Raw genomic sequence first — 55,998 nt, 5'->3', positions numbered from 1 at the left:
CCCGTACGCGCTCCAGGAAATGAGTGATCGCCGGGTCTCCCGCGGCCGCCGCCTGGGCGTCGGACGGGTTCAGGATCAGCGCGAGCAGGGTGATGAAGGCCAGCGTCGGCAGGGCGAGCGCCCACCAGGGCAGCCGGATGTCGGCACGCCCGGTCGTCGCCGGGTGGGTCCGGGTGTGCATGGGGGCCGACATGGATGCCTCCGCTGGTCTCCGCGTGGTCCGTGGCCCGCCGGTCGCGGCCACATCTCGAAGTTACGGAGTCCAGGGCCCCCAACCCATCCGGTGGCCCACCCACTTGACCCTGACCCTTACCCCCTAGGGGACAGGGGGGCTGGCACCACCACGGACGCCGTGACCAGCCGCTCGGCGCGGGAGCCGGTGGGCGGCCGCGGAGCCGGGCCGCGGTGGATCGCACCAGGTCAGACGGGCCGCGAGGGGCCCGGAAGGGGCGTCGAGGGCGTCAGGGCGAGGCGATCGTCGCGATGACGGCGATGACCACGAAGATGGCGAGGAACGAGCCGAAGACCATGAGCATCTTCTTCTGGCCGTTCGGCGGATTCGGTTCGAGCACGGGCATGGGGCAAGTCTCGCACCCTCCGCCGGCCGGGTGCCGCCGGGGTGCGGTCAGCGTGCCGCCTCGTCCTCCACCGTACGGTCGCGCCCGGCCAGCACGCCCACGGCCATCTGCGGGACCATCAGTGCCGCCATGAGCGCGATCGGCAGCCCCCAGCCGCCACTGTGCTGGTAGAGCACGCCCACCAGCAGCGGGCCGGGGATCGAGATCAGATAGCCGGTGCTCTGCGCGAAGGCCGACAGCTGGGCCACGCCCACGCCGGTCCTGGCCCGCATCCCGACCATCGTCAGGGCCAGCGGGAAGGCACAGTTGGACACGCCGAGCAGCACGGCCCAGGCCCAGGCACCGCCGGCCGGCGCGAAGTACAGGCCGGCGTATCCGGCCAGGCCGCAGGCGCCGAGCGCGAGCACGATGGGGCCCTGGTGGGGCAGCCGGGTGGCCAGGCGCGGGATGACGAAGGCGAGCGGGACGCCCATCACCATCGTGACGGCCAGCAGCAGTCCGGCCGTGCTCGCGGGCACTCCGGAGTCCCGGAAGATCTGCGCCATCCAGCCCATGGTGATGTAGGCGGCCGTGGCCTGGAGGCCGAAGAAGACGGCGAGCGCCCAGGCGGTACGGCTGCGGGTGATCCGCAACGCGGTCCGGTCCGGCTCCCCGGGCGCGGACGCGCGCTCGGCCAGGGGCACGCTCGGGGCCGTGGCGCCCCGGTCCCGCACCAGCGGCAGCCACGGCAGCACGGCCGTCGCGGCCAGGCCCGCCCAGACGGCGAGCCCGGTCTGCCAACTGCCGCCGAGCGTCCTGGTCATGGGCACGGTCACGGCGGCGGCCGTGGAGGTGCCGAGGGCCAGCGCCATGGAGTACAGACCGGTCATGGAGCCGACCCGGTCCGGGAACCAGCGCTTGACGATGACCGGCATCAGGACGTTGCTGACCGCGATGCCCATGAGGGCGAGCGCGCTGGCCGCGACGAACCCGGCCGTGCTTCCCGTGTACGGCCGTACGAGCAGACCGGCGGTGATCGCCACCATGCCCGCGCAGACCACCGCGGCCGGCCCGAAGCGGCGGGCGAGCCGGGGCGCCATGACGCCGAAGACGGCGAAGCAGAGCGGCGGCACCGAGGTGAGCACTCCGGCGAGGCTGCCGCTCATCCCGAGCCCGTCCCGGACCTCCTCCAGGAGGGCACCGAGGCTGGTGATGGCGGGGCGGAGGTTGAGCGCGGACAGCACGATGCCGACGGCGACCAGACGTGGCGCCCACGCGCGTACGGCCGTGCCGCCACCCGTACCGGTACCCGGGCTCGCGCCCCTGTCCGCGCTCGTGTCCGTGCGCGCGTCGGCGTCCTTGCCCTCGATCGGGCTCTCGATCGGGCTCGCGTTCCTGCTCTCGATCGTGCCCGCGTTCGTGGACGCCACCGTCCCGGTTCCCTCGTTCACCATGAGGACCATCATAGAATCATGGGATGATTGGTTGTCCATCCCCGGGTGGCCCGCTCCCGCCCGCTGCGTGCGAAGGTGTGCCATGCCCCTGAGCCATCCCCGTCGCTCGGCCCTGTCCGAGCAGGTCATCGCCGAGCTGCGCAACCAGATCACCTCGGGCGAGTGGCCGGTCGGCTCCCGGATCCCGACCGAGCCCGAGCTGGTCGAGCAGCTCGGGGTCGCGCGCAACACGGTCCGCGAGGCGGTCCGGGCGCTCGCGCACAACGGTCTGCTGGACATCCGCCAGGGTTCCGGCACCTACGTCGTGGCGACCAGCGAGCTGGCGGGCGTGATGCACCGCCGCTTCTCCGGCGCCGATCCGCGGCACATCGCCGAGCTGCGCTCCGCCCTGGAGTCCGCGGCGGCCCGGCTGGCGGCCGAACGGCGCACCGAGAAGGACCTCAAGCAGCTCGACGCGCTGCTGGTGCGCCGCGAGGAGGCCTGGGCGTCGGGGGACGCGGAGGCGTTCGTGGTGGCCGACGCGACCTTCCATCTGGCGGTGGTGTCCGCGTCGCACAACGACGTCATGACCGCGATGCACGCGGACCTGGGCGAGGTGCTGCGCGACTGGCTGCGCGACGACGTCGGCGAGGAGCTGACGCCGGAGGGGTACATGCAGCACACCCGGCTGGTCGACGCGATCCGCTCGGGCGACGCGGACACGGCCGCCGCGGAGGCGGCCGGCTATCCGCGGCTGTGCCGGCCGGGGCGCTTCAGCGCTTCTGGTGACTGATCCACACCGACCGCACCTCCATCCAGCACCGGCCGGCCAGCCGTACGGTCATCGCGGGCCCGGTGTCGATGGCGGGACCGTCGACGTCGAGGTCCCACCAACGGTCGCACTCGACGTGCAGAGCGACGCGATCGATGTCGGCATAGGGGTTGTGGCAGTAGGCGACGACATGGGAGCCGTCGACGGTGATCCGGCACTCGGCCCCGAACGGCTGCCGCGGGGCCGGAGGATCCCCTGCCTTCACGCGCGGGTGCGGCATCGCCTCGTACGGCAGGGACAGCACAAGAGCGACGGCTGCGGTCACTGAGGCCATGCTGTGGGACAGGCGCACAAGGGGGACCTCCTCGGCCGAGCTGGGGAGGATCTCGCGTGGGGTACGCGTTACTCCATTGTGCGCAACCGTCACCCGCTCAGGCCTGGCCGAAGGGGCCGAACGGGTGACGCCCCGCCCCCCGCGCGCTGCGGGGAACGGGGCGTCGACGTCGTACGGGACGACGCAGGAGAGATCAGGCGCCGATGGCGTGCAGGCCGCCGTCCACGTGGACGATCTCGCCGGTGGTCTTCGGGAACCAGTCGCTCAGCAGTGCGACGACACCCTTGCCGGCCGGCTCCGGGTCCTTGAGGTCCCACTCCAGCGGGGAGCGGCTGTCCCACACGGCGGCCAGATCGCTGAAGCCCGGGATGGACTTGGCGGCCATCGAGCCGAGCGGGCCCGCCGAGATGAGGTTGCAGCGGATGTTCTGCTTGCCCAGGTCACGCGCGATGTAGCGGCTGGTGGCCTCCAGGGCGGCCTTGGCCGGACCCATCCAGTCGTACTGCGGCCACGCGAACGAGGCGTCGAAGGTGAGGCCGACGACCGAGCCGCCGTTCTGCATCAGCGGCAGGCAGGCCATGGTCAGCGACTTCAGGGAGAACGCCGAGACGTGCATGGCGGTCGACACCGACTCGAACGGGGTGTTGAGGAAGTTGCCGCCGAGCGCGTCCTGCGGCGCGAAGCCGATGGAGTGCACGACGCCGTCCAGGCCGCCGAGCTCCTCGCCGACGACGTCGGCCAGCCGGGCGAGGTGCTCCTCGTTCGTGACGTCCAGCTCGATGACCTTGGCAGGCTTCGGCAGCTTCTTGGCGATGCGCTCGGTCAGGGTGGGGCGCGGGAACGCGGTCAGGATGACCTCGGCGCCCTGCTCCTGGGCCAGCCGGGCCGTGTGGAAGGCGATCGAGGCCTCCGTCAGCACACCGGTGATCAGGACACGCTTGCCCTCGAGAATTCCGCTCATGGTGATCAGTGACCCATTCCCAGTCCGCCGTCAACGGGGATGACGGCTCCAGTGATGTACGAGGCGTCGTCCGAGGCGAGGAACCGCACCGTCGCGGCGATCTCCTCCGGCTGCGCGTACCGGCCGAGCGGGACCTGCGAGACGATGCCCGCGCGCTGCTCGTCGGTGAGCACCTTGGTCATGTCGGTGTCGACGAAACCGGGCGCGACGACGTTGAAGGTGATGTTGCGCGAGCCCAGCTCACGGGCGAGCGAGCGCGAGAAGCCGACCAGCGCGGCCTTGGAGGCGGCGTAGTTCGCCTGTCCGGCGGAGCCGAGCAGTCCTACCACCGACGAGATGAGGACGACCCGGCCCTTCTTGGCCCGCAGCATGCCGCGGTTGGCGCGCTTGACCACGCGGAAGGTGCCGGTGAGGTTGGTGTCGACGACCGAGGTGAAGTCCTCCTCGGACATGCGCATCAGAAGCTGGTCCTTGGTGACACCGGCGTTGGCGATCAGAACCTCCACCGGGCCGTGCGCGGCCTCGATCTCCTTGTAGGCCTGCTCCACCTGCTCGGTGTCGGTGATGTCGCACTTCACGGCCAGGCAGCCGAGCTCGGTCAGCGCGGCCGGCGGCTCGCCCGACCGGTACGTGATGGCGACCTTGTCGCCGGCATCGGCGAACGCGCGGGCGATGGCGAGGCCGATGCCCCGGTTTCCTCCGGTGACGAGAACCGAGCGGCTCAACGGATCACCCTTTCCGTAGGGGTTTGACACACCCGCCCGAAAACTGGACCACAGGCGGCTTCCCCGAAAACCTATCGGTAGGGGCCTGCCTGCAAGGAAGCGGGCACCGACAGTGGCACACCCTGAGTCATGTCGGGTTCCTACAGTGGATCGATCAAGCAGTCGGGCCTTCGGACCTGGCGCGCAGGCGAGACTCGGCCACCCCGGCCGCCACCGGCATCCACCGGCCCACGGCACTCGCGGCGCGCTCCTCGCGGACGGCTGAGTCGGCGTCAGACGTGATGTTCGTGGGAAGGTACGGGAGTTGGTCCCGTACCCTCCCCTCTGTTCTGCGAGAAGCCCGAAGGGATCCCCGTCCGTGCCCCATGAAATCGATCAGTCATTTCTGGCACTGCCCCTCAGGGCTCTCGCCGACGCCGCGCTCGCACGCGCGCGTGCGCTCGGCGCGCAGCACGCGGACTTCCGGTTCGAGCGGGTGCGCAGCGCGTCGTGGCGGCTGCGGGACGCGAAGCCCTCGGGGTCGTCCGACACCACGGACCTCGGATACGCGGTGCGGGTCGTGCACGGCGGCACGTGGGGGTTCGCGTCGGGCGTGGATCTGACGATGGACGCGGCGGCCAAGGTCGCCTCCCAGGCGGTGGCGATGGCCAAGCTGTCCGCCCAGGTGATCAGGGCGGCCGGGTCCGACGTGGGGGTACCTCCCACGCCTTTCGGGCAGTGGGGGATGGTCGAGCTCGCCGACGAGCCCGTGCACGCGGAGAAGACCTGGGTCTCGTCGTACGAGATCGATCCGTTCGGCGTGCCCGACGAGGAGAAGGCGGGGCTGCTGGCGCAGTGGAGCGGGCAGCTGCTGGCGGCGCCCGGCATCAACCATGTCGACGCCTCGCTGCTCACCGTGCACGAGAACAAGTTCTACGCGGACACCGCCGGGACCGTCACCACGCAGCAGCGGGTGCGGCTGCATCCGCAGCTGACCGCGGTGTCGGTGGACGAGTCGAGCGGCGAGTTCGACTCGATGCGGACCCTGGCGCCGCCCGTGGGCCGGGGCTGGGAGTATCTGACCGGCACGGGCTGGGACTGGGAGTCGGAGCTGGCGCAGCTGCCGGAGCTGCTGGCGGAGAAGATGCGGGCGCCGAGTGTCGAGCCGGGTCTGTACGACCTGGTCGTCGACCCGTCCAACCTGTGGCTGACGATCCACGAGTCCATCGGGCACGCGACCGAGCTGGACCGCGCGCTCGGCTACGAGGCCGCGTACGCCGGTACCTCCTTCGCCACCTTCGACCAGCTCGGCACGTTGCGGTACGGCTCGCCGCAGATGAACGTCACCGGTGACCGGACCGCCGAGCACGGTCTGGCGACCGTCGGGTACGACGACGAGGGCGTCGAGGCGCAGTCCTGGGACCTGGTGAAGGACGGCACCCTGGTCGGCTACCAGCTGGACCGGCGGACCGCCCGGCTGACCGGGTTCGAGCGGTCCAACGGGTGCGCGTTCGCCGACTCGCCGGGCCATGTGCCCGTGCAGCGCATGGCCAACGTGTCGCTGCGGCCCGATCCCGCGGGGATGTCCACGGAGGACCTCATCGGCGGTGTCGACCGGGGTGTCTACGTCGTCGGGGACCGGTCCTGGTCCATCGACATGCAGCGGTACAACTTCCAGTTCACCGGGCAGCGCTTCTTCCGGATCGAGAACGGGCGGATCACGGGCCAGCTGCGGGAGGTCGCCTACCAGGCCACGACCACCGACTTCTGGGGGTCCATGGAGGCGGTCGGCGGCCCGCAGACGTACGTCCTCGGCGGCGCGTTCAACTGCGGGAAGGCCCAGCCGGGCCAGGTCGCGGCCGTCTCCCACGGCTGCCCGTCCGCCCTGTTCAGGGGTGTCAACATCCTCAATACGACGCAGGAGGCCGGCCGATGAGCGCCCGTTCGAGCAAGCCGCACGAGGTCGTCGAGCGGGCCCTGGCGCTGTCGCGGGCGGACGGGTGCGTCGTCATCGCCGACGAGCACTCCACCGCCAACCTGCGCTGGGCGGGCAACGCGCTCACCACGAACGGGGTCACGCGCGGGCGTACGCTCACGGTGATCGCGACGGTCGACGGCAAGGAGGGCACCGCCTCGGGGGTGGTGTCACGGTCCGCGGTGACGGCCCAGGAGCTGGAGCCGCTGGTGCGGGCCGCCGAGGCCGCCGCGCACGCCGCGGGACCGGCCGAGGACGCGCAGCCGCTGGTCACGGGCGTGTCGCAGTCCCCCGGCTTCACCGAGGCGCCGGTGGAGACCTCCTCCGCGGTGTTCGCCGACTTCGCCCCGGCGCTCGGGGAGTCGTTCGCCCGCGCGCGTGCGGGCGGACGTGAGCTGTACGGCTTCGCCAACCACGAACTGGTGTCGACCTATCTCGGTACGTCGACGGGGCTGCGACTGCGGCACGACCAGCCCAACGGGACGCTGGAGGTCAACGCCAAGTCGCCGGACCGTACCCGTTCGGCCTGGGCCGGACGGTCGACCCGGGACTTCAAGGACGTGGACCCCGCCGCGCTGGACGCGGAGCTGGCCGTACGGCTGGGCTGGGCGGAGCGCCGGGTGGGGCTGCCCGCGGGCCGCTACGAGACGCTGCTGCCGCCGACCGCGGTCGCCGACCTGCTGATCTACCAGATGTGGTCGGCGTCGGGGCGGGACGCGACCGAGGGGCGCACGGTGTTCTCCAAGCCGGGCGGCGGCACCCGCCTGGGCGATCGGCTGTCGGAACTGCCGCTGACCCTGCGCAGCGACCCGAACGAGCCCGGTCTGGAGACCGCGCCCTTCGTGATCGCGCACTCCTCGCACGGCGATCAGTCGGTGTTCGACAACGGCCTGCCGGTCCGGGCGACCGAATGGGTCGGGGCGGGTGAGCTGAAGAACCTCACGACCACCCGTCACAGTGCCGGTCTGACCGGGCTGCCGGTGGCACCGGCGATCGACAACCTGATCCTGGACGGGGGCACGGACCGCTCGCTGGAGGAGATGGTCGCGGACACCCGGCGGGGGCTGCTGCTGACCTGTCTCTGGTACATCCGCGAGGTGGACCCGGCGACCCTGCTGCTCACGGGGCTGACCCGGGACGGCGTCTACCTGGTGGAGAACGGCGAGGTGACCGGCGAGGTCAACAACTTCCGGTTCAACGAGTCGCCGGTCGACCTGCTGGGGCGCGCGACGGAGGCGGGGCGCACCGAAAAGACGCTGCCGCGCGAGTGGAGCGACTGGTTCACTAGGGCGGCGATGCCCGCGCTGCGCGTGCCGGACTTCAATATGAGCTCTGTCAGCCAGGGCGTATAACCTCGTAGCCACGGTCGTCGCCCGACGCCCGGAGAACGTCAGAACGTCCAAGGAGATACGAGAACCGTGACGGACATCGTCGACGAGCTGAAGTGGCGGGGCCTGTTCGCCCTGTCCACCGACGAAGAGGCTTTGCGCAAGGCGCTCGCGGACGGTCCCGTCACGTTCTATTGCGGTTTCGACCCGACCGCGGCGAGCCTGCACGTCGGCCACCTGGTGCAGGTCCTCACCATGCGCCGGCTCCAGCAGGCGGGTCTGCGCCCGCTGGCCCTGGTCGGCGGCGCGACGGGCCAGATCGGCGACCCCCGTCCGACGGCCGAGCGCACGCTGAACGACCCGGAGACGGTCGCGAACTGGGTGACCCGGCTGCGCTCGCAGATCGAGCCGTTCCTGTCCTTCGACGGCGAGAACGCCGCGGTCATGGTGAACAACCTCGACTGGACGGCGGGGCTGTCGGCCATCGAGTTCCTGCGGGACATCGGCAAGCACTTCCGCGTCAACAAGATGCTGACCAAGGACTCGGTGGCCCGGCGCCTGGAGTCCGAGGAGGGCATCAGCTACACGGAGTTCAGCTACCAGCTGCTCCAGGGCATGGACTTCCTGGAGCTGTACCGGCGCTACGGCTGCACCTTGCAGCAGGGCGGCAGCGACCAGTGGGGCAACCTCACCGCCGGTCTCGATCTGATCCACCGCCTGGAGCCGCACGCCCAGGTGCACGCGCTGGCGACGCCGCTGATGGTCAAGGCGGACGGCACCAAGTTCGGCAAGACCGAGGGCGGCGCCATCTGGCTCGACCCCGAGATGACGACGCCGTACGCGTTCTACCAGTTCTGGCTGAACGTGGACGACCGGGACATCTCGACGTACATGCGGATCCTGTCCTTCCGCTCTCGTGCGGAGCTGGAGGAGCTGGAGCAGCAGACCGCGGAGCGTCCGCAGGCGCGCGCCGCCCAGCGTGCGCTGGCCGAGGAGCTGACGACCCTGGTGCACGGCGCCGACCAGACGGCCGCCGTGATCGCCGCGTCCGGGGCCCTGTTCGGACAGGGCGAGCTGACGGACCTGGACGCCCGGACGCTGGCCGCGGCCCTGTCCGAGGTGCCGCACATCAAGGTCGGCGCGCTCGGGCCGGTCGTGGACCTGTTCGCCGAGGTCGGGCTGGTGGCCAGCAAGTCGGCCGCCCGTCGCACGGTCAAGGAGGGCGGTGCCTACGTGAACAACGTCAAGGTCGCCGCCGAGGACGCGGTGCCCGCCCCCGAGGACCTGCTGCACGGGCGCTGGCTGGTGCTGCGCCGCGGCAAGAAGAACCTGGCGGCCGTCGAGGTCGAGGCCGGCTGAGCCGGAGCGAGAGGGGTGGCTTCCCGTACGGGAGGCCACCCCTTCGCCGTGCGCGCCCGGCGCTCCGCCCCGCCGTGGCCGCCTCTCAGACTTGTTGCTTCTTGCTGCCCCGCAGGGACATGTACGCCATGTCGCCGAGGGCGACGATGATGATCGCGGCCACCAGCTGGAACAGATGCCGGGTCCAGTCGATGCCGGAGGTCTGGGCGACCCCGAGTCCGCGGGCGATCGCGTTGCCCGCGACGGCCCCGAGGATGCCGAAGATGGTGGTCAGCCACAGGGGGCTGTGCTGCTTGCCCGGGATGACCGCCTTGGCGATCAGGCCCAGCACGAACCCCACGATGATGGCCCACAGCCAGCCCATGAGTGCCTCCTCCTGCAACTTGACGTGAGCAGTACGGTCAGTGTCCGCCCGCCCTTCGTACGGCGCATGTCGGGTCGGGTCGTACAGGTGTCGGCGCAGGTGGTTCGCCCGGACGGGATGCGCCCCGGTCTCGAAGGCGGCGCAGCCGCGGCGTAACGTGGAAGCTGTTCGGACGCGGTTTCCCGGCCGGGCGGCGGCCTGGGAGAGTCCGACGCGGGCGGATGGTGGAATGTGATGCGGAAGCTGCGCGGTGGGGGCGACGTCGGGGTCTTCCGGATCACCGGAGCGCGCCAGAGCCTCCAGGAGGACGTGCGCGGCCGGCAGCGCCGGTACGTCATCTCGATGACCATCCGCACCCTGTCGGTGATCCTCGCGGCGACCCTGTGGGGCGTGGAACGGCACGTCGCGATCGTGGCGCTGGTCCTGGGCGCCGTTCTGCCCTATATCGCGGTGGTCGTCGCCAACGCCGGGCGCGAGAACGCGCCGTCGCTGCCGACGACGTTCGTGACCTTGCCGACGCCGCCGATGATCGAGCCGCCGTCGGCGCCGGAGGAGTCCGCGGAATCCGTCCCGGAGGACGCGGCGGGCGATCGTACTGAGCGTCAGACGTGAGCACGCCGTGCGCCAAGCTCAAGAAAAGCTCAGATCTATCCTGCTGTTCCGGCTCCCGACGGCCGGTTACCCGTGACATACTTCGTACGCGCTCCGCATCCCCCGTCGGAGCGACAGACCGACGCCGGGCAGCTCCCCCCGTGGCTGCTCGGCGTCGCCTTGTGTGCGGACCTGTGAGATGAAATCCGTGAGTGACGAGACCCCTGTCTGTTCCGCGAAGGGCTGCCGCGCCGACGCCGTGTGGGTCCTCGCGTGGAACAACCCGAAGATCCACACCCCGGAGCGGCGCAAGACCTGGCTCGCGTGCGACGAACACCGTGAGCATCTGTCCCAGTTCCTGGGGGTACGGGGTCTGCTCAAGGACGTGGTGAAGTTCGCGGAGTGGACCGCGCCCGAGGGCGCCTGACCTTCCGCCCAGCCCTGCCGCCCAGCCCTTCCGGCGCACCGGGATGCCGTGGTCCCGGGTCTTCCGGTCCCGGATGTTCCGGTCAGCCGCCGATCGCGGACATCGGGCGCTCGGGCTGGAGGAACGAGGGGTCGTCCAGACCGGATCCGGCCTTCTTTCCCCACATCGCCAGCCGCCAGATCCGGGCGATCTCCTCGTCGGGTGCGCCGCCGCGCAGCGCGGCGCGCAGATCCGTCTCCTCGGTGGCGAACAGACAGGTGCGGATCTGGCCGTCGGCGGTGAGCCGGGTGCGGTCGCAGGCCGCGCAGAACGGCCGGGTGACGGAGGCGATGACGCCGACGCGGTGCGGTCCGCCGTCGACGATCCAGCGCTCGGCCGGGGCCGAGCCGCGCTCCTGGGAACCTTCGGCGGTCAGCTCGAAGCGGGTGCGCAGCGAGGCGAGGATGTCGCTCGCGGTCACCATGCCCTCGCGCTTCCAGCCGTGCTGGGCGTCCAGGGGCATCTGCTCGATGAAGCGCAGTTCGTAGGCGTGTTCCATCGCCCAGGCGAGCAGGTCCGGGGCCTCGTCGTCGTTCAGGCCCGGTATCAGTACGGCGTTGATCTTGACGGGGAGCAGGCCGGCCTCGGCGGCGGCGACCAGGCCCGCGACGACGTCGTGGTGGCGGTCCCGGCGGGTCAGGGTCTTGAAGACGTCGGGGCGCAGGGTGTCCAGCGAGACGTTCACCCGGTCCAGGCCCGCGGTCTTCAGGGCCTCGGCGGTGCGGCGCAGGCCGATGCCGTTGGTGGTGAGGGACATCCGGGGGCGGGGGGCGAGGGCCGCGACCCGCTCGACGATGCCGACCAGTCCGGGGCGCAGCAGGGGCTCGCCGCCGGTGAAACGGACCTCCTCGATGCCGAGCGAGGTGACCGCGACGTCGATCAGGCGGACGATCTCGTCGTCGGTGAGCAGGTCGGGCTTGGACAGCCACTGCAGGCCCTCCTCGGGCATGCAGTAGGCGCAGCGCAGATTGCACCGGTCGGTGAGCGAGACTCTCAGGTCGGTGGCCACTCGGCCGTAGGTGTCGATGAGCACGTGGGCCCCCTCCCTCGTCGCGGATCGAACGAATTCCGTCACCTTGAGCCTACGTGACGTCGCCGACAACAACCGTTGCCCCGGTCCGACGGAGCCCGAAGCGGCCGCGCCGAGGACCCGTGGGACCGCATGGCGCGGCCGCGTCGCAGGACCCTGTGGTCGCTGCGACGCGGCCGCGGACTCGTGCCGGTCAGTGGGCTCCGGTGCCGGTCAGTGACCTGACCTCCAGTTCGGCGTACTTGCCGGAGTCGGGGGTCTCCTTGGACAGCAGGGTGCCGACGACACCGAGCAGGAAACCGACCGGGATCGAGATGATGCCCGGGTTCTCCAGCGGGAACCAGTGGAAGTCGACGTCCGGGAACATCGACGTGGGCTTGCCCGAGACGACCGGCGAGAACAGCACCAGTCCGACCGCCGTGACCAGACCGCCGTAGATCGACCACAGCGCTCCGGAGGTGGTGAACCGCTTCCAGAAGAGGCTGTAGAGGATGGTCGGCAGGTTGGCGGAGGCGGCGACCGCGAAGGCGAGGGCGACCAGGCCGGCCACGTTCAGGTCGCGGGCGAGGGCGCCGAGCACGATGGAGACGGCGCCGATCCCGACGGTCGCCCAGCGGGCCGCGCCGAGTTCCTGCTTCTCGGTGGCGGTGCCCTTCTTGATGACGTTGGCGTAGATGTCGTGGGCGAAGGACGAGGAGGAGGCCAGCGTCAGGCCCGCGACGACCGCGAGGATCGTGGCGAAGGCGACCGCCGAGATGGTCGCCAGCAGGATCGCGCCCCAGTTGGAGTCGACGCCGCCGAGATGGAGCGCCAGCAGCGGGGCGGCGGTGTTGCCCGCCTTGTTGGAGGCGATGATCTCGTCGGGCTTGATGAGCGCGGCGGCGCCGAAGCCGAGGGCGAGGGTCATCAGATAGAAGGCGCCGATCAGGCCGATCGCCCAGATCACGGACTTGCGGGCGGCCTTGGCGGTGGGGACCGTGTAGAAGCGGATCAGGATGTGCGGCAGGCCGGCGGTGCCGAGGACCAGGGCGATGCCGAGCGAGATGAAGTCGAGCTTGGTGGTACCCGTGGCGCCGTACTTCAGGCCGGGCTCCAGGAACGCGGAGCCCTTGCCGCTGTTGTCGGCGGCCGAGCCGAGCAGGTCCGAGACGTTGAAGTCGAACTTGAGCAGGACCAGGAAGGTCAGCAGCAGGGCGCCCGCGATGAGCAGGACCGCCTTGACCATCTGGACCCAGGTGGTGCCCTTCATGCCTCCGATGGTGACGTACACGATCATCAGGAGGCCGACCAGGGCGACGATGCCGATCTTGCCGCCGTCGCTTGTGATGCCGAGCAGCAGCGAGACCAGGACGCCGGCGCCGGCCATCTGCGCCAGCAGGTAGAAGATCGACACGACGATGGTAGAGGTGCCGGCCGCGGTGCGGACCGGGCGCTGGCGCATGCGGTACGCCAGGACGTCGCCCATCGTGTAGCGGCCGGAGTTGCGCAGCGGTTCGGCCACCAGGAGCAGGGCGACCAGCCAGGCGACCAGGAAGCCGATGGAGTACAGGAAGCCGTCGTAGCCGAAGAGGGCGATCGCGCCGGCGATGCCGAGGAAGGACGCGGCGGACATGTAGTCGCCGGAGACCGCGAGTCCGTTCTGGAAGGCGGTGAACTGGCGTCCGCCGGCGTAGAAGTCGGCGGCGTCCTTGGTCTGGCGGCCCGCCCAGACGGTGATGACGAGGGTCGCGGCGACGAAGACCGCGAACAGGGTGATGATCAGCGGCCGGTGCTCGCTCGCCTCGCCCGCGGCGAGGTGTACGTGGGTGATCGCGGGGCTCATGCGCCGCCCTCCATCCGGGACTTGATGGCGTCGGCCTTGGGGTCGAGCCGGTCGGCGGCGTGCCGCGCGGTCCACCAGGCGATGAGGAAGGTGGTGAGGAACTGGGCGAGACCCAGCACCAGGGCCACGTTGACGTTGCCGAACAGCTTGGTGCCCATGAAGTCGCCCGCGTAGCTCGACAGCAGGACGAACAGCAGGTACCAGGCGATGAAGGCGACGGTCAGCGGGAAGGCGAACGAGCGGTAGGAGCGACGCAGCTCACCGAACTCTGCGCTCTCCTGCACCGCGACGAACTCCTCTGTGGAGGGCAGCCGGTGTTCGGTTTTCGAAGGGGGCGGTGCGTCCGTGGCCACGGAGTCTCCTCGCGTTGCTGGTGCGTTGACGTCGGTGAACGACGGGCACGGGCGGGCGGTCACCCTCCTGTGTCCTGTTCGAGGTCACGGCGCCCGGCCGGACGCGGTTCAACCCGGTGGGCTTATTTCCCAAGTCGTCCACGAAAGTCATTGCTGGCCACGGAGTCCGGAAGATAGCTTCACCCTGCACCACCCGTCATGTACCTGCCCGAGCACGACCTGTGTCTCGGGCCGGTTTTGTTTCCGGATGATGTGGAGATCCCATGGCTCATCTGCGCTCAAGTCGTCGGCTCGCCCTTGCCGTGCCGGTCGTGCTCTCCCTGACCGCTTCGCTCGGCTTCCTGCCCGCGGCGGCCTCGGCGGCGCCGCGCACCCAGTCCGCGGCCCAGGCGGCCGACGCGGGGACCTTCGCGTACGTCGTCAACACCAAGGTGGACCACCGTACGGTCGCGTCGGTCGAGAAGGCGGTCGTCGCGGCCGGCGGCACCGTCGTCGTGACGTACGACAAGATCGGCGTGATCGTCGCCCACTCCTCGAACCCGGGCTTCGCCGCGCAGATCCGCAAGGCGCACGGGGTGCAGTCGGCGGGCGCGACGCGTACCTCGCCGGTCACCGCGGAGGGCACGACGGACGAGGGGGCGGTCCAGTACCTGTCCAGGGCGGAGGCCGCGAAGGTGGCCGCGAGCAGCACGGCCGCGGGCCAGGAACCCCTTGAGGCCGACCAGTGGGACCTGCGCGCGATAGGCGCCGACAAGGCCGCCACGATCAACCCGGGCAGCCGGAAGGTGACCGTCGCGGTCATCGACACCGGTGTGGACGACACCCACCCCGACATCGCCCCGAACTTCTCCGCCTCGCAGTCCGCGAACTGTGTGAGCGGCAAGCCGGACACGACGTACGGCGCATGGCGGCCGGTCGACGCCGACCACTACCACGGCACCCATGTGGCGGGCGAGATAGCCGCGGCGCGCAACGGCATCGGGGTCGCGGGCGTCGCCCCCGGGGTGAAGGTCGCGAGCATCACGGTGGCCCAGCCGGACGCGAACAGCCTGTTCTTCCCGGAGAGCGTGGTGTGCGCGTTCGTCTTCGCCGCCGACCACGGCGTGGAGATCACCAACAACAGTTATTACATTGACCCTTGGCTGTACAACTGCATGGACGACCCGGACCAGAAGGCCATCGTCGACGCGGTCAACAGGGCCCAGCTCTACGCCCGTTCGAAGGGCACGCTGAGTGTGGCCTCGGCGGGCAACTCCAATGACGACCTCGACTCGAACGCCCTGGTCGACGACTCCAGCCCGGACGACTCGACCGCCGTGACCCGGACGGTCGACCCGCACAAGTGCTTCGACATCCCGACCCAGTTGCCGGGTGTCGTCACCGTGAGCGCGACGGGCGTCAAGGGCGCGAAGTCGTACTACTCCAGCTACGGCGACGGTGTCGTCGACGTGGCCGGTCCGGGCGGCGACAAGTTCCAGATCCCGGACACGCCGTCGGCGAACGGCCGCATCCTGTCGACGCTGCCCAACAACCAGTACGGGTTCCTCCAGGGCACCTCGATGGCCTCCCCGCACGTGGCCGCGGTGGCCGCGCTGCTGAAGTCGGCCCACCCGAACGCGACGCCGTCGATGCTCCAGGCGCTGCTCAAGGCGCAGGCGGACAACCCAGGTTGCCCGACCGCGCCGTACGACGGTGACGGCGACGGGGTCGTGGACGCGACCTGCGTGGGCGGCAAGCGCGTCAACGGCTTCTACGGCTTCGGCATCGTCAACGCGCTGCGCGCGGTGAAGTAGGCCGCAGCGCCGGACGGACGGCGGAGGGGCCGGGCGGACGCATCCGCCCGGCCCGTCCGTCGTCCTGGCGTCGTATCCCGATCCATATATTGATCCAATCCATACTGCATAGTGCAGTCATGACTGGAATCAAGTACGCATGGACCGCGCTGGGCGGTGATCCCGCCCTCCTCGTGCACGGCTCGACCGTCGTACGGCACGGAGCCCTCGCGGCCCGGCTTCCGGTACGGGAGCTGGCGCGGCTGTGCGTGGGCACCTGCGCGCTGGCCGCCGCCGAACTCGGGGCGCGGCGGGCCGGGCTGCCGGAGGTGCCCGGGGTCCACGTGGACGACGGGGCCGTGGCGACCGCGTTCGTCAGCGAGCGGCACCTGCTGGTCGACGGGCGGGCTCCGGTCGCCTTCGCACCGCTGTCGCGGCTGTGGCGCACCGCCGACGGCTGGGTGCGCACCCACGCCAACTACCCGCACCACCGGGCGCGGTTGCTGGATGCGCTGGGACTCGGGGACGACGCGACCGCGGACGACGTGGCCGGCCGGCTGGCCGGGCGGTCGGCCCTGGCCGTGGAGGAGACGGTGTACGAGGCGGGCGGCCTCGCCGTCGCCCTGCGCACCGCGCGGGAGTGGGCCGGACATCCGCAGGCGGCCGCGCTCGCCGGACGGCCGCTGGTGGAGCGGGCACGGCTGGACTCCGCACCCGTGCGCGCGCTCGCCCCGGTCGACGGCGGTCCGCTGCGGCCCGCCGCCGGGCTGCGCGTCCTGGACCTCACCCGGGTGATCGCCGGTCCGGTCGCCACCCGCACACTGGCCCTGCTGGGCGCCGACGTGCTGCGCGTCGACTCCCCGCGGCTGCCCGAGCTCCCCGACGCGCACGCCGACACGGGCTTCGGGAAGCGGTCGGCGGTCCTGGACCTGGCGACCGACCGGCGCGCCTTCGAGGAGTTGCTCGCGGCGGCCGACGTGGTGGTCACCGGGTACCGGCCGGGCGCCCTGGACCGGTTCGGGCTCTCCCCCGAGGCGCTGGCCGAGCGCAGGCCCGGGGTGGTCGTGGCGCAGCTGTCGGCATGGGGCGCGTACGGGCCGTGGGGCCACCGGCGCGGCTTCGACAGCCTGGTGCAGGTGGCCACCGGAATCGCGGCCTGCGAGGGGTCGCCGGAGCGGCCCGGCGCGCTGCCGGCCCAGGCCCTGGACCACGGCACGGGCTATCTGCTCGCCGCGGGGGTGCTGCGGGCGCTGACCGAGCAGTCGTACGAGGGCGGCAGCCGGTTCGTCGGGCTGGCGCTGGCGCGGACGGCGGCCTGGCTCACGGAGATCACGCCGGGAGTGCCCGGCGCCGTACCGTACGAGGGGCCGGAGCCTTGGCTGGCCGAAACCGGCAGCGGGATCGGGCGGCTGCGGTACGCGCTGCCGCCGGTGTCCTTCCGGGGCGGGCCGGCCGACTGGGCGCGGCCGCCGGGTCCGTGGGGCGCGGACGAGGCACGCTGGGAGTGAGCGGGGCCGGCCGCCGTCGCGCTGGCGCTGCCGGTCCGCCGGAGCCGGCCGTCAGGGCCGGGATCCGTCGAAGGCGGCGAGGAGCCGGTCCGTGGTGACGATGGCCTGGGCGAACGTGGGGCCGTTGAGTTCGTGGGCGGCGTGCATCATCTCGGGGCCGAGGGCCGCGGTCGCGTCGCGGACCAGCGTCACGTGGTAGCCGAGCTCCATGGCGAAACGAGCGGTGGCCTCGACGCAGGTGTTGGCCAGCACGCCGACCAGCACCACATGGGTGATCCCGTGCTGCTTGAGCTGCATGTCCAGGTCCGTGTTGGCGAACCCGCTCGACCCCCAGTGCTCCTGGACGACGACCTCGTCCGCCCGCGGCCGCAGGTCGGGGTGGAACTCCCCGCCCCAGGAGCCCCTGGCGAAGTGGTGGAGCCGCTGGATCTTCCGCTGCGAGGGGGTCGGATGGTCCCACGACTCGTAGTCGCCCGGCTCCCAGCGGCGATGCGGCACGAACACCACGCGCACCCCGGTGGCACGGGCCGAGGCGATCACCACGCGCAGATGGTCCAGCAGACCGACCTCGTCGGCCACGGGCTCCAGCCGCGGCCAGACCTTGCCGCCCTCCGAGAGGAAGTCGTTGTAGGGGTCGATCAGCAGCACCGCCGTGCGGCGCGGATCGTAGGTCTCGGTCATGGCCCCAGTGTGGCCGCGCGCCGCCCGGCCCGCGCGGACACCGGCCGGGCCGGCGGGCGCGCAGGACGGACGGCGCGACGGCCGTCCCGTCCTCGCTCGCACCCGCCGGCCGCGGCGGGGGCGGGCTCAGCCGTTGGTGACGAGGACCTTGAGGGCGGTGCGCTCGTCCATCGCCCGGTAGCCGTCGGGGACGCCCTCGATGCCGACGGTCATGTCGAAGACGGGCGACGGGTCGATCGTGCCGTCGAGGACGTCGGGCAGCAGGTCGGGGATGTAGGTGCGGACCGGTGCGACGCCGCCGCGCAGGGCGATGTTCCGGTCGAACATGACACCGAGGTCGAGTCCGGTGCCGCTGCCGTGGGGCACGCCCACGAAGCCGATGGCACCGCCGTCCCGGGTGACCTCCACGGCCGTCCGCATCGACTGCTCGGTGCCGACCGCCTCGACCACGCAGTGCGCGCCCTGGCCGCGGGTGAGCTCGCGGACCGCCGCGACGGCCGCCTCCCCACGCTCGGCGACGACGTCGGTGGCGCCGAAGCGGCGCGCGATGTCGGTACGGACCTCGTGCCGGCCGAGGGCGATGATCCGCTCCGCGCCGAGCCGCTTGGCGGCCAGCACCGCGCACAGACCGACGGCCCCGTCGCCGACGACGGCGACCGTGGCGCCCGGGCGGGCTCCCGCGCCGAGGGCGGCGTGGTGGCCGGTGCCGAGCACGTCGGAGAGGGTGAGCAGGGCGGTCAGCAGCCGGTCGTCGGAGGCCGCCTCCTTGGGCAGCTGGACGAGCGTGCCGTCGGCGAAGGGGACGCGCACGGCCTCGCCCTGGCCGCCGTCGTGCCCGACGGCGCCCCAGAACCCGCCGTGCTCGCAGGACGTCGTCAGGCCCTCCCGGCAGTAGTCGCAGACGCCGTCGGACCACATGAAGGGGGCGACGACGAGGTCGCCGCGCCGGAAGCCGGTCACCTCGCCGCCGGTCTCCTCGACCACGCCGAGGAACTCGTGCCCGATCCGCTGCCCGGGCTGCCGGGCCGCGGTGCCGCGGTAGGCCCACAGGTCGCTGCCGCAGATGCAGGCGCGCAGCACCCGGACCACGGCGTCGGTGGGCAGCTGCACCACCGGCTCGGGCACGTCCTCCACCCGCATGTCGTAGGGGGCGTGGATGGTGGTGGCGCGCATGTCGAGGATCCTTCTCGTGCGGGTTCGTGCGGTGCGGCGCGCTCAGGGGGTGGTCGAGCGCACTTCACCGTACGTCGCCGCGGGCACCTGGCGCTCACCGAGGGTGCCCTGGACCAGCAGGAACTGCGCGGCGGCATAGGTCAGCATCACCCAGAAGCCGGGATTCGGCAGCTGCGGCCAGTCGGCGAGAGAGGTCGCGATGAGGGTGTCGGAGACCATGAACAGCGCGCCGCCGATCCCCGCGACCAGCCCGAACCGGCCGGCCGCGGCACAGGCCATGGCGGTGAGCAGGGCGCTGTAGGCGGCGACCGGGACGCGCAGGCCCGCGGGCAGGTCCGGCCACAGCAGCGCCACGAGGACGAGCAGGACCACGGCGTAGCCGGGCACGAGCAGACCGGCACGCACGCGTGCGGAGCCCGCCGTACGGAACAGGGCGAGGTAGCAGACGTGCCCGGCGGCGAAGGCGGCCATCCCGGCGAGGAAGGCGGGGTCGGCGTCGGACAGCAGCAGGACGTCCCCGGCCCAGCCGCACAGGAGGGCGGCGACCAGCAGACGGGGCGCGCCGCGCAGCACCGCGCAGGCGGCGAGGAGCGGCATCAGCAGCGCCTTGGCGACCGTGTGCCCGGCGTCCGCGCCGGTCAGTACGCAGACCAGATCGGCCGCGACGGCCAGACCGAAGGCGGCGAGCAGGAAGCGGGCGGCTCTCATGCGGCACCGGCCTCCTCGACGGGGGCGCCGACGGCCGGCGCCGGCTGCCAGCCCGGTCCCCGGAACACCCGTCCGGCGCGCTCGCGCCAACTGCGCGCCACCCTCAGGTCCCTGGCGATGGCGACGTACTCGTGGGTGGCGACCCTGAGCGGGTTGTAGGTGGCGATGTTCTTCGTCAGCCCGTACACCGGCCGCTCGGTCTCCGGCGCGAACGATCCGAACAGCCGGTCCCAGACGATCAGGATCCCGCCGAAGTTGCGGTCGAGGTAGCCGCCCTGGGAGGCGTGGTGCACCCGGTGGTGGGACGGCGTGTTGAACACGAACTCGTAGGGCCGGGGCATCCGGTCGATCCGCTCGGTGTGGATCCAGAACTGGTAGACGAGGTTGACGGAGGAGCAGAACGCGAGCGCGGCCGGGTGCACACCGGCGGCCACCAGGGGGAGGTAGAACGGCCAGGAGGTCAGCGAGGTCCACGGCTGGCGCAGGGCGGTGGTGAGGTTGAACTTCCTGCTGGAGTGGTGGACGACATGACAGGCCCACAGGAGGCGGATGACGTGGTGGCCGCGGTGGGACCAGTAGTAGAAGAAGTCCTGGGCGAGCAGCATCAGCGGGATCGTCCACCACAGGACGGGCACCCGCAGCGGGGTCACCGCGTAGACCGCCGCGTAGAGGCCGACGATCGGGATCTTCCAGAAGAAGTCGAAGACGAGGCTTCCGAGTCCCATGCCGACGCTCGTCGCGGCGTCCTTGGCCGCGTATCCGGCCGCGTCCTCGTCGGGATGGAGGCGGACGCTGATCATCTCGATCACGGCGAGCAACACGAAGGCGGGTATCGACCACATCACGACGTCGGGCAGGTTCGGCATGGACGCACCGTAGAACCGCTGGTCGCCGGGAACTAGATGTTGTTAACCACAAGTATTACCGGAGGTACGCGCTTGCTTCTTGGTGATCTCCGCCAACAGGCTGCCCACCGTCACACCCCCGCCACCCCCAACAGCGTCCCGACCGCGTAGGTGACCGCCATGGCCACCGCCCCGCCCACCACGTTGCGCAGCACCGCCCGCCCCGGAGCCGCCGCCCCGAGCCGGGCACTCGCCCAGCCGGTCAGGACGAGGGCGGCCAGCACGGACACCACGGTGACGGGCACCCGCCAGTGCGCCGGGGGCAGGACGATGGCCACCAGCGGCAGCAGCGCGCCCACCGTGAACGCCGCGAAGCTCGCCCAGGCCGCGTGCCAGGGATCGGCGAGGGCGTCGGGGTCGATGCCGAGCTCCACGCGCGCGTGGGCCTTCAACGCGTCGCGCTCCGTGAGCTGCTGGGCCGCTTCCCGCGCCACCTCCCGGGACAGCCCGCGCTCCTGGAGCAGCCCGGTGAGCTCGTCCAGTTCGGCCTCGGGCGCCTCCTTCAGCTCCCGTTTCTCCGTGGCCAGCGCCGCCTTCTCGGAGTCCCGCTGGGTCGACACCGACACGTACTCCCCCGCCGCCATCGACAGCGACCCCGCGAGCAGTCCGGCCAGACCCGCCGTCAGCAGCGCCGGGCGCGCCTGGGTGGCGCCGGCCACGCCGACGACGAGCCCTGCCGTGGAGACGATGCCGTCGTTGGCGCCGAGGACCGCGGCGCGCAGCCAGTTGAGCCGGGAGCCCAGCGCGCCGCCGTGGGCCTCGTCGTGCGTCGGTTGCGTCACACCGCGAGGATCCCATCTGCGGTCCCGGCGGGCCGTACCGACGCTCGGCCGGACCGGCGCGGCCGGGGGTGCGCCGCGCCCGGGGCGCAACCGGTCGCCCCCGGGCGGTGCGCCGCGCTGTCGGCGGGGGCCCGTATCCTCATGGACCATGCTCGAAGACCGCACGACCGCAGCGTCGTTCCCCCCGTCGTGGCCGGCCGCGTATCCGCAGGGATACGCGGTCGTCGACGTGGAGACCACGGGCCTGGCCCGGGACGACCGGATAATCTCCGCGGCCGTGTACCGGCTGGACGCGCGCGGCGAGGTCGAGGACCACTGGTACACGCTGGTCAATCCGGAGCGCGACCCGGGCCCGGTCTGGATCCACGGCCTGACGAGCGACGTGCTCGAAGGGGCGCCGCTCTTCCCGGAGATCGCCGAGGAGTTCGCCGCGCGGCTGGCGGGTCGGGTGCTGGTCGCGCACAACGCCGTCTTCGACTGGCAGATGATCGCCCGCGAGTACGCGCGCGCCGAGCGCGAGGCGCCGGTGCGGCAGCGGCTGTGCACCATCGCGCTCTCCAAGGAGCTGGGCCTGCCGCTGCCCAACCACAAGCTGGCGACGCTGGCGGCCCACTTCGGCGTCGTGCAGCAGCGGGCGCACCACGCGCTGGACGACGCGCGCGTGCTGGCGGAGGCGTTCCGGCCCAGCCTGCGGGCCGCGGCGGCGGGCGGTGTGCGGCTGCCGCTGCACGAGTGCCTGCCGCTGACCGAGTGGCAGGACCGGCCCGCGCCCCGGATCGGCCGGCAGGCGGGCAGCGGGAGCGGTGGCTACGGCGGCTACGGGCAGAGCAGTTGGCGTCCGTCCCGGAAACGGCCCGCATGCCCCTATCCCAACCCGGGACGTTACGAGGACGGCAAACCGCTCAAGCAGGGCATGCGGGTCGCCTTCTCGGGCGACACCTCGACCGACCGCGAGCTGCTGGAGGACCGCGCGACCGACGCCGGGCTGCACGTGGCCACGAGCCTGTCCCGGCTGACCAGCCTGCTGGTGACGAACGACCCCGACTCGGGCACGTCGAAGGTGCTCAAGGCGCGCCAGTTCGGCACCCCGGTCGTCGACGAGGCGGCCTTCGGACAGTTGCTGCGCGATGTGGAGCCCGCCGGGGAGTGACCCGTACGGACGGGTGATTGCCGCACGACTCGCCCGCCGTCCGCTCGCCCGCCGGGCGGTGACGGCCCACCCTGTGGCGCATGGCGAGATGCGAAGTTTGCGGCAACGACTACGGCATGAGTTTTGAAGTGCACGCGCAGGGCGCGGTCCACGTCTTCGACTGTTTCTCCTGTGCGATCCATCGCATGGCCCCCATCTGCGAGCACTGCCGGGTGCAGATCATCGGCCAGGGCGTCGAGGTCGAGGGCCACTGGTACTGCGGCGGTCACTGCGCCCGCGCGGAGGGGAGGGTGGGGATCGTCGACAAGGTGTGAGCGCACGGCACGTGACCGCAAGGCGTGAGCGCACGGCACGTGAGCGCAATCGCGTGAGCGCACGGCACGTGGTTTCCGGCCCGCTACGGGACCCTCCCGTAGCGGGCCGAAACGTACGGGGTACGGTCAATGGGTGTACCGCTTCCTGTTGTCCCGGCAGTGGGTGCTCGTCACCCTCGTCGCCATCGCGCTCATCCCGACGATGATCGAGCTGGGCATCTGGCAGATGCACCGGTACGAGATGCGCAGCGCCCGCAACCAGCTGGTCTCCGACGCGCTGACCGCCGAGCCGGTGCCGGTCGAGCGGCTGACCTCTCCCGGGCACACCGTGACCAGTGCCGAGCGGTACCGCACCGTCACCGCGACGGGCACCTTCGACACCTCCCGCGAGGTCGTCGTCAGGCGCCGCGTCAACTCCGACGACGAGGTCGGCTTCCATGTCCTCACCCCGTTCGTCCTCGCGGACGGCCGGGTGCTGCTGGTCAACCGGGGCTGGATCCCCGCGAACGGGGCGCAGACCGCCTTCCCGAAGATCCCCGCACCGCCCGCGGGCCGGACCACGGTCACCGGGCGGCTGATGCCGGACGAGACGACCGCGGCCAGCGGCATCAAGGACATCAAGGGCCTGCCGGACCGCCAGATCATGCTGATCAACAGCGCGGAGCAGGCCCGGCGGCTCGGTGCCGGGGTGCTGGGCGGCTACGTCCAGCAGACGGCGCCCGAGGCGAAGGACGGCACTCCGCAGCAGATCTCCGACCCGGGCAAGGAGGACGCGCCGCTGAACTACGCCTACATGATCCAGTGGTGGCTGTTCGCGGCGGGCGTCCCGGTCGGCTGGTGGGTCCTGGTCCGGCGCGAGCGCCGTGATCGGGCGGAGGCCGCGGCGGCCGAGACGGCGGCCGAGACCGAACCGGCGACGGTGTAGGGCCGCCCTCACTCGCCCGGCCCGACGGTGTACGGCCCACCCTCACCCGCCCGGCCCGAGACGGCGTACGGCCGCCCTCACCCACCCGGCCCGACGGCGTACGGCCGCCCTCACCCATCCGGCCGTATCCGCTGATTGCCCGGTCGGCCCACCGGGAATCCGGAAACCCGTGCACCCCCCTATCGAGGACTACGCCCTCATCGGCGACGAACAGACCGCGGCCCTGGTCGGCAGGGACGGCTCCGTCGACTGGCTGTGCGTCCCCCGCTTCGACTCGGCGGCCTGTTTCGCCAGACTGCTCGGCGACGAGGACAACGGTCACTGGCGGATCGCTCCCAAGGACGTCCAGGGCCCCTGCGCACGGCGTGCCTACCGGCCCGACACCCTCGTCCTCGACACCGAGTGGGACACCGCCGAGGGCACGGTCCGGGTCACCGACCTGATGCCCCAGCGCGAGCACGCCCCCGACGTCGTACGCATCGTGGAAGGGGTCAGCGGGCGGGTCACCATGCGCAGCACGCTGCGGCTGCGCTTCGACTACGGCTCGATCGTCCCGTGGATGCGCCGCTCCGACGGCCACCGGATCGCCGTGGCCGGCCCGGACTCGGTCTGGCTGCGCAGCGAGCCCGCGGTGCGCACCTGGGGCGAGGACTTCGGCACGCACTCGGAGTTCACCGTCCGCGCGGGCGAGCGGGTCGCGTTCGTCCTCACCTGGCACCCCTCGCACGAGGCGCGACCGCCGCTGGTCGACCCCTACGAGGCGCTGAGCAGCAGTGTCGCCGACTGGCGCAGCTGGGCGGCCCACTGCACCTACGACGGCCCCTACCGGGACGCCGTCGTACGCTCCCTGATCACCCTCAAGGCCCTCAGCTACGCGCCCACCGGCGGCATCGTCGCCGCGGCCACCACCTCGCTGCCGGAGGAGATGGGCGGGGTACGCAACTGGGACTACCGCTTCTGCTGGCTGCGCGACTCCACCCTCACCCTGGGCGCCCTGCTGTCGGCGGGCTACCACAAGGAGGCCGCCGCCTGGAGGGACTGGCTGCTGCGCGCGGTCGCCGGCAGCCCGGCGGACCTCCAGATCATGTACGGCCTGGCCGGCGAGCGCCGGCTGCCGGAGACGGAACTTCCCTGGCTCGCCGGGTACAACGGCTCGGCGCCGGTGCGGGCCGGCAACGACGCCGTGACCCAGCTTCAGCTGGACGTCTACGGCGAGGTCATGGACTCGCTGTACCTGGCCCGGTCCTCGGGGCTGTCGGCCAAGCCGCACATGTGGGCCATGCAGGGCGCCCTGCTGAACTTCCTGAAGTCGGCGTGGCGGCAGCCGGACGAGGGGCTGTGGGAGGTGCGCGGCGGCCGCCGCCAGTTCGTGCACTCGAAGGTGATGGTGTGGGTGGCCGCCGACCGGGCGGTGCGCACGCTGGAGGAGCACCCGGAGCTGCCCGGCGACGCGGACGCCTGGCGCGAGCTGCGCGACGAGGTGCACCGGGAGGTGTGCGAGAAGGGCTACGACCCCGAGCGCAACACCTTCACGCAGTACTACGGCTCACGCGAACTCGACGCCGCGCTGCTGCTCATCCCGCGCGTCGGTTTCCTGCCCCCGGACGACCCACGGGTGATCGGCACGGTGGACGCGGTCCGCGCGGAGCTGGGCCACGGCGGCTTCGTCCGCCGCTACGACACCGGGGACGCCCCGGTCGACGGACTGCCCGGCGACGAGGGCGCCTTCCTGGCCTGCTCGTTCTGGCTCGCGGACGCGCTGCACATGACGGGCCGCACCGAGGAGGCCCGCGCGCTGTTCGAACGGCTGCTGGGTCTCACCAACGACGTGGGGCTGCTGGCCGAGGAGTACGACCCGGTGGCCGGCCGTCAACTCGGCAACTTCCCGCAGGCGTTCAGCCACATCGGCCTGGTGAACACCGCCCTCGCCCTGTCCGGGCACGGCGGGGCAGGATAGGGGCCATGGATCTTGGACTGAAGGACCGGGTGTACGTCGTCACCGGCGCCACCCGCGGACTGGGCAACGCCGCCGCGCGCGAACTGGTGGCCGACGGCGCGAAGGTGGTCGTCTCGGGGCGGGACGAGAAGCGGGTCGCGGACGCGGCGGCCGAGCTGGGCCCGAACGCCGTCGGGGTGGCCGTCGACAACGCCGAGACGGACGCCCCCGCGCAGCTGATCGCCGCCGCGCGCGAGCACTTCGGCGGCTTCGACGGCATCCTCGTCAGCGTCGGCGGCCCGCCGCCCGGCTTCGTCGCCGACAACACCGACGACCAGTGGCGTACGGCGTTCGAATCGGTGTTCCTGGGCGCGGTGCGGCTCGCCCGGACGGCGGCCGCGGAACTGGAGTCCGGCGGCGTCATCGGGTTCGTGCTGTCCGGCTCGGTGCACGAGCCGATCCCGGCGCTGACCATCTCCAACGGGCTGCGGCCGGGGCTGGCCGGGTTCGCCAAGTCCCTCTCCGACGAGCTGGGACCGCGCGGCATCCGGGTGGTCGGGCTGCTGCCGTCGCGCATCGACACCGACCGGGTGCGCGAGCTGGACGGCTACTCGGCGGACCCGGAGGCGACCCGGGCGGCGAACGAGGCCCGTATCCCCCTGCGGCGGTACGGCACGCCGGAGGAGTTCGGGCGGGTGGCGGCGTTCCTGCTGTCACCGGCCGCGTCCTATCTGACCGGGCTCATGCTGCCGGTCGACGGCGGGATGCGGCACGGGTTCTGACCCCGGCGCCGTCGGCGGCGAGAGGCCCTGACCGTCCGCGCGGCCGACGGTGCCCGCGACCGCGCGGACGGTTCCGGCGTATGCCGGGAGCGCGGACGGTTATGGCGTACGCCGGGGACGCGGACGGTTCCGGCGTACGCCGGGGACGCGCTCGCGGGCGCGGACACCCGGTTCACCCACGCTGCCGCGTTCGTCCGGTTCACCGGGGCTGCCGCCTGGACCCGGGGCGCGAGGGCGCGCTGGTGGGCGCAGGCGCCGGACGGGGCGGGGCGGGGCGGGGCGGGTCACGCCTGCCGTATGCCTGGCATGTGCCTGGCCTACCTGTGCCGTGCCTGGCGTACCTGTGCCGTGCCTGGCGTCGCGTGCGGGCGGATCGTCCTCGCCGTACCGCCGTGAGAGTTCGCCCCGGGGCTCAGCTCACCCGCGCGGCGCGGTGCCTGGCCGCACGCAGGCGCACCTCGGCGGGCAGGGCCGCGAGGCGGGCGGAGTCCCGCGCGTGGGCCAGGGCCTGGCCGGTGAGCTGGTGCAGGGCGGTGCCCGGGTCGACGTGCGGCTCCAGCAGCAGGCGTACCCGGACCGCGGGGGCGCCGCGCCGCCCGGTCAGCTGGACGTGGGCCTGCTGGACCCCGTCCATGTTCCCGGACTCGTCGGCCAGCACCCCCTCCAGGGCCCGCCCCCGCAGCAGCGCCTCCTCGCCGTCGCCGGTGTCGACGACGACCTCGGCGAGCCGGCGGCGGCGCAGGACGGCGACCAGCCACCACAGGGCCAGCAGGACCAGGACGGCGAGGGCCGCCAGGACCGCCGGCCACCACCAGCCGGCGCCCCGCCAGCGGGTCCGTTCGGCGGCGCCGAGCAGCACGTCGTGGGGACCGTGGTGGATCCACCAGGAGGGCGGCACGGCGCCCAGACCGACGGCGAGCACCGAGCCGCCGAGGAGCACCAGGACGAGGCCGACGAGGCCGATCAGCACCCGGTTGACGGTCCTGAGCACCGCGCTCACCCCTTCCGGCCCGGTCGCCGTACCCGCACCGACAGCGCGGGCGGCCGGACGAGTCCCAGGCCGCCGACCGCTTGGGCGAGCACCGTGTCGAGGTCCGCGCGGACCTCGTCCAGCGGGCGGAAGTGCGAGACCGCGCGCACGTCGGCCCGCCGGCGGTGGGCCCGTACGCGTACCGACTGCACGCCCGCGACCTCCATGGCCCGGTCGCGCAGCACCAGCGCGGCCGCGTCCCGGTGCAGTCCGGCGCGGACGTCGGGGCGGTCCTGCCGCATCGGCAGGACGGCCCGCAGGCCGGGCGTGAGGGCCAGGACCAGCAGCCAGAGGCCGAGCAGCGCGGTGACACCCGCGCCGACCAGCACCCAGGTGTCGTCCAGCGGCCGCCGGGCGAGCTCTCCGGCCAGAGCCCGGCGCCAGTGCATGCCGGGCCGGCCGGCGCGCACGGCGGCGATGTCGTAGAGGAAGACGCCGGCGCCGGCCACCAGGAGGACGGCGACGACGGCCGCCGGGATCCGGCGCGCCGACCAGAAGCGGTGGCCCGTGCCGTCGGCCGTCGGCGGCGGGTCGGGGACCACCGGGGCGGACCGGCCGGGTCCGCTGCCGGGGTCGCCGGCGGTGTCCTTCTCGATGACCGGAAGTCGTCGTGTGGTGCCTTCGGAGCCATGGGGCTCGCTCATCGCGTCCTCCCCTGTGCCACGTCGTGTGCCGGGGTCAGATGCAGCCGTTCCACGTGCACGGCGACCTCCGGCACCTCCATTCCCACCAACGCGCCTACCCGCTCGACCACATGACGACGCACCTCGCGACAGCGGGCGGCGACATCACCCGGATAGCCGAGTTCGAGGTGGATCCGGACACGGGCGGTGTCGTGGTGGACGACGACGGTGGCCTGGGGCGGCGCGGCGGCCGCGGGCAGCGGTCCGACGGCCTCGCGGGCCGCCTGCGCGGCCGTCTTCGACACCACCCGGTCGGCGATCCGGGTGGCGCCGCGCTCGCCCGGCGGGACGACGGCCGGGCCCGTGCCGCGCTCGACGGTCCCTTCGCTCACCGACGTCACCGTCGCCGGTCGTCACGCTGACGGAAGAAGTCGCCGAGCTCCAGGTCCCCCTCCAGGAACCGGCCGACGACGAACCCGATGGCGCCCAGCGCCGCCACCAGCAGGAACGCGCCGAACCCGCCGAAGTACCCGGCGAAGCCCAGCGCCATCCCGGCGATCATGCCGACCACGGCCATGTTCATGCGGCGCTCCTCAGCTCACGGCCCTGGCTCACTGGATCCGGGGCTCCGTCTCCTCTTCCTCTTCCTCGGGCAGTTTCACGTCGCTCACGGCGATGTTGACCTCGACGACCTCGAGGCCGGTCATCCGCTCCACCGCCGCGACGACGTTCTCCCGTACGGCCTTGGCGACGTCGCCGATCGAGACGCCGTAGTCGACGACGATCTCCAGGTCGAGGGCTGTCTGCACCTCGCCGACCTCCGCCTTGACCCCGCGTGTCACGGACTTCGATCCGCCGCCGGGCACCCGGTCCCGTACGGCGCCGAAGGTGCGGCTGAGACCGCCGCCCATGGCGTGCACGCCGAGGACGTCCCGGGCGGCCATCCCGGCGATCTTCTCCACGACCCCGTCGGCGATGGTGGTGCGTCCCCGGGTCGCCGGGTCCCCGCCGCCGCGTCGGGTGGTCTTGCGGGTCTGGACCGACGGCTCGGCCGCGCTCTCGGGGCCCTGCGTCCGGTTCTGCTGGGTCATGTCGGTCATCGCCGCACGTCCTTCCGGTCCTCGTCCTTCCCCCACGGTACGTGCGGTTGCCCGCCGCCGCCTTGGTGATGCGGCAGGCTGGAGCAATGACGGCGGATCGGATCGGGCGGGCGGTACGGGATCAGCTGAGCCTGGGCAGGCTGCTGCCGCTGGGCGGCCCGGGTGACGGCGCGTGGATCACGCAGCGGGCGGCCGAGGCGCCGCTCCGGCGCGCGGCGCAGAGCGTGCCGGGTGTGTACCCGGGTGCGCTGGGGATCTCCCTGGCGGATCCCGGGGAGCCGGCCGAGCCCGTCGTGCCGCCGCCGCCCGGGGCGGTGCCGCCCGGACCGCTGCGGGTCACGGCGGACTTCGCGACCACGCTGAGCGGGCCGCTGCCTGCCACGGCGTCCCTCGTACGGGCGACGCTGGGCGCGGCGGCCGAGCGTCTCGGCCTGGCGGTCGCCGAGGTGGACCTGCGGGTGACGGGCCTGCTGGAGGAGGAACCCGAGCCCTCCCCCGTACCTCTGCCGGAGCCGCCCGCGGCCGGTCGCGCCGCGACGCCCGACGAGGAGCGGGCCGCCGCGGCCGCGAGCGGTGTCGCGGGGGTGGAGCGGCTGACCGGTGCGCTCGGCGGCCAGTCGCCGGTGCAGCTCTCGGCGCGGAGCGCGGAAACGCCGCACGAGGGCGCGCTGCCGCGGCGCCACGCCCGGGTGGAGATCGCGGTGCGGGCGGACCACCGGGCCCTGGACGTGGCCCGCGCGGTCCGCACGGCGGTGGGCGAGGCGCTGCCGGATCACCCCACGGTGACGGTGCTGGTGACCGTCGCCGGCTGAGGTCCGCCCGCCCGACCGTGGGCCAGCCAGGGTCCGCTCACCCGACCGTGGGTCAGCCAGGGTCCGCTCACCCGACCGTGGGTCAGCCGGGGTCCGCCCGGCCGACCGCGGTCAGCCGAGGTTCACTCGCCGAGGCCGGCCAGGTCGCGCAGCCGCCGGGCCTGGGCGGCGCGCTCCGCGCCGCGCTGCTCGTCGTACGTACGGTCGGCTGCCCCGCGCAGCAGGGTCTTGGTCTCGATCACGGCGTCCCGGGGCGCGGCGAGGAGCGCCGCGGCCAGATCCGCCACCGCGGCGTCGAGGTCGGCCACCGGCACCGACAGGTTGGCGAGCCCGGAGCTCACCGCCTCCTCGGCCGTCACGAACCGGCCGGTCAGGCAGATCTCGACCGCACGGCCGTATCCGACCAGGGACACCAGCGGATGGGTGCCGGTCAGGTCCGGCACCAGGCCCAGCGCGGTCTCGCGCATGGCGAACTGCACGTCGTCGGCGACGACGCGCACGTCGCAGGCGAGCGCGAGCTGGAAGCCCGCCCCGATGGCGTGGCCCTGGACGGCGGCGATCGACACGATGTCGTTGCGCCGCCACCAGGTGAAGCCCTCCTGGAACCCGGCGATGGCGGCGTCGAGTTCGGCGTCGTCACCGCGTGCGAGATCGATGAAGGACGGCTCGCCCTCGATCCCCTCCGGCGTGAACATCTGCCGGTCGAGACCGGCGGAGAAGGACTTGCCCTCGCCGCGCAGCACGACGACACGGACGGAGCCCGGCAGCAGCTGTCCGGCCTCGGCGAGCGCACGCCACATCGCGGGGCTCTGCGCGTTGCGTTTGGCCGGGTTGGTCAGCGTCACCGTGGCGAGCGCGTCGTCGACGGTGAGCCGTACGCCGTCCTTGTCGAGCAGGGGAACGAGTTCCTGGTCGGGCGAAGCCATGGGACGCCTCCGATGAGTGCGGTCAGTCAGCGGTCAGCTAAGTGACTGCACAGTAACCACCCGGTCGATCAGCCGAACGACCGGGTGGCCACCATCGAAGCCGGTGAGCCGCCCGGGTCAGGACGTAGCGGCCTTCTTGCCCCGCGTCGCCCCACCACGCCCACGGAGCGTGACGCCCGACTCACTGAGCATCCGGTGCACGAAGCCATACGAGCGGCCGGTCTCCTCGGCCAGCGCCCGGATGCTCGCACCGGAGTCGTACTTCTTCTTCAGGTCTGCCGCGAGCTTGTCGCGCGCGGCGCCGGTCACCCGGCTGCCCTTCTTCAGAGTCTCGGCCACCCGTGCCTCCTCATGGGAAGTGCGCTCTGGTCTCCTCATGATCACCCCTCCCGGGCCCGATGGCCACCCATTCGGCAAGGTCCGTACGACAGGCTTGTGACGACAGGAGCGTGTCCCCACATGCGGAATCCCTGATTCCATCCGGTCGCATTCATGCACCCGAACGGGTTGTTTCACGAAGTGCCAGGTCAGGGACACACAACGGCCGATCCCTTGTCGACAAAGGGATCGGCCGCGAAATGGATGTAGGACACACCTCGATACGAGGAGATCTCACACAGATGATGGATCACGGATCGGCCGAATGATCCATACGCTGTGGATCAGACATTCGATCAAGCGAGGGCGACGAGATCCGCGTAGTCGGAGCCCCACAGGTCCTCGACACCGTCGGGCAGCAGGATGATCCGCTCCGGCTGGAGCGCCTCGACCGCGCCCTCGTCGTGCGTGACCAGGACGACCGCGCCCTTGTAGGTGCGCAGCGCGCCCAGGATCTCCTCACGGCTGGCCGGGTCGAGGTTGTTGGTCGGCTCGTCGAGCAGCAGCACGTTCGCCGAGGACACCACGAGGGTGGCCAGGGCGAGCCGGGTCTTCTCGCCGCCGGAGAGGACCCCGGCCGGCTTGTCGACGTCGTCGCCGGAGAAGAGGAAGCTGCCGAGCGTCTTGCGCACCTCGACGAGGTCGAGGTCGGGGGCGGCCGAGCGCATGTTCTCCAGGACGGTGCGCTCCGGGTCGAGGGTCTCGTGCTCCTGGGCGTAGTAGCCGAGCTTGAGGCCGTGGCCCGGGACGACCTGGCCGGTGTCGGGGGTCTCGACGCCGCCCAGCAGCCTGAGCAGGGTGGTCTTGCCGGCACCGTTCAGACCCAGGATCACCACGCGGGAACCCTTGTCGATGGCCAGGTCGACGTCCGTGAAGATCTCCAGGGACCCGTACGACTTCGACAGGCTCTCCGCCATGAGCGGGGTCCGGCCGCAGGGCGCGGGCTCGGGGAAGCGCAGCTTGGCGACCTTGTCCTGCTGGCGCACGGCCTCCAGGCCCGACAGGAGCTTGTCGGCCCGCTTGGCCATGTTCTGCGCGGCGACGGTCTTGGTGGCCTTGGCGCGCATCTTGTCGGCCTGCGCGTTCAGGGCGGCGGCCTTCTTCTCGGCGTTCTGCCGCTCGCGCTTGCGGCGCTTCTCGTCGGCCTCGCGCTGCTGCTGGTAGAGCTTCCAGCCCATGTTGTAGACGTCGATCTGGGCGCGGTTGGCGTCCAGGTAGAAGACCTTGTTGACGACCGTCTCGACGAGGTCGACGTCGTGGGAGATCACGATGAAGCCGCCGCGGTAGGTCTTCAGGTAGTCGCGCAGCCAGACGATCGAGTCGGCGTCGAGGTGGTTGGTCGGCTCGTCGAGCAGCAGGGTGTCCGCGTCCGAGAACAGGATCCGGGCCAGCTCGATACGGCGGCGCTGACCGCCCGAGAGGGTGTGCAGCGGCTGCCCGAGCACCCGGTCGGGCAGATTGAGCGCGGCGGCGATGGTGGCGGCCTCGGCCTCGGCGGCGTACCCGCCCTTGGTGAGGAACTCCGTCTCCTGGCGCTCGTACTGCCGCAGCGCCTTCTCGCGGGTCGCGCCGCTGCCGTTGGCGATGCGCTGCTCGTTCTCGCGCATCTTGCGCAGCAGGACGTCCAGGCCGCGCGCCGAGAGGACGCGGTCGCGGGCCAGCACGTCCAGATCGCCGGTGCGCGGGTCCTGCGGCAGATAGCCGACCTCGCCGGAGCGGGCGATGTTGCCCGCGGCGGGGATGCCCTCGCCCGCGAGGACCTTGGTGAGCGTCGTCTTGCCCGCGCCGTTGCGGCCGACCAGGCCGATGCGGTCGCCCTTGGTGATGCGGAAGGTGGCGGACTCGATGAGGATGCGGGCACCGGCGCGCAGCTCGATACCGGAGGCGGAGATCACGGACAGGCTCCAGGGCAGGAAGGTTGGCGGGCGGGCGGCTGAGGACGTTCCCGCCGTCTAATGCGCGAGGAGAATGGCCATGACGTCAGTCTAACGGGGCCGTGCAACCACTTTTCGGCGATCGGACGGCGGACCGGGCGCACGGCGCCGTCGTCCACCAGGGCGTACAGGGGGCCGCGGGCGGGGCGGCAGCGCGTCGTGACGTTCGGCACACCCGGCTGTCAGTGGTCGCTGCGAGACTGGGCGGCAGGTTGATTTCCGACGGTGACGACGAGGGAGAGGCCGGTATGACGGGGACGAGCGGTGGGCGCCCGAGCATCTGTCCGACACTGCTGTACGCGGACGCCAAGGCGGCGATCAGACAGCTCACGGAGGCCTTCGGGTTCCTGGAGCTGTCGGTGTACGAGGGCGAGGGCGGCACGGTGATGCACGCCGAGCTGGTGCAGGGCAACGGCGCGGTGATGCTGGGTTCGAAGGGCCGCGGCGGCGTCTTCGACACGGCGATGAAGGCCGCGGGCCCGGCGGGGGTGTACGTCCTGGTGGACGACGTCGACGCCCACCACCGGCGGGCCGTGGAGCACGGCGCGGAGATCCTGATGCCCCCGACGGACCAGGACTACGGTTCGCGGGACTACATGGCCCGGGACATCGAGGGCAACATCTGGAGCTTCGGCACGTACGCCCCCGAGCTGCCGGCCTGACCCGCGGCCCGCGCACGGCTCGCGCACCGGCCCGGCCTGCGGCCCGCGCGCGAGCCCGACCGGGCCCGGCGCCGGTCCGACGGCCGCGGTCCGCACACCGGAGCGGGCAGCCGGCCGATGGCCGGAACCCTGGCCTCCGGCCGGCTCGCCGCGACGGGTTCGCCGCGGTCCCGGTCAGTTCCCTCCGGTGTGCACCTGGAAGGCCGCCCGGCGGACGGCCTTGGCCAGGGCCGGGTCCGGGTGGGCGGCGGCGAGCGCCACGAGGACCTGCACGGTGCGCGGGTGGCCCACGGCGCGTACCTCCTCGAGCAGCTGCGGGACGGTGGGCTGCACCGCGGACTCCAGATGCCGGACCAGCATCGGGGCCTCGCCGTGGTCGGCGACGGCGGCCGCGGTGTCGACCCACAGCCAGGTGGCCTCCTGCCGGGTGAGCACCTCGTGCGCGTCCTCGGGGTCGACGCCGTCGTGCTCGGCGAGCCAGAGCAGGGCGTACGGCCGCAGGGCCGGCTCGTCCACGACCGAGCGGACGTCGTGCTCGGCGGGGGCGCCGACGACCCGCAGCGCCTCGAAGGCCAGGCCGCGCAGCAGGGCGTCCTCGCCGCGGGCGGCGGCCAGCAGGTCGGTGACTGCGCGGCCGACGGGGCGGGCGGCGAGCCAGGCGCGGTACTCGGCGCGGGCCGCGTTGGGGCGCAGCTGGGCGCAGCCGCGCAGCATTCCCTCGGCGGCCTGTTCGATGTTCCCGGCGGGGCTCTGCGCGGCGACGCAGATCTGCTCCAGCTTGACCCAGACCGCCCAGCTGCCCAGCGGAGTGAGCGTGGCCTGGCCGGCGCCGCAGGTGAGGGCGCCCACCGAGGCGAGGGCGTGCAGGGACCAGTCGAGCAGCGGGGCGAGTTCGGCCTCCTGCGCGGGCTCCGCCGGGTCGGCGTCGGCGGAGGGCACGGCGGCCGCGGCTGCCACGGCGGCCCCCGCGGGGACGGCGGCGGCGCTGGGCACGGCCTGGGGGCCGTAGGGGATCTCGCAGCGTTCGGTGCGCAGCTCGGTGACCCGCTGGGCGAGCAGGTCGAGGAGCTGGGCCACGGGCACCGGCCCGGCGGACAGCTGGAGGAAGGAGAGCACCTGCGGCATCGCCGAGACGACCTCGGCGACGGCCGCGGGCTCGTGGTCCGCGGGTTCCGGGGACGCCAGCGACCACGCGTCGAAGAGGGCGACCCAGCCGCGCAGGACGGCGCTGTCGTCGCGGTCCCAGGCGCGCAGCCGCCAGCCGGGGCGGGCGCTGTCGCCGTGCACCTCGATGAGGCCCGCCAGACGGGCGGTGTCCCAGTCGGCACGGACCTCGGTCGCGGTCAGGCCTAGTTCCAGGGCCGCCCGATCGGCGGTCGCGTCGGCGAGGGTGGCCTTTCCGTCGACGGCCGCGCCGTCGCGGCCGGGGCCGAGGGCGGCGTCGGCCCAGCGGGCGACGCGGGCTGCCGGGGCCAGACCGGAGCGAGCCATTCTGGCCAGCTCCGCGGGGGCCGGTGTGCCCTCCGGAGGTCGGGGTGCGGGGCGGCGCGGGCGCCGCTGGTTCACGGCTCTGGGGGCGGCGGCCAGGGGTCGGGGGCGGACGAGTCGAAGCCTGGAGTCGCGCGGGATACGGGACGTCACGGGTGCAGTCTTCCGGTTGACCGTCCGAAAACCCAAACGGAATGTCACGGCGGGCTACGGGACTGGCCAACGCACACGTCCGCGAGGGGGGTCGACGGGAGTGATCAGGCCACTGGTACGGCTTTAAACGGAAGCAGGTCGGCCGGTCCGGCACCGACGCGCGCCCCGGTCCCGGCGGAGGAACCGGGACGGCCACGTCAGGGGTCCGCAGCGACCTCGATCAGGAGAAGCGGACCGGTCACGATCAGGAGGACCGGACCGGTCACGATCGGGAGGACCGGACCGGTCACGTCAGGAAGGCCGGAACGACCCTGATCAGGAGGACCGGGACGGTCGTGATCGGCAGGACCGGAACGGCCACGTCAGGAGGGCCGGGGACGGCCCACATCAACGGGACCGGAACGGTCACATCAGGGGGACCAGGAAGCGCCGCAGAGCCTCCTCGTAGGCGGCCGGGTCGGCGTTCCACATGGCTCCGTGCGGGGCGCCGGGGACGGCCTGGAGGGTGACCAGGTCGGGCCGGCGCCGGGCGAGGCGACGGGAGAGGGCCCAGGGGGCCACCGCGTCCTCGGGGCCGTGGAAGATCAGCGCCGGGATCCGGAGCAGGCCGGGGTCGGCGGGTTCGTCGTCGCTGCGGCTGTTCATGCCGGTGCGGCCCTGGGCGGCACGCACGGCCAGCGGCAGCAGCGCCCCCGGAGTGCGGCGGGCTGCGGCCAGCGCGCGCAGGGTGGTCTCCCAGCTGAGCACCGGGGAGTCCAGGACGAGCCCCACGGCCCGCTCGCGCAGCCCCGAGTGGGCGGCGGCGCGCAGCGCCATGGTGGCCCCGGTGGACCAGCCGTACAGGACGAGGCGCTCGGCGCCGTAGCGCACGGCGTAGCGCATCGCGGCGTCCAGGTCGCGCCACTCGCTCTCGCCGAGGTGGTTCAGGCCGTCCTGCGGGCGGGGCGCGCCGAGGTCGCCGCGGTAGGAGAGGGCCAGCACCGAGAAGCGATGGCGGTGCAGGAACTCCATCACGTTCAGGGCGAGTTCCCGGGTGGTGCCGAGGCCGTGGACCGCGATCACCCAGGTGTCGCGGGCGCCGGGGACGAACCACGCGGGCAGCGGGCCGAGCTCGCCGGGGATGTCGACGTCGGCGTACTCCAGGCCGAGCGCGGCGTCCGGGTTGCCGACGTACACGTTCGGGGTGAGCCACACCTTGTCGCCCTGGCTCAGGGTGCCGTGGGTGACGCGCTCCAGGCGGCGCACGACGGTGTCGGCCGACAGCGCGGCGGCCTCGACGACGGGCCCGACGACGGCGTGGGAGCCGTCGCCCGCGAGGCCGTAGGTGCCGGGGCGCAGCGAGGCCAGGTCCCTGGTCAGGGTGATCCGTCCGGCGGCGGTGCCGTGCACGGTGAGCCTGGGTTCGGTGGGCAGGGGCCGGCCGGCCGGCGCCCTGAGGGCGACGTCGCTCGCGAGCCGGCCGGCGGCCACCGCGGCGGCCCCGGCCCCTACCACTGCGGTGACGGCGGCGGCCGTCGCTTTGACAGGGTGCACTCGTTCAGTGTCGGGGCGGTGCGGACGACCGGCCAGCGGGAGACGGGGAAGGGGTGACGTGCCGGAACAGGGCCGGAGGCACGCCCCGGAGACTCGTACGCCGCGCGTGCAAGCCGTGCGCGCCGCGCGTACGCCGGGCGACCCGCCGGCACCGTCACGCCCGCTGCCCGTACGCCGGGCGACCCGCCGGCACCGTCACGCCCGCTGCCCGTACGCCGGGCGACCCGCCGGCACCGTCACCCCCGCTGCCCGTACCCCCGCAGCCGCTCCCCCGCCTCCGCCACCTGGTCGGCCGTCAGCAGATGCGGCGTCAGTCCCGGCACCGAGGACGCGGTCAGCCACAGCCGGCACATCCACTCCAACTGCGCCGTGCGGTCGTAGGCCTGGTCGAGGGTGGCGCCGTGGGTGAGGGTGCCGTGGTTCTGGAGGAGACAGCCGGTGCGGTCCACCAGGGCCAGGCGAACGTTTTCGGCCAGCTGCTCGGTGCCATAGGGCGCGTAGGGGGCGACCCGGACGGGGCCGCCGAGGGCCGCGGTCATGTAGTGGACGGGCGGGAGCTCGGGGACGAGCGTGGAGACGGCCGTGGCGTGCACGGCGTGGGTGTGCACCACGGCCCGGGCGTCGCCGGCGCGGTAGACGGCGAGGTGCATGGGCAGCTCGCTGGTCGGGACGAGGCTGCCGAGCACCTGCCGGCCCGCCAGGTCGACCCCGGTGATGTCGTCCGGCGTCAGCCGGTCGTACGGCACGCCCGACGGCGTGACCAGCACGGTGTCCCCGACCCGGACGGAGACATTGCCCGAGGTGCCGACGACGAGTCCGTCGGCCACGCTGCGGCGGGCGGTCGCGACCAGCGCGTCCCAGGCCCGCGCCCGCTCCTCGTCGCCCCGCGTCTCCCGCTCACGCACCCGCGCCTCCTCCACGTCTGCGGCGCCCGCCCACCCGGCCCGCGCCGTCCCCCGGACACCCGGTCCGCCCCGCTCGCAGCGTCACGGCCCGGTCCGGCCCTGCCGCGATCGTGCCCTCGCGCGGCCACAGCCCACAACCGAGCCGGCACCCGGCACCCGAGGCCCGGCAGGTGACGGGTGACACGTGACCAGGATCTCCTCCGGGGCTCGGCGGGGTGTCCGAAAACGTCCCTTTGGGGCCGAAGGCCGTGCGGCGCCTACCCTCCACCCCGTTAAGCGGAATGACTGACGCCCATTTAGGACACCACGATGCCTGCCCTAGTTCATCTTCCGTTCACCCAAGTTACCTACGTTCGTCGCGCCAACGACTTCGAAAGATTGCCTGGGTAAATGGAAAACTTCTCGCTGATCCTCGCGATTGTGGTGGTAACCGCACTTGCGTTCGATTTCACGAACGGTTTTCACGACACCGCCAACGCGATGGCCACGACCATCTCGACCGGTGCGCTCAAGCCCAAGGTTGCGGTGGCCATGTCGGCCACCCTCAACCTCGTGGGCGCCTTCCTCTCCGTGGAGGTCGCCAACACGATCTCCAAGGGTCTCGTCGACGAGACCGGCATCCGCCCCGAGGTCATCTTCGCCGCACTGGTCGGCGCGATCCTCTGGAACCTGCTGACCTGGCTGGTGGGTCTGCCCTCCAGCTCCTCGCACGCCCTCATGGGCGGCCTGATCGGCGCCACCATCGCCTCGGCGGGCACCGGCGCCGTCCACGGAGACGCGCTCGTCACCAAGGTGCTGATCCCGGCCGTCGCGGCCCCGATCGTCGCCGGCGTCGCCGCGATGCTCGCCACCCGGCTCTCCTACCAGCTGGGCAAGAAGGCCGACGGCAAGGCCGCCGCGAAGGGCTTCCGCACCGGCCAGATCGCCTCGGCCGGCCTGGTCTCGCTGGCCCACGGCACCAACGACGCGCAGAAGACGATGGGCATCATCACCCTCGCCCTGGTCGCCGGCGGCGCCGTCGCGCCCGACTCCGACCCGCCGGTCTGGGTCATCCTCTCCGCCGGTCTGGCCATCGCGCTCGGCACCTACCTCGGCGGCTGGCGCATCATCCGCACCATGGGCAAGGGCCTGACCGAACTCCAGCCGCAGCAGGGCTTCGCCGCCCAGACCAGCGCCGCGACGGTCATCCTGGCCTCCTCCCACCTCGGCTTCTCCCTCTCCACCACCCACTCGGTCTCCGGCTCCGTGATGGGCGCGGGCCTGGGCCGCAAGGGCGGTGTGGTGCGCTGGTCCACCGCGACCCGCATGTTCGTCGCCTGGGGCCTGACCCTGCCGGCCGCCGCCCTGGTCGGCGCGCTCGCCGAGTCCGTGACGGACCTGGGTGACTGGGGCACGGCGGTCGTCGCCGTCTTCCTGGTCGCCTCCAGCGCCGCGATCTGGAAGATCTCCCGCCGCGAGGTCGTCGACAGCAACAACGTCAACGACACCCACGAGCCGGCCGGCGTCGTGACCACGGCGATCGCCGCGGTGACCCCGCCCCCCGCCGGCACGGTGACCGAGACCCTCACGGCCACGATCCCCGCCCCGGCCGCCACGGCCGACCCGGTCGCCCCGCCGGCCGCCGCCGTCTGAGCCCCGCGCACCCGGTAAGTAAGGAAGCCTCACCATGAACATCGACTGGGCAGCCCTGGGCTCCGTGTTCGGCGTCAGCCTCGTGGTCACCGTGGCCCTCGTGGCCCTGTTCACCCTCGGCATCATGGGCCTCTCCCGCCAGGAGCGGGCCTCCGCGCAGGGCGGCTCCGCCGCACTCGCGGTGACGGGCGCGTACGCGTGCTTCGCGGCCTGCACGGCCGCGGTGGGCTACGGGATCTACCTGATCGTCGCCTGACCCACCGCCATCCGGCACACCGTTCTCCAGGGGCGGGAGGAACCCACGGGTTCCTCCCGCCCTTCTCGTTGCCCGCCCTTCTCGTTGCCCGCCCTTTCCCGGGCCCGCCCTCCTCCTCGCCCGCCCTTCCCGCCGCCCGCCGTGTGTGGGGCTGCACACACTCCTCCGTCCCAGGTCAAGAGCAGGTTGACGGCCCTTCAGGGCCCGTGGTGGACTGCCGGAGCCATCTACGACGACACAAGAGGAAGCCGGTGCGAATCCGGCGCGGTCCCGCCACTGTGACCGGGGTAGCAATCCCCGGGAGCCAGGAACTCTCGCCGTCGGTCTCGTCGAACCAGGGCGTGGACACCCTGAGTGAGGACATGTCGCCATGCTCGGCTGCCGATTGAGTCTCAGCACCAGGTCACTGCCCGGTACCGCCACGATCGGCTGAGCCGGTGCGTGCCGATCGCGTCTTCGCGTACGGCGCCACCGCGGGCCTCCTGGGCGACCTGTTCCTCGGCGATCCACGCCGCGGGCACCCGGTCGCGCTGTTCGGGCGTGCGGCCGCAGCCGTGGAACGGGCGTTGTGGCGGGACCACCGGGGCCAGGGCGCGCTGCACACCCTGGTGTGCGCCGGCGGCGCCGTGGCGCTCGGAGCCGTGGCCACCCGCGCCGTACGTACCTCCGGCGCCGCCTCCGTGGCGCTCACCGCCACCGCCACCTGGGCCGTCGTCGGGGGCACCTCACTCGCCCGGGAGGCCCGCGCCATCGGGCGCGCCCTGGAGGCCGGGGACGTCGTGGGCGCCCGCGCCCGGCTGCCGCACCTGTGCGGCCGCGACCCCCAGGCCCTCGACGCGGACGGGATCGCGCGGGCGGTCGTCGAGTCGGTCGCCGAGAACACCTCCGACGCCGTCGTCGGCGCGCTGGTGTGGGGAGCCGTCGGCGGGGTGCCGGGGCTGCTCGGCTTCCGCGCCGTGAACACCCTCGACGCCATGGTCGGCCACAAGTCGCCCCGCCACCGCCGCTACGGATGGGCCTCCGCCCGGCTCGACGACGCCGCCGGCTGGCCGGGGGCCCGCCTCACGGCCGCCCTCGCGGCCCTGGCCGGAGACGATCCGCGCGGCGCCGTACGGGCCTGGCGGGCCGACGCCGCCAGACATCCCAGTCCCAACGCCGGTCCCGTGGAGGCCTCGTTCGCCGGATCCCTCGGCGTGCGGCTGGGCGGGACCCTCTCCTACGCCGGACGGGTCGAGCACCGGCCCGTGCTCAACGGTGCCCACGGACGTGACGTCCGTGCCTCGGACATCGACCGGGCGGTACGGCTGTCCCGGCGCGTCGGCTGGCTCGCGCTCGGCGTCTGTGCCGCCGCGCGCCTCCTCGTGAAGGAACGTGACTCATGAACGGTGGTCTCCTGGTCGCCGGCACCACCTCCGACGCGGGCAAGAGCGTCGTCACCGCGGGGATCTGCCGGTGGCTGGTGCGGCAGGGCGTCAAGGTCGCGCCCTTCAAGGCGCAGAACATGTCCCTCAACTCGTTCGTCACCCGCGAGGGCGCCGAGATCGGGCGGGCCCAGGCGATGCAGGCCCAGGCCTGCCGGATCGAGCCGACCGCGCTGATGAACCCCGTGCTGCTCAAGCCCGGCAGCGACCGCAGCAGCCAGGTCGTGCTGATGGGCAAGCCGGTGGGCGAGATGACCGCACGCGGGTTCTTCGGGGAGTCCGAGGGGGCGTCCCCCGGGGAAAGGCTGCACGGCGGTCGGCAGCAGGCGCTGCTCGGCACCGTCCTCGACTGCCTCGCCGAGTTGCGGGGCACGTATGACGCGGTGATCTGTGAGGGGGCCGGCAGCCCGGCCGAGATCAACCTGCGCCGGACCGACATCGTGAACATGGGCATCGCCCGCAACGCGCGGCTGCCCGTCCTCGTCGTCGGCGACATCGACCGCGGCGGTGTCTTCGCCTCCTTCTTCGGCACGGTCGCCCTGCTCTCGCCCGAGGACCAGGAGCTGGTCGCCGGGTTCCTCGTCAACAAGTTCCGGGGCGACGTGTCCCTGCTCGAACCCGGGCTCGACATGCTGCGCGGCCTCACCGGGCGGCGGACGTACGGTGTGCTGCCCTTCCGGCACGGTCTCGGCATCGACGAGGAGGACGGACTGCGCGTCTCCCTGCGCGGTGCCGTCCGGGAGTCGACCGTCGCCGCCCCCGTCGGCGAGGACGTCCTGCGGGTCGCCGTCTGCGCGGTCCCGCTCATGTCCAACTTCACGGACGTGGACGCGCTCGCCGCCGAACCGGGCGTCGTCGTGCGGTTCGTGGATCGGCCCGAGGAACTCGCCGACGCCGACCTGGTCGTCATCCCCGGGACCCGGGGCACGGTCGGCGCGCTCCGATGGCTGCGCGAGCGCGGCCTCGCGGACGCCATCGCGCGCAGGGCCGCCGAGGGCCGGCCGGTGCTCGGCGTCTGCGGCGGCTTCCAGATCCTCGGCGAGCACATCGAGGACGAGGTCGAGAGCCGCGCGGGGCACGTCGACGGGCTCGGCCTGCTGCCCGTACGGGTGCGCTTCGCCCGCGAGAAGACGCTCACCCGGCCCGTCGGCCAGGCCCTCGGCGAGCACGTCGAGGGGTACGAGATCCATCACGGGGTCGCCGACGTCACCGGCGGCGAGCCGTTCTTCTCCGACGGCGCCGGGCACCGCCTCGACGGCTGCCGGGTCGGCGCCGTCTGGGGCACTCACTGGCACGGCTCCCTGGAGTCGGACGGATTCCGGCGGGCGTTCCTGCGCGAGGTGGCGGCCGCCGCGGGCCGCCGTTTCGTGCCGGCCCCCGACACCTCGTTCGCCGCGCTGCGCGAGGAGCAGCTCGACCTGCTCGGCGATCTGATCGAACAGCACGCGGACACGGACGCGCTGTGGCGGCTCATCGAGTCCGGCGCGCCGCAAGGACTGCCCTTCATCCCCCCGGGAGCGCCCGCATGAGCACAGTGTTGTTGTTGTCGACGGCCGACACCGATCTGCTGGCGGCGCGCGCCTGCGACGGCCCCTACCGGATCGGCAACCCGACCCGGGTCGACGTCGCGGAGGAGCTGCCCGGACTGATCCGGGGCGCGGACGTCGCCGTCGTACGGCTGCTGGGCGGGAAGCGGGCCTGGGAGGACGGGCTGGCCGTGCTGAAGGCGTCCGGGATCCCGACCGTGCTGCTGGGCGGGGAGTCCGTGCCGGACGCCGAGCTGATGGCCGAGTCGTCGGTGCCGGCCGGTGTGGTCGCGGAGGCCCTGCGCTATCTCGTCGAGGGCGGCACCGCGAACCTCACGGAGCTGGCCCGGTTCCTGTCCGACACCGTGCTGCTGACCGGTGAGGGCTTCGACGGGCCGCAGAAGATGCCCGAGTACGGCGTCCACGGCGAGCGTGCCTTCGCCGAGGGCCGGCCCACGGTCGGCGTGCTCTTCTACCGCGCCCACGAACTCAGCGGCAACACCGGCTTCGTGGACACCCTGTGCGAGGCGATCGAGGCGCGCGGCGCCAACGCGCTGGCCGTGTACTGCGGTTCGCTGCGCGGCGCCGACCCCGGGCTGTACGGGATCCTCGGCCGGACGGACGCGATCGTCGCCACCGTCCTGGCGGCGGGCGGCACGCACGCCTCGCGGGCCTCCGCGGGCGGGGACGAGGAGGCGTGGGACATCGGGGCGCTCGCCGACCTCGACGTACCCGTCCTCCAGGGGCTGTGCCTCACCTCCTCGCGCGCCGCCTGGCACGAGTCCGACGCCGCCCTGTCCCCCATGGACGCGGCCATGCAGGTCGCCATCCCGGAGTTCGACGGACGCCTGATCACCGTGCCGTTCTCCTTCAAGGAGCAGGGCCCGGACGAGGTGCCCGTCTACGTCGCCGACCCGGAGCGGGCCGCGCGGGTGGCCGGGATCGCCGTACGGCACGCGCGGCTGGGGTACAAGCCGAACGCGCAGAAGAAGCTCGCGCTGGTCTTCACCGCCTACCCCACCAAGCACTCGCGGGTCGGCAACGCGGTCGGGCTGGACACGCCCGCCTCGGCCGTCCGGGTCCTGGACGCGCTCAGGGACGCCGGATACACGGTCGAGGGGCACCCCGACAACGGCGACGAGCTGATCCACCGGCTGATCGCGGCCGGCGGCCACGACGTCGAGTGGCTGACCGAGGAGCAGCTGGCCGCGGCGCCCGCCCGGGTGCCGCTGGCCGACTACCGGGCCTGGTTCGACCGGCTCGACCCCGCGCTCCGGGACGGGATGCTGGAGGCGTGGGGCGAGCCGCCGGGCTCGCTGTACGTCGACGGCGACGACATCGTCCTCGCCTCCCTCCGGTTCGGGAACGTCGTCGTGATGATCCAGCCGCCGCGCGGCTTCGGAGAGAACCCGATCGCGATCTACCACGACCCCGACATGCCCCCGTCGCACCACTACCTGGCCGCCTACCGCTGGCTGGAGGCCGCTCCGTCGGAGGGGGGCTTCGGGGCCGACGCGATCGTCCACATGGGCAAGCACGGCACGATGGAATGGCTGCCGGGCAAGGGACTCGGGCTGAGCGGCGGCTGCGCGCCCGACGCCGTCCTCGGCGAACTCCCCCTGGTCTACCCGTTCATCGTCAACGACCCCGGCGAGGGCACCCAGGCCAAGCGGCGCGGCCACGCCACCGTCGTCGACCACCTCGTACCGCCGATGGCCCGCGCCGACACCTACGGCGACCTGGCCAAGCTGGAGCAGCTCCTCGACGAGTACGCGCTCGTGTCCGACCTGGACCCGGCCAAGGCCCCGGCCGTCCGCGCCCAGATCTGGACGCTGGTCAAGGCCGCCGAACTCCACCACGACCTGCATGTCGACGAGCAGCCCGACGACGGCGACTTCGACGAGTTCGTGATGCACATCGACGGCTACCTCTGCGAGATCAAGGACGTGCAGATCCGCGACGGGCTGCACATCCTCGGCGGCGGCCCGGAGGCCGAGCCGCGGGTGAACCTCGTGCTCGCCGTGCTGCGCGCCTCGCAGGTGTGGGGCGGCGCGGCGAACGCGCTGCCCGGTCTGCGGGCCGCCCTGGCCGCGCACTTCGGCCTGGTGGAGAAGGAGTTGCTCGCCGAACCGGGCGCGCCCGTGAAGGTCCCGGTCGAGCTGACGGACCTCGTCGAGGGCCCGGCCCGGACGGCGGCCGACGCGATCGACCTGCTGGAGCAGCTGTGCCGCCGGGCGGCCCTCGGCATGGAGGAACGCGGCTGGGACGCGGCAGCCGTGCCGGCGCTCGTGCGCGACCTCCTCGGCACCGAACTCCCCGACGCCGTCGCGGTGCTGGAGTTCGCCTGCCGCGAGGTCGTACCGCGGCTCGCCCGGACGACGGACGAGATCGGGCACATCCTCAAGGCGCTGGACGGCGGTTATGTCCCGGCGGGTCCGTCGGGCTCGCCCACGCGCGGGCTCGTCAACGTCCTGCCGACCGGCCGCAACTTCTACTCGGTCGACCCCAAGGCCATTCCCTCCCGGCTGAGCTGGGAGGTCGGGCAGTCCCTCGCCGACTCCCTCGTCCAGCGGTATCTCCAGGACACGGGCGCCTACCCGACGTCCGTCGGACTGACGGTCTGGGGCACGTCCGCCATGCGCACCCAGGGCGACGACATCGCCGAGATCCTCGCGCTGCTCGGCTGCCGCCCGGTGTGGGACGACGCCTCGCGCCGGGTCACCGGCTTCGAGATCGTGCCCCTGGCGGAGCTGGGCCGTCCCCGCATCGATGTCACGGTCCGTATCTCCGGCTTCTTCCGGGACGCGTTCCCGCACGTGGTCGGGCTGATCGACGACGCCGTACGGGCGGTCGCCGAGCTGGACGAGCCGGCGGACCGCAACTTCGTCCGCGCGCACGCCGACGAGGACACCGCCGAGCACGGCGACCGGCGGCGCGCCACCTCCCGTATCTTCGGCTCCAAGCCGGGCGCGTACGGCGCCGGTCTGCTGCCGCTGATCGACGCGCGCAACTGGCGCTCGGACGCCGACCTCGCCGAGGTGTACGCCGTCTGGGGCGGCTACGCCTACGGACGCGGGCTCGACGGGCGGGCGGCCCGCGGCGACATGGAGACGGCGTTCAAGCGGATCGCCGTCGCCGCCAAGAACGTCGACACGCGCGAGCACGATCTCGTCGACGCGGACGACTACTTCCAGTACCACGGCGGCATGGTCGCGATGGTGCGGCACCTGACCGGGGCCAACCCCGAGGCGTACGTGGGTGATTCGGCCGTCCCCGACCAGGTGAAGACGCGGACACTGGGCGAGGAGACGCACCGCGTCTTCCGGGCCCGGGTGGTCAACCCGCGCTGGATGGCGGCGATGCGCCGGCACGGCTACAAGGGCGCCTTCGAGATGGCGGCGACGGTCGACTACCTCTTCGGCTACGACGCCACCGCCGGGGTCGTGGACGACTGGATGTACGAGAAGCTCAGCGCCGAGTACGTCTTCGACGCGGAGAACCGGGACTTCATGAAGAAGTCCAACCCGTGGGCCCTGCGCGGCATCACCGAACGTCTGCTGGAGGCGGCGGACCGCGGGCTGTGGGCGGAGCCGGACGCGGACACGCTGGAGCGGCTGCGCGCCACCTATCTGGAGCTCGAAGGCGACTTGGAGGGCGACGACCAGTGAGTACCCCGTTCCCGTTCACGGCCGTCGTCGGCCAGGACGATCTGCGGCTCGCGCTGCTGCTGAACGCCGTGTCGCCGGCGGTCGGCGGTGTGCTGGTCCGCGGTGAGAAGGGCACCGCGAAGAGCACGGCCGTACGTGCCCTCTCGGCGCTGCTTCCCGAGGTCGACGTCGTCTCCGGGTGCCGTTTCTCCTGCGACCCCGGCTCCCCCGACCCCGCCTGCCCGGACGGGCCGCACGAGGCGGGAGGGGGCGCGCCCCGCCCCGCCCGGATGGTCGAGCTGCCCGTGGGCGCCTCCGAGGACCGGCTGGTGGGCGCCCTGGACATCGAGCGGGCGCTCGCGGAGGGCGTGAAGGCCTTCGAACCGGGCCTCTTGGCCGACGCGCACCGCGGCATCCTGTACGTCGACGAGGTCAACCTCCTGCACGACCATCTGGTCGACCTGCTGCTGGACGCGGCCGCGATGGGCGCCTCGTACGTCGAGCGCGAGGGCGTCTCCGTACGGCACGCGGCGCGGTTCCTGCTCGTGGGGACGATGAACCCGGAAGAGGGCGAACTGCGGCCACAGTTGCTCGACCGGTTCGGGCTGACCGTCGAGGTGGCCGCCTCGCGCGAGCCCGACCAACGGGTGGAGGTCGTACGCCGGCGGCTCGCCTACGACGACGACCCGGCCGGCTTCGCGGCGCGCTGGGCCGGCGAGGAGGCCGCCGTGCGGGCGCGGATCGTGGCGGCCCGCGCGCTGCTGCCCGCCGTGCGGCTGGGTGACGGCGCGCTGCGGCAGATCGCGGCGACCTGCGCGGCCTTCGAGGTGGACGGCATGCGGGCCGACATCGTGATGGCGCGTACGGCCACCGCGCTGGCGGCCTGGGCCGGGCGCACCGAGGTGCTCGCCGAGGACGTGCGGCAGGCGGCCCTGCTGGCGCTGCCGCACCGGCGCAGGCGCAATCCGTTCGACGCGCCGGGGCTCGACGAGGACAAGCTGGACGAGACGCTGGAGGAGTTCGGGGGCTCGGCCGAGGACGAGGATCCCGACCCGGACGGGCCCGGTGGCGGCGGTGGGCGGCCCACGCCGGACAGCGGTCCGCAGGGCGGTGACACGTCCGCCCGGCCCGAGGCCGGTGAGGGCGGGGAGCCGCAGGCCTCCGGAGGCGCGGAGCAGTCCGCCGTGCGGGCTGCCGAGCCGTTCCGTGCCAAGGCGCTGAGCGTGCCCGGGATCGGCCAGGGTGCCGCCGGGCGGCGCTCGCGGGCCCGTACCGAGCACGGGCGCACGACCGGGGCCCGGCGTCCGCGCGGCGCGCTGACGAAGCTGCACCTCGCGGCGACCGTGCAGGCGGCCGCTCCGCACCAGCGGGCGCGCGGGCGGTCGGGGCCGGGGCTGCTGGTGCGCCGGGACGATCTGCGGCAGGCGGTGCGGGAGGGGCGCGAGTCCAACCTCGTGCTGTTCGTCGTGGACGCCTCCGGGTCGATGGCGGCCCGGCAGCGGATGGGCGCGGTCAAGGGCGCGGTGCTGTCGCTGCTGCTCGACGCGTACCAGCGGCGGGACAAGGTGGGTCTGGTGACCTTCCGTGGGTCGGCCGCCGAGGTCGCGCTGCCGCCCACCTCTTCGGTGGACGCGGCGGCGGCGCGGCTGGAGTCGCTGCCGACGGGCGGGCGTACCCCGCTCGCGGCCGGACTGCTGAAGGCGCACGAGGTGCTGCGGGTGGAGCGGCTGCGGGATCCGGCACGGCGCCCGCTGGTGGTCGTGGTGACGGACGGACGGGCCACCGGGGGCCCCGAGCCGCTGCTGCTCGCGTCCCGCTCGGCCGGGCTGTTCGCGGCCGACCGGGTCGCCTCGGTCGTCGTGGACTGCGAGTCCGGGCCGGTGCGGCTGGGGCTGGCCGGGAAGCTCGCGGGTGAACTGGGCGGTACGGCGGTGACGTTGGACGAGCTTCGGGCGGACAGCATCGCCGGGCTGGTGAAGGACGTGGTGAAGGACGTGCAGAGGAGGGCCGCGTAGTGCCGCAGGGACAGCCGAGTGTCGTACCGGACGACGGTCTGACGACTCGTCAGCGTCGTAACCGTCCGCTGGTCGTCGTGCACACGGGCGTCGGCAAGGGGAAGTCCACCGCCGCGTTCGGGCTGGCGCTGCGCGCCTGGAACCAGGGGTGGCCCATCGGGGTGTTCCAGTTCGTCAAGTCGGCGAAGTGGAAGGTCGGCGAGGAGAACGCGCTGCGGGTGCTGGGCGCTTCCGGCGAGGGCGGGGGCGTCGACTGGCACAAGATGGGCGAGGGCTGGTCGTGGGTCCAGCGCGACGCGCAGATGGACAACGAGGAGAAGGCCCGGGAGGGCTGGGAGCAGGTCAAGCGGGACCTGGCGGCCGAGACGTACAAGCTGTACGTGCTCGACGAGTTCGCGTACCCGATGCACTGGGGCTGGGTCGACACGGACGAGGTCGTCGCGGTGCTGCGGGACCGGCCGGGCACCCAGCACGTCGTGATCACCGGGCGCAACGCCCCGGAGAAGCTGGTCGACTTCGCCGATCTCGTCACCGACATGTCCAAGGTCAAGCACCCGATGGACGTGGGACAGAAGGGCCAGAGGGGCATCGAGTGGTGACGTCCGTTCCCCGGCTGGTGGTCGCCGCGCCCTGCTCGGGCAGCGGCAAGACCACCGTCGCCACGGGGCTGATGGCGGCCTTCGCCGAGCGGGGGCTCGCCGTGTCCCCGCACAAGGTCGGGCCGGACTACATCGACCCCGGCTATCACGCGCTCGCCACCGGGCGCGCGGGACGCAATCTCGACGCGTATCTGTGCGGCGCGGAGCTGATCGGGCCGCTGTTCGCGCACGGCGCGCACGGCTGTGACCTCGCGGTCGTCGAGGGCGTGATGGGGCTGTACGACGGGGCGGCGGGCGAGGGGGAACTCGCCTCCACGGCCCACGTGGCGAAGCTGCTGCGGGCGCCGGTGGTGCTGGTCGTGGACGCGTCCTCGCAGTCGCGGTCCGTGGCCGCGCTGGTGCACGGGTTCGCGTCCTGGGACCCCGAGGTGCGGATCGGGGGCGTGATCCTGAACAAGGTCGCCTCGGACCGGCACGAGGAGTTGCTGCGCGACGCGCTGGACTCCTCCGGGGTGCCGGTGCTCGGGGTGCTGCGGCGGGCGCCGCAGGTGGACACGCCGTCCCGGCACCTCGGTCTGGTGCCGGTCGCCGAGCGGCGGGCGGAGGCGGTCGCGGCGGTCGCCGCCATGGCCGCACAGGTCTCCGCCGGGTGCGACCTGGACGCGCTGGCAGCGCTGGCGCGCAGTGCCGGTGCATTGCCGGATGCGGCCTGGGACGCGGCCGACGCCGTCGAGTTGCCCACCCACGACCACCCGACTCGCTCGGCCGAGAAGCCGGGGCCACGGGTGGCCGTCGCGGGCGGAGAGGCGTTCACCGGCCACCCGACGCGCTCGGCCGGTCGGTGGGCACCCGTGGTCGCCGTCGCCGGGGGTCCCGCGTTCACCTTCTCCTATGCCGAGCACGCCGAGCTGCTCACCGCCGCCGGTGCCGAGGTCGTCACCTTCGATCCGCTCCGTGACGAACAACTGCCTTCCGGCACGGGCGGGTTGGTCATCGGTGGCGGGTTCCCCGAGGTGTACGCGCCCGAGTTGTCCGCCAACGAGCCGCTGCGCCGGGCGGTGGCGGAGCTGGCGTCGGCCGGGGCGCCGGTGGCGGCCGAGTGCGCCGGACTGCTGTATCTGGCCCGGGAGCTCGACGGCCGGCCCATGTGCGGGGTGATCGACGCCGTGGCCCGGATGGACGAGCGGCTCACCCTCGGCTACCGGGACGCGGTGGCCCTCGGCGACAGCGTGCTCGCGGCGGCCGGCACCCGGATGCGTGGGCACGAGTTCCACCGCACGGTCGTGGAGCCCGGCGCCGGGCCGTCTCCGGCCTGGGGGATGCGCGCCCCCGAACGGCGCGTCGAAGGTTTCGTGCAGCAGGGCGTGCACGCGAGTTATCTGCACACGCACTGGGCGTCCGAGCCCGGCGTGGCCCGTCGGTTCGTCGAGAGGTGCCTGACGTCATGAGCAGCAAGCTGATCGGTGTCGGGGTCGGCCCGGGTGACCCCGAGCTGGTGACCGTCAAGGGCGTCAACGCCCTGCGTGCCGCGGACGTCGTCGTGGTGCCCGTGATGGCGGCGCCGGACGGGGAGGACGGCGGCGAGCCGGGGCGGGCCGAGGCGACCGTGCTGCACTACGTGCCGCGGGAGAAGATCGTCCGGGTGGTGTTCGCGCTCAACGAGCGCAGCGACCGGGCCCGGCGCGCGGCCGCCTGGGACGCGGCGGGGGCGCGGGTGGCGGCGCTGCTCGACGCGCACGACTGTGTCGCCTTCGCGACCATCGGGGACCCGAACGTGTACTCGACGTTCACCTATCTGGCGCAGACCGTCGCGGAGTCGGTGCCGGGTGCCGTCGTCGAGACCGTGCCGGGCATCACCGCGATGCAGGATCTCGCGGCACGGTCGGGGGCGGTCCTGACCGAGGGGACCGAGCCGCTGACCCTGGTGCCGGTCACCGCGGGGGCCGCCGCGCTCAAGGACGCGCTGAGCGGGCCGGGCACGGTCGTGGCGTACAAGTTCGGGCGGCAGGCCGCGGAGGTCGCCGAGGCGCTGCGCGAGACCGGGCGGCTGGAGAGCGCGGTGTGGGGTTCGGCGCTGGGGCTCGCGCAGGAGTCCATCCGGACCGCCGCCGACCTCGGCGACGGTCCGCTGCCCTACCTGTCGACACTGATCGCGCCCGCGCCGCGCGACGGCGGTCGGGGCGGCAAGCTGTGACCCTCCGCGGGCCGTACGGGCGTTCAGCCGGCCAGGCCCACCACCAGCCAGATGAACGCGGCACCCGCGACCGTGCACAGCAGCGTCGAGCGGGCGGGGTGCTCGTGGTGCGCCTCGGGCAGGATCTCGGCGGCCGCGAGGTAGAGGAGCACCCCGCCGAAGAGGCCGAGATAGCCGCCGAGCAGCGGTTCGGGCAGGACGAAGAACAGGGTCGAGGCCGCGCCGAGTACCGGCGCCACCGCGTCCGCGAACAGCATGGCGACCGCCCTGCGCCGGGCGTTCCCGTACAGGCTGGTGATCGTGTACGTGTTGAAGCCGTCCGCGAAGTCGTGGGCGACGACGGCCAGCGCGACGGACGCGCCCATGCCGCCGCCGACCTGGAAGGCCGCGCCGATCGCCACGCCGTCCATCGCGCTGTGGCCGACCATCGCGGCGGCCGCCGTCAGGCCCACCTCGGGCACCCGGCCGTTGGGCGCCCCGGCGCCGTGCGCGGCCGCCTGGTCCTCCTCCGTCCGGGCGGAGTGGGGGTCCCGGGGGAGATCGGCCAGCAGCCGTTCGGCCAGATGGGCCAGCAGGAAGCCGGCCACGAACAGCAGCAGCGCGGCCGGTACGCCGAAGACCTCGGTGCCCGCCACCTCCAGTGCCTCGGGCAGCAGGTCCAGGCCGACCACGCCGAGCATCAGGCCGCCTGCCAGGCCGAGGACCAGATGGCGGCGGTCGGTGACCCGCTGTGCCGTCCAGCCGCCGGCCAGCGTCATCAGGAACGCGCCGAGCGCGACGAGGACCGCCATGTGACCTTGCTATCCGATCGAACCCCGGTCGCGCACGTCCGACCCCCCGCCCAGTGAAGATCCGTACGAGAGGACCCGTACCCATGGCCGATGCCCCCACCGGCAAGGTGACCTTCGTCGGTGCCGGCCCCGGCGCCGCCGACCTGCTGACGTTCCGGGCCGCACGGGCCATCGCCGAGGCCGACGTCGTGATCTGGGCGGCCAGCCTGGTGCAGGCCGAGGTGCTCGAACACGCGCGCGCGGACGCGGAGATCCTGGACTCGGCGGCGATGTCCCTGGAGGACGTGGTGGCCGTGTACCGGCGGGCCCGCGCCGAGGGGCTGCGGGTCGCCCGGATCCACTCCGGCGACCCCGCGCTGTGGGGCGGCACGCAGGAGCAGCTCGACCGGTGCGACGAGCTCGGGATCGAGACGGAGATCGTGCCCGGTGTGTCGTCGTTCTCGGCGGTCGCCGCGCTCGCGGGGCGCGAGCTGACCATTCCCGAGGTCGCGCAGTCGGTGATCCTGACCCGGCTCGGCGGCGGCAAGACGCCGATGCCGCCCGGCGAGGAGGTGCGCGAGTTCGCCCGGCACGGTACGACCATGGCGCTGTTCCTGTCGGCGGCGCGCAGCGGCCAGCTGGTGCGGGAGCTGCTGGAGGGCGGCTATCCGACGACCACGCCGGTCGTCGTCGCCTACCAGGCGACCTGGCCGGAGGAGCTGGTCGTGAAGTGCACGATCGGCACGCTGGAGGAGACGGTCAAGGAGCACAAGCTCTGGAAGCACACGCTGTTCCTGGTCGGCCCGGCGCTGGACGCCGGCGGGACGCGCTCGCACCTGTACCACCCGGGTCACTTCCACGGCTATCGCAAGGCCGACCCCGAGGCCCGCAAGGCCCTGCGCGCCCGGGGCGCCGGCACGTGATCACGGTCGTCGGCACGGGGACCGGTGCGCCGCCGCCCGGGGACGTCCTGGCGGGGGCGGAGCTCGTCGTGGGCGGCCGGCGGCATCTGGACGCCGTACGGCCGCTGCTGCCCGGGACCGCCGAGCTGGTGGTCCTGGGCGCGCTGGCGCCCGCCCTGGACACGGTCGCCGAGTACGTCGGCAAGGGGCGGCGGGTGCTGGTGCTGGCCTCGGGGGATCCGGGGTTCTTCGGGATCGTGCGGGTGCTGTCGGAGCGGTTCGGGGCCGCGGCGCTCGATGTCCGGGCCGGGGTGTCCTCGGTCGCGGCCGCGTTCGCGCGGACCGGCATGACCTGGGACGACGCCGTCGTGGTCAGCGCGCACGGGCGGGAGCTGCGCACCGCGGTGCATGTGTGCCGCGCGTATCCGAAGACGGCGGTGCTGACCGGGCCGGGTGCGGGTCCCGCCGAGCTGGGCGCGGCGCTCGCGCGGGCGTCGGCCGAACGGGTCCTGGTGGTGGCCTCGGCCCTGGGCGATCCGGTGCGCGAACGCGTCGAGCGGGTGACACCGGCGCAGGCCGCCGCCCGCGACTGGGGGTCCGCGGTGAGCGTGGTGCTGTGCCTGGACGAGTCCCGGACGGCGCGCGGCGGGGCGCGGACGGTGGCCGGTGCGGCGCCGGGGCCCGCGGGCTGGGCGCTGGAGGAGTCCGCGTTCGCGCACCGCGACTCGATGATCACCAAGTTCGAGGTGCGGGCGCTGGCGCTGGCCCGTCTCGGTCCGCGCCCCGGCGACCTGGTGTGGGACGTCGGCGCGGGCTCCGGGTCGGTGGCGGTGGAGTGCGCGCGGCTGGGGGCCGCCGTGAGTGCCGTGGAGAAGACCCCGGACGGGATCGGCCGGATCCGTACCAACGCCGCTCAGCACGGCGTCGACGTGCACGTGGTGCACGGCTCGGCACCGGACGCGCTGGCGCAACTCGACGACCCCGACGCCGTGTTCGTCGGCGGCGGCGGCCGCGAGCTGCCCGAAATCGTCGACGCGTGCGCGCGGCGGGCCCGGCGGAGCGTGGTCGTCACGATGGCCGCCCTGGACCGGGTGCCGGCGGCGCGTGCGGCGCTGATCGGCGCCGGGTTCGACTGCGACGGTGTGCTGCTCCAGTCGTCACGGCTCGTGCCGCTGCCGGGGGACGTGACCCGGCCGGCGGCGACCAACCCTGTGTTTCTGCTGTGGGGCACCCGTCCCGCGGCGCGTACCGAAGGAGTTGCCCTGTGATCGGCCTCATTTCCGCCACCGCGGCGGGGGCGGCGGCGCGCGACCGGCTGGCCGCGGCCTGGCCGGACCGCACGCGGGTGTACGACGGGCCCGTGGCGGACGCCGTACCGCGGGCGTTCGCGGAGTGCGGGCAGCTGGTGTGCTTCCTGGCGGCCGGGGCGGTGGTACGGCTGGTCGCGCCGCTGCTGGGCGACAAGCGGACCGACCCCGGTGTGGTGTGCGTCGACGAGGCGGGCCGGTTCGCCGTGTCGCTGGTCGGCGGGCACGGCGGCGGGGCCAATGAACTGGCCCGCGCGGTGGGCGCGTTGCTGGGCGCGGAGCCGGTGGTGACCACGGCGACGGACGCGGTGGGCGTGCCCGGCCTGGACACGCTCGGCCTGCCCGTGGAGGGGGACGTCGCGGGGGTGACCCGCGCCCTGCTGGACGGGGAGCCGGTCGCGCTGGCCGCGGAGGTGTCCTGGCCGCTGCCCGCGCTGCCGTTGGGGACGCGGGGCGCGTACACGGTCCGGCTGACCGACCGGGCCGTGGAGCCGGCCGAGCGCGAAGTACTGCTGCGCCCGCCGTCGTTGGTGGTCGGTGTCGGCGCCTCCAAGGGTGCTCCGGCCGAGGAGGTGCTGGGGCTGGTCGAGGCCGCGCTGCGGGACGCCGGGCTCAGCGCCGCGTCCGTCGCCGAACTGGCCACCGTCGACGCCAAGTCCGGCGAACCCGGCATCGTCGCCGCCGCCGAACGGCTCGGGGTGCCCCTGGTGACGTACTCCGCCGAGGAGTTGGCGGCCGTGGAGGTGCCGAACCCGTCCGGCGCGCCGCTCGCCGCGGTCGGCACCCCGTCCGTCGCGGAGGCCGCCGCCCTGGTGCGGGGTGGTGAACTCCTGGTCCCCAAGCGGAAGTCGGAGCGGGCGGACGGCCGGCCGGCGATGGCGACCTGCGCGGTCGTACGGCGTCCCGGGCGCGGGCGGCTCGCGGTGGTCGGCCTCGGGCCCGGGGCCCGGGACCTGCTGACGCCGCGTGCCGAGGCGGAGTTGCGCCGTGCTTCCGTGCTCGTCGGGCTCGACCAGTACGTCGACCAGATCCGCGATCTGCTGCGGCCCGGCACCCGGATCCTGGAGTCGGGGCTCGGCGCGGAGGAGGAGCGGGCCCGCACCGCGGTCGCCGAGGCCCGGCGCGGCGCGGCGGTCGCGCTCATCGGGAGCGGGGACGCGGGGGTGTACGCGATGGCCTCGCCCGCGCTGGCCGAGGCGTCCGACGACATCGACGTGGTCGGGGTGCCCGGGGTGACGGCGGCGCTCGCGGCCGGGGCGATCCTGGGCGCGCCGCTGGGCCACGACCATGTCTCGATCAGCCTGTCCGACCTGCACACGCCGTGGGAGGTCATCGAGCGGCGGGTACGGGCCGCGGCCGAGGCGGACCTCGTCGTGACGTTCTACAACCCGCGCAGCCGGGGCCGCGACTGGCAGCTGCCGAAGGCCCTCGCGATCCTCGCGGAGCACCGGGAGCCGGCGACGCCGGTCGGTGTCGTACGCAACGCCTCGCGCGCCGACG

54 protein-coding genes and 1 riboswitch (2 of these 55 only partly in view) are annotated in these 55,998 nt (G+C 73.1%); of the genes, 27 read left to right on the top strand and 27 right to left on the bottom strand.

All coding sequences use genetic code 11. The features are described from left to right. The 3 genes from ACZ7OY_RS06605 to ACZ7OY_RS06595 form a co-directional block, all read right to left on the bottom strand. Positions 1-193 carry the 5' portion of a hypothetical protein gene (locus ACZ7OY_RS06605; RefSeq protein ID WP_471910311.1) on the bottom strand. 20 nt of this gene lie to the left of the window's left edge, so 193 of the gene's 213 nt are visible here — the first part of the coding sequence; its start codon is at positions 191-193; its stop codon lies beyond the left edge, outside the window. Positions 194-461: 268 nt separating this feature from the next. Next, complete coding sequence (locus ACZ7OY_RS06600; RefSeq protein WP_351617251.1) at positions 462-578, bottom strand: SGM_5486 family transporter-associated protein; 117 nt, start codon at positions 576-578, stop codon at positions 462-464. Positions 579-625: 47 nt separating this feature from the next. Further along, positions 626-2,011 carry a CynX/NimT family MFS transporter gene (locus ACZ7OY_RS06595; protein ID WP_471910310.1) on the bottom strand — a complete coding sequence of 462 codons (1,386 nt, stop codon included), beginning with the start codon at positions 2,009-2,011 and terminating at the stop codon, positions 626-628. Positions 2,012-2,093: 82 nt separating this feature from the next. Here ACZ7OY_RS06595 and ACZ7OY_RS06590 point away from each other — a divergent pair, with 82 nt between their 5' ends. Continuing rightward, positions 2,094-2,783: a FadR/GntR family transcriptional regulator gene (locus ACZ7OY_RS06590; RefSeq protein WP_471910309.1), complete on the top strand. Its 690-nt coding sequence runs from the start codon at positions 2,094-2,096 to the stop codon at positions 2,781-2,783. Here the strand turns inward: ACZ7OY_RS06590 and ACZ7OY_RS06585 are convergent. From ACZ7OY_RS06585 to fabG, 3 genes are all read right to left on the bottom strand, one after another. After that, positions 2,764-3,114, bottom strand: coding sequence for a hypothetical protein (locus tag ACZ7OY_RS06585; RefSeq protein ID WP_471910308.1), 351 nt, complete (start codon positions 3,112-3,114; stop codon positions 2,764-2,766). The two genes, ACZ7OY_RS06590 and ACZ7OY_RS06585, sit on opposite strands and share 20 nt — an antisense overlap. A 175-nt stretch (positions 3,115-3,289) precedes the next feature. Beyond that, positions 3,290-4,057, bottom strand: a complete 768-nt coding sequence (gene fabI, locus ACZ7OY_RS06580; protein ID WP_392621961.1) for an enoyl-ACP reductase FabI — start codon at positions 4,055-4,057, stop codon at positions 3,290-3,292. Positions 4,058-4,062: 5 nt separating this feature from the next. Then, entirely contained in the window at positions 4,063-4,782 is a 720-nt protein-coding gene (gene fabG, locus ACZ7OY_RS06575) for a 3-oxoacyl-[acyl-carrier-protein] reductase (RefSeq protein WP_351617235.1), read from the bottom strand. 358 nt (positions 4,783-5,140) lie between these two features. Between fabG and ACZ7OY_RS06570 the strand changes: the two genes are divergently transcribed. The 3 genes from ACZ7OY_RS06570 to tyrS all read left to right on the top strand — a co-directional run bounded on the left by ACZ7OY_RS06570 (position 5,141) and on the right by tyrS (position 9,423). Next, positions 5,141-6,697 carry a TldD/PmbA family protein gene (locus ACZ7OY_RS06570; RefSeq protein WP_471910307.1) on the top strand — a complete coding sequence of 519 codons (1,557 nt, stop codon included), beginning with the start codon at positions 5,141-5,143 and terminating at the stop codon, positions 6,695-6,697. Next, positions 6,694-8,088 carry a metallopeptidase TldD-related protein gene (locus ACZ7OY_RS06565; RefSeq protein WP_471910306.1) on the top strand — a complete coding sequence of 465 codons (1,395 nt, stop codon included), beginning with the start codon at positions 6,694-6,696 and terminating at the stop codon, positions 8,086-8,088. Before ACZ7OY_RS06570 ends, ACZ7OY_RS06565 begins: the two co-directional genes overlap by 4 nt. A 66-nt stretch (positions 8,089-8,154) precedes the next feature. After that, on the top strand, positions 8,155-9,423 hold the full coding sequence (tyrS, locus tag ACZ7OY_RS06560) for a tyrosine--tRNA ligase (RefSeq protein WP_471910305.1): 1,269 nt from the start codon (positions 8,155-8,157) through the stop codon (positions 9,421-9,423). An 85-nt stretch (positions 9,424-9,508) separates the two neighbouring features. Here tyrS and ACZ7OY_RS06555 read toward each other — a convergent pair whose 3' ends face one another. Further along, positions 9,509-9,787, bottom strand: coding sequence for a GlsB/YeaQ/YmgE family stress response membrane protein (locus ACZ7OY_RS06555; protein WP_471910304.1), 279 nt, complete (start codon positions 9,785-9,787; stop codon positions 9,509-9,511). Positions 9,788-10,021: 234 nt separating this feature from the next. On the opposite strand from ACZ7OY_RS06555, the gene ACZ7OY_RS06550 reads away from it, so the two are divergent. Both ACZ7OY_RS06550 and ACZ7OY_RS06545 read left to right on the top strand, forming a co-directional pair. Further along, entirely contained in the window at positions 10,022-10,399 is a 378-nt protein-coding gene (locus ACZ7OY_RS06550; RefSeq protein ID WP_471910303.1) for a DUF3099 domain-containing protein, read from the top strand. A 187-nt stretch (positions 10,400-10,586) separates the two neighbouring features. Next, on the top strand, positions 10,587-10,805 hold the full coding sequence (locus ACZ7OY_RS06545; RefSeq protein WP_351617219.1) for a hypothetical protein: 219 nt from the start codon (positions 10,587-10,589) through the stop codon (positions 10,803-10,805). 82 nt (positions 10,806-10,887) lie between these two features. On the opposite strand, the gene moaA is transcribed toward ACZ7OY_RS06545, so the two are convergent. From moaA to ACZ7OY_RS06530, 3 genes are all read right to left on the bottom strand, one after another. After that, positions 10,888-11,877, bottom strand: a complete 990-nt coding sequence (gene moaA, locus ACZ7OY_RS06540) for a GTP 3',8-cyclase MoaA (RefSeq protein ID WP_471910302.1) — start codon at positions 11,875-11,877, stop codon at positions 10,888-10,890. A gap of 190 nt (positions 11,878-12,067) precedes the next feature. After that, on the bottom strand, positions 12,068-13,696 hold the full coding sequence (locus ACZ7OY_RS06535) for a solute symporter family protein (protein WP_471910301.1): 1,629 nt from the start codon (positions 13,694-13,696) through the stop codon (positions 12,068-12,070). Then, positions 13,693-14,049: a DUF485 domain-containing protein gene (locus ACZ7OY_RS06530; protein ID WP_385536919.1), complete on the bottom strand. Its 357-nt coding sequence runs from the start codon at positions 14,047-14,049 to the stop codon at positions 13,693-13,695. Before ACZ7OY_RS06530 ends, ACZ7OY_RS06535 begins: the two co-directional genes overlap by 4 nt. Positions 14,050-14,312: 263 nt before the next feature. Between ACZ7OY_RS06530 and ACZ7OY_RS06525 the strand changes: the two genes are divergently transcribed. Together ACZ7OY_RS06525 and ACZ7OY_RS06520 are read left to right on the top strand one after the other, a co-directional pair. Continuing rightward, positions 14,313-15,842 (top strand): S8 family peptidase, encoded by a 1,530-nt coding sequence (locus ACZ7OY_RS06525; protein WP_471910300.1) that lies wholly within the window; start codon positions 14,313-14,315, stop codon positions 15,840-15,842. 119 nt (positions 15,843-15,961) lie between these two features. Continuing rightward, entirely contained in the window at positions 15,962-17,329 is a 1,368-nt protein-coding gene (locus tag ACZ7OY_RS06520) for a CoA transferase (protein ID WP_471910299.1), read from the top strand. A gap of 51 nt (positions 17,330-17,380) precedes the next feature. Here ACZ7OY_RS06520 and ACZ7OY_RS06515 read toward each other — a convergent pair whose 3' ends face one another. From ACZ7OY_RS06515 to ACZ7OY_RS06495, 5 genes are all read right to left on the bottom strand, one after another. Continuing rightward, positions 17,381-18,010, bottom strand: coding sequence for a cysteine hydrolase family protein (locus ACZ7OY_RS06515; protein WP_471910298.1), 630 nt, complete (start codon positions 18,008-18,010; stop codon positions 17,381-17,383). 126 nt (positions 18,011-18,136) lie between these two features. Next, a complete protein-coding gene (locus ACZ7OY_RS06510; RefSeq protein ID WP_384726722.1) occupies positions 18,137-19,183 on the bottom strand; it encodes a zinc-dependent alcohol dehydrogenase family protein in 1,047 nt (348 codons plus the stop codon). A gap of 42 nt (positions 19,184-19,225) precedes the next feature. Further along, entirely contained in the window at positions 19,226-19,891 is a 666-nt protein-coding gene (locus tag ACZ7OY_RS06505; RefSeq protein WP_471910297.1) for a lysoplasmalogenase, read from the bottom strand. Then, positions 19,888-20,757 carry a sterol desaturase family protein gene (locus ACZ7OY_RS06500; protein ID WP_471910296.1) on the bottom strand — a complete coding sequence of 290 codons (870 nt, stop codon included), beginning with the start codon at positions 20,755-20,757 and terminating at the stop codon, positions 19,888-19,890. Before ACZ7OY_RS06500 ends, ACZ7OY_RS06505 begins: the two co-directional genes overlap by 4 nt. A 110-nt stretch (positions 20,758-20,867) precedes the next feature. Beyond that, on the bottom strand, positions 20,868-21,578 hold the full coding sequence (locus ACZ7OY_RS06495) for a VIT1/CCC1 transporter family protein (protein ID WP_471910295.1): 711 nt from the start codon (positions 21,576-21,578) through the stop codon (positions 20,868-20,870). Positions 21,579-21,726: 148 nt separating this feature from the next. On the opposite strand from ACZ7OY_RS06495, the gene ACZ7OY_RS06490 reads away from it, so the two are divergent. The 5 genes from ACZ7OY_RS06490 (at position 21,727) to ACZ7OY_RS06470 (ending at position 26,685) form a co-directional block, all read left to right on the top strand. Continuing rightward, positions 21,727-22,728, top strand: coding sequence for a DEDDh family exonuclease (locus ACZ7OY_RS06490; RefSeq protein ID WP_351618461.1), 1,002 nt, complete (start codon positions 21,727-21,729; stop codon positions 22,726-22,728). A gap of 80 nt (positions 22,729-22,808) precedes the next feature. Beyond that, entirely contained in the window at positions 22,809-23,042 is a 234-nt protein-coding gene (locus ACZ7OY_RS06485; RefSeq protein ID WP_152894276.1) for a hypothetical protein, read from the top strand. Positions 23,043-23,175: 133 nt separating this feature from the next. After that, a complete protein-coding gene (locus tag ACZ7OY_RS06480; protein WP_471910294.1) occupies positions 23,176-23,967 on the top strand; it encodes an SURF1 family cytochrome oxidase biogenesis protein in 792 nt (263 codons plus the stop codon). Between the two features lie 169 nt (positions 23,968-24,136). Further along, positions 24,137-25,924 carry a glycoside hydrolase family 15 protein gene (locus tag ACZ7OY_RS06475; RefSeq protein ID WP_471910293.1) on the top strand — a complete coding sequence of 596 codons (1,788 nt, stop codon included), beginning with the start codon at positions 24,137-24,139 and terminating at the stop codon, positions 25,922-25,924. A gap of 5 nt (positions 25,925-25,929) precedes the next feature. After that, positions 25,930-26,685: an SDR family oxidoreductase gene (locus tag ACZ7OY_RS06470; protein ID WP_471910292.1), complete on the top strand. Its 756-nt coding sequence runs from the start codon at positions 25,930-25,932 to the stop codon at positions 26,683-26,685. A 412-nt stretch (positions 26,686-27,097) separates the two neighbouring features. Here the strand turns inward: ACZ7OY_RS06470 and amaP are convergent, their stop codons facing one another. From amaP to ACZ7OY_RS06445, 5 genes are read right to left on the bottom strand one after another with little or no spacing between them, the layout of a single operon-like run. Then, positions 27,098-27,685: an alkaline shock response membrane anchor protein AmaP gene (gene amaP, locus ACZ7OY_RS06465; RefSeq protein WP_471910291.1), complete on the bottom strand. Its 588-nt coding sequence runs from the start codon at positions 27,683-27,685 to the stop codon at positions 27,098-27,100. Further along, positions 27,682-28,359, bottom strand: a complete 678-nt coding sequence (locus ACZ7OY_RS06460) for a DUF6286 domain-containing protein (RefSeq protein WP_471910290.1) — start codon at positions 28,357-28,359, stop codon at positions 27,682-27,684. Before ACZ7OY_RS06460 ends, amaP begins: the two co-directional genes overlap by 4 nt. After that, positions 28,356-28,739 carry an Asp23/Gls24 family envelope stress response protein gene (locus tag ACZ7OY_RS06455; RefSeq protein WP_471910289.1) on the bottom strand — a complete coding sequence of 128 codons (384 nt, stop codon included), beginning with the start codon at positions 28,737-28,739 and terminating at the stop codon, positions 28,356-28,358. Before ACZ7OY_RS06455 ends, ACZ7OY_RS06460 begins: the two co-directional genes overlap by 4 nt. Continuing rightward, a complete protein-coding gene (locus tag ACZ7OY_RS06450; protein ID WP_152894271.1) occupies positions 28,736-28,921 on the bottom strand; it encodes a hypothetical protein in 186 nt (61 codons plus the stop codon). Before ACZ7OY_RS06450 ends, ACZ7OY_RS06455 begins: the two co-directional genes overlap by 4 nt. A gap of 28 nt (positions 28,922-28,949) precedes the next feature. Continuing rightward, positions 28,950-29,438: an Asp23/Gls24 family envelope stress response protein gene (locus ACZ7OY_RS06445; RefSeq protein WP_471910288.1), complete on the bottom strand. Its 489-nt coding sequence runs from the start codon at positions 29,436-29,438 to the stop codon at positions 28,950-28,952. A gap of 86 nt (positions 29,439-29,524) precedes the next feature. Between ACZ7OY_RS06445 and ACZ7OY_RS06440 the strand changes: the two genes are divergently transcribed. Then, positions 29,525-30,250, top strand: a complete 726-nt coding sequence (locus tag ACZ7OY_RS06440; RefSeq protein WP_471910287.1) for a nucleopolyhedrovirus P10 family protein — start codon at positions 29,525-29,527, stop codon at positions 30,248-30,250. A 122-nt stretch (positions 30,251-30,372) separates the two neighbouring features. On the opposite strand, the gene ACZ7OY_RS06435 is transcribed toward ACZ7OY_RS06440, so the two are convergent. The 3 genes from ACZ7OY_RS06435 to ACZ7OY_RS06425 all read right to left on the bottom strand — a co-directional run bounded on the left by ACZ7OY_RS06435 (position 30,373) and on the right by ACZ7OY_RS06425 (position 33,449). Next, entirely contained in the window at positions 30,373-31,176 is an 804-nt protein-coding gene (locus ACZ7OY_RS06435; protein WP_471910286.1) for an enoyl-CoA hydratase/isomerase family protein, read from the bottom strand. 117 nt (positions 31,177-31,293) lie between these two features. Then, positions 31,294-31,515: a helix-turn-helix domain-containing protein gene (locus ACZ7OY_RS06430; RefSeq protein WP_010355597.1), complete on the bottom strand. Its 222-nt coding sequence runs from the start codon at positions 31,513-31,515 to the stop codon at positions 31,294-31,296. Between the two features lie 335 nt (positions 31,516-31,850). Next, positions 31,851-33,449: an ABC-F family ATP-binding cassette domain-containing protein gene (locus ACZ7OY_RS06425; protein WP_351614832.1), complete on the bottom strand. Its 1,599-nt coding sequence runs from the start codon at positions 33,447-33,449 to the stop codon at positions 31,851-31,853. 287 nt (positions 33,450-33,736) lie between these two features. Here ACZ7OY_RS06425 and ACZ7OY_RS06420 point away from each other — a divergent pair, with 287 nt between their 5' ends. Beyond that, complete coding sequence (locus ACZ7OY_RS06420; RefSeq protein WP_384736270.1) at positions 33,737-34,150, top strand: VOC family protein; 414 nt, start codon at positions 33,737-33,739, stop codon at positions 34,148-34,150. Positions 34,151-34,324: 174 nt separating this feature from the next. Here the strand turns inward: ACZ7OY_RS06420 and ACZ7OY_RS06415 are convergent, their stop codons facing one another. The 3 genes from ACZ7OY_RS06415 to ACZ7OY_RS06405 form a co-directional block, all read right to left on the bottom strand. After that, the gene (locus tag ACZ7OY_RS06415) at positions 34,325-35,791 is read right to left on the bottom strand and encodes a hypothetical protein (RefSeq protein WP_471910285.1); all 1,467 of its coding nucleotides are present in this window, start codon (positions 35,789-35,791) and stop codon (positions 34,325-34,327) included. Positions 35,792-36,196: 405 nt separating this feature from the next. After that, positions 36,197-37,324, bottom strand: a complete 1,128-nt coding sequence (locus ACZ7OY_RS06410) for an alpha/beta hydrolase (protein WP_471910284.1) — start codon at positions 37,322-37,324, stop codon at positions 36,197-36,199. Between the two features lie 236 nt (positions 37,325-37,560). Continuing rightward, complete coding sequence (locus ACZ7OY_RS06405; protein WP_471910283.1) at positions 37,561-38,229, bottom strand: class II aldolase/adducin family protein; 669 nt, start codon at positions 38,227-38,229, stop codon at positions 37,561-37,563. Positions 38,230-38,619: 390 nt separating this feature from the next. Between ACZ7OY_RS06405 and ACZ7OY_RS06400 the strand changes: the two genes are divergently transcribed. The 9 genes from ACZ7OY_RS06400 to cobI all read left to right on the top strand — a co-directional run bounded on the left by ACZ7OY_RS06400 (position 38,620) and on the right by cobI (position 51,519). After that, the gene (locus tag ACZ7OY_RS06400) at positions 38,620-39,861 is read left to right on the top strand and encodes an inorganic phosphate transporter (protein WP_471910282.1); all 1,242 of its coding nucleotides are present in this window, start codon (positions 38,620-38,622) and stop codon (positions 39,859-39,861) included. A gap of 34 nt (positions 39,862-39,895) precedes the next feature. Next, the gene (locus tag ACZ7OY_RS06395; protein WP_351614815.1) at positions 39,896-40,117 is read left to right on the top strand and encodes a hypothetical protein; all 222 of its coding nucleotides are present in this window, start codon (positions 39,896-39,898) and stop codon (positions 40,115-40,117) included. Positions 40,118-40,310: 193 nt separating this feature from the next. Then, positions 40,311-40,450: riboswitch (cobalamin riboswitch) on the top strand. A gap of 104 nt (positions 40,451-40,554) precedes the next feature. After that, entirely contained in the window at positions 40,555-41,499 is a 945-nt protein-coding gene (locus ACZ7OY_RS06390) for a cobalamin biosynthesis protein (protein ID WP_471910281.1), read from the top strand. Continuing rightward, positions 41,496-43,067 carry a cobyric acid synthase gene (locus ACZ7OY_RS06385; RefSeq protein WP_471910280.1) on the top strand — a complete coding sequence of 524 codons (1,572 nt, stop codon included), beginning with the start codon at positions 41,496-41,498 and terminating at the stop codon, positions 43,065-43,067. Before ACZ7OY_RS06390 ends, ACZ7OY_RS06385 begins: the two co-directional genes overlap by 4 nt. Next, the gene (gene cobN, locus ACZ7OY_RS06380) at positions 43,064-46,732 is read left to right on the top strand and encodes a cobaltochelatase subunit CobN (RefSeq protein WP_471910279.1); all 3,669 of its coding nucleotides are present in this window, start codon (positions 43,064-43,066) and stop codon (positions 46,730-46,732) included. Before ACZ7OY_RS06385 ends, cobN begins: the two co-directional genes overlap by 4 nt. Then, positions 46,729-48,726, top strand: a complete 1,998-nt coding sequence (locus ACZ7OY_RS06375) for a putative cobaltochelatase (RefSeq protein ID WP_471910278.1) — start codon at positions 46,729-46,731, stop codon at positions 48,724-48,726. Before cobN ends, ACZ7OY_RS06375 begins: the two co-directional genes overlap by 4 nt. Next, positions 48,726-49,325: a cob(I)yrinic acid a,c-diamide adenosyltransferase gene (cobO, locus tag ACZ7OY_RS06370; RefSeq protein ID WP_471910277.1), complete on the top strand. Its 600-nt coding sequence runs from the start codon at positions 48,726-48,728 to the stop codon at positions 49,323-49,325. Before ACZ7OY_RS06375 ends, cobO begins: the two co-directional genes overlap by 1 nt. Beyond that, positions 49,319-50,773 carry a cobyrinate a,c-diamide synthase gene (locus ACZ7OY_RS06365; protein WP_471910276.1) on the top strand — a complete coding sequence of 485 codons (1,455 nt, stop codon included), beginning with the start codon at positions 49,319-49,321 and terminating at the stop codon, positions 50,771-50,773. The genes cobO and ACZ7OY_RS06365 overlap by 7 nt, the downstream gene beginning before the upstream one ends. Next, positions 50,770-51,519 carry a precorrin-2 C(20)-methyltransferase gene (cobI, locus tag ACZ7OY_RS06360; RefSeq protein WP_471910275.1) on the top strand — a complete coding sequence of 250 codons (750 nt, stop codon included), beginning with the start codon at positions 50,770-50,772 and terminating at the stop codon, positions 51,517-51,519. Before ACZ7OY_RS06365 ends, cobI begins: the two co-directional genes overlap by 4 nt. Before the next feature lie 23 nt (positions 51,520-51,542). Here cobI and ACZ7OY_RS06355 read toward each other — a convergent pair whose 3' ends face one another. Further along, complete coding sequence (locus ACZ7OY_RS06355) at positions 51,543-52,310, bottom strand: ZIP family metal transporter (protein WP_471910274.1); 768 nt, start codon at positions 52,308-52,310, stop codon at positions 51,543-51,545. 83 nt (positions 52,311-52,393) lie between these two features. On the opposite strand from ACZ7OY_RS06355, the gene cobM reads away from it, so the two are divergent. The 3 genes in view from cobM to cobJ are tightly spaced (each overlapping or abutting the next) and all read left to right on the top strand, a layout consistent with a single transcriptional unit that may run on beyond the window. Continuing rightward, positions 52,394-53,212, top strand: a complete 819-nt coding sequence (cobM, locus tag ACZ7OY_RS06350; protein WP_471910273.1) for a precorrin-4 C(11)-methyltransferase — start codon at positions 52,394-52,396, stop codon at positions 53,210-53,212. Further along, a complete protein-coding gene (cbiE, locus tag ACZ7OY_RS06345; protein WP_471910272.1) occupies positions 53,209-54,459 on the top strand; it encodes a precorrin-6y C5,15-methyltransferase (decarboxylating) subunit CbiE in 1,251 nt (416 codons plus the stop codon). Before cobM ends, cbiE begins: the two co-directional genes overlap by 4 nt. After that, positions 54,456-55,998, top strand: partial view of a precorrin-3B C(17)-methyltransferase gene (gene cobJ, locus ACZ7OY_RS06340; RefSeq protein ID WP_471910271.1) — the 5' portion only. Its footprint extends 269 nt past the window's final position; 1,543 of the gene's 1,812 nt are visible here — the first part of the coding sequence; it begins with the start codon at positions 54,456-54,458; the stop codon falls past the right edge of the window. Before cbiE ends, cobJ begins: the two co-directional genes overlap by 4 nt.

This window comes from Streptomyces sp. NPDC107559 (assembly GCF_055657365.1).
Note: the sequence above shows the minus strand (reverse complement) of the source record. Positions and strands in the feature narration are given on the sequence as shown.

Bases quoted from the DNA above. Each gene is read 5' to 3' on its own strand.
- ACZ7OY_RS06440 (WP_471910287.1), top strand. From the start codon at position 29,525: ATGACGGCGGATCGGATCGGGCGGGCGGTACGGGATCAGCTGAGCCTG.
- ACZ7OY_RS06550 (WP_471910303.1), top strand. From the start codon at position 10,022: ATGCGGAAGCTGCGCGGTGGGGGCGACGTCGGGGTCTTCCGGATCACC.
- cobI (WP_471910275.1), top strand. From the start codon at position 50,770: ATGAGCAGCAAGCTGATCGGTGTCGGGGTCGGCCCGGGTGACCCCGAG.
- ACZ7OY_RS06565 (WP_471910306.1), top strand. From the start codon at position 6,694: ATGAGCGCCCGTTCGAGCAAGCCGCACGAGGTCGTCGAGCGGGCCCTG.
- ACZ7OY_RS06395 (WP_351614815.1), top strand. From the start codon at position 39,896: ATGAACATCGACTGGGCAGCCCTGGGCTCCGTGTTCGGCGTCAGCCTC.
- ACZ7OY_RS06400 (WP_471910282.1), top strand. From the start codon at position 38,620: ATGGAAAACTTCTCGCTGATCCTCGCGATTGTGGTGGTAACCGCACTT.
- ACZ7OY_RS06445 (WP_471910288.1), bottom strand. From the start codon at position 29,438: ATGACCGACATGACCCAGCAGAACCGGACGCAGGGCCCCGAGAGCGCG.
- cobM (WP_471910273.1), top strand. From the start codon at position 52,394: ATGGCCGATGCCCCCACCGGCAAGGTGACCTTCGTCGGTGCCGGCCCC.
- ACZ7OY_RS06515 (WP_471910298.1), bottom strand. From the start codon at position 18,010: ATGACCGAGACCTACGATCCGCGCCGCACGGCGGTGCTGCTGATCGAC.
- ACZ7OY_RS06595 (WP_471910310.1), bottom strand. From the start codon at position 2,011: ATGGTGAACGAGGGAACCGGGACGGTGGCGTCCACGAACGCGGGCACG.
- ACZ7OY_RS06510 (WP_384726722.1), bottom strand. From the start codon at position 19,183: ATGCGCGCCACCACCATCCACGCCCCCTACGACATGCGGGTGGAGGAC.
- fabI (WP_392621961.1), bottom strand. From the start codon at position 4,057: ATGAGCGGAATTCTCGAGGGCAAGCGTGTCCTGATCACCGGTGTGCTG.
- ACZ7OY_RS06490 (WP_351618461.1), top strand. From the start codon at position 21,727: ATGCTCGAAGACCGCACGACCGCAGCGTCGTTCCCCCCGTCGTGGCCG.
- ACZ7OY_RS06450 (WP_152894271.1), bottom strand. From the start codon at position 28,921: ATGAACATGGCCGTGGTCGGCATGATCGCCGGGATGGCGCTGGGCTTC.
- ACZ7OY_RS06460 (WP_471910290.1), bottom strand. From the start codon at position 28,359: ATGAGCGAGCCCCATGGCTCCGAAGGCACCACACGACGACTTCCGGTC.
- ACZ7OY_RS06525 (WP_471910300.1), top strand. From the start codon at position 14,313: ATGGCTCATCTGCGCTCAAGTCGTCGGCTCGCCCTTGCCGTGCCGGTC.
- ACZ7OY_RS06470 (WP_471910292.1), top strand. From the start codon at position 25,930: ATGGATCTTGGACTGAAGGACCGGGTGTACGTCGTCACCGGCGCCACC.
- ACZ7OY_RS06590 (WP_471910309.1), top strand. From the start codon at position 2,094: ATGCCCCTGAGCCATCCCCGTCGCTCGGCCCTGTCCGAGCAGGTCATC.
- ACZ7OY_RS06555 (WP_471910304.1), bottom strand. From the start codon at position 9,787: ATGGGCTGGCTGTGGGCCATCATCGTGGGGTTCGTGCTGGGCCTGATC.
- ACZ7OY_RS06485 (WP_152894276.1), top strand. From the start codon at position 22,809: ATGGCGAGATGCGAAGTTTGCGGCAACGACTACGGCATGAGTTTTGAA.
- ACZ7OY_RS06505 (WP_471910297.1), bottom strand. From the start codon at position 19,891: ATGAGAGCCGCCCGCTTCCTGCTCGCCGCCTTCGGTCTGGCCGTCGCG.
- ACZ7OY_RS06385 (WP_471910280.1), top strand. From the start codon at position 41,496: ATGAACGGTGGTCTCCTGGTCGCCGGCACCACCTCCGACGCGGGCAAG.
- cobN (WP_471910279.1), top strand. From the start codon at position 43,064: ATGAGCACAGTGTTGTTGTTGTCGACGGCCGACACCGATCTGCTGGCG.
- ACZ7OY_RS06355 (WP_471910274.1), bottom strand. From the start codon at position 52,310: ATGGCGGTCCTCGTCGCGCTCGGCGCGTTCCTGATGACGCTGGCCGGC.
- ACZ7OY_RS06500 (WP_471910296.1), bottom strand. From the start codon at position 20,757: ATGCCGAACCTGCCCGACGTCGTGATGTGGTCGATACCCGCCTTCGTG.
- ACZ7OY_RS06535 (WP_471910301.1), bottom strand. From the start codon at position 13,696: ATGAGCCCCGCGATCACCCACGTACACCTCGCCGCGGGCGAGGCGAGC.
- ACZ7OY_RS06600 (WP_351617251.1), bottom strand. From the start codon at position 578: ATGCCCGTGCTCGAACCGAATCCGCCGAACGGCCAGAAGAAGATGCTC.
- ACZ7OY_RS06435 (WP_471910286.1), bottom strand. From the start codon at position 31,176: ATGGCTTCGCCCGACCAGGAACTCGTTCCCCTGCTCGACAAGGACGGC.
- ACZ7OY_RS06420 (WP_384736270.1), top strand. From the start codon at position 33,737: ATGACGGGGACGAGCGGTGGGCGCCCGAGCATCTGTCCGACACTGCTG.
- ACZ7OY_RS06520 (WP_471910299.1), top strand. From the start codon at position 15,962: ATGACTGGAATCAAGTACGCATGGACCGCGCTGGGCGGTGATCCCGCC.